The sequence below is a fragment of the Pseudomonas fluorescens genome (genome assembly GCF_040448305.1).
In the GTDB taxonomy this organism is placed as follows: Bacteria; Pseudomonadota; Gammaproteobacteria; order Pseudomonadales; family Pseudomonadaceae; genus Aquipseudomonas; species Aquipseudomonas fluorescens_BH.
In genome coordinates this window covers 5,507,022-5,564,692 of sequence record NZ_CP148752.1, presented here as the reverse complement: position 1 = coordinate 5,564,692, position 57,671 = coordinate 5,507,022, and the positions used below count along the sequence as shown (strand labels likewise).

The 57,671-nt window shown below is 61.2% G+C and carries 49 protein-coding genes (2 of these 49 cut by a window edge); 25 read left to right on the top strand and 24 right to left on the bottom strand.

Annotated elements, in window-relative coordinates:
* From der to WHX55_RS25255, 3 genes are all read left to right on the top strand, one after another.
* Window positions 1-1,048: the 3' portion of a ribosome biogenesis GTPase Der gene (der, locus tag WHX55_RS25265; protein WP_150754505.1), read on the top strand. 422 nt of this gene lie to the left of the window's left edge; the window shows 1,048 of its 1,470 coding nt (coding positions 423-1,470); its start codon lies beyond the left edge, outside the window; it ends in the stop codon at window positions 1,046-1,048.
* 122 nt (window positions 1,049-1,170) lie between these two features.
* Complete coding sequence (locus tag WHX55_RS25260; RefSeq protein ID WP_150757950.1) at window positions 1,171-2,319, top strand: pyridoxal phosphate-dependent aminotransferase; 1,149 nt, start codon at window positions 1,171-1,173, stop codon at window positions 2,317-2,319.
* A complete protein-coding gene (locus WHX55_RS25255) occupies window positions 2,307-3,098 on the top strand; it encodes an amidohydrolase (protein ID WP_151213886.1) in 792 nt (263 codons plus the stop codon). The genes WHX55_RS25260 and WHX55_RS25255 overlap by 13 nt, the downstream gene beginning before the upstream one ends.
* A 185-nt stretch (window positions 3,099-3,283) precedes the next feature.
* Here the strand turns inward: WHX55_RS25255 and leuA are convergent, their stop codons facing one another.
* The 3 genes from leuA to xseA form a co-directional block, all read right to left on the bottom strand.
* A complete protein-coding gene (gene leuA / locus WHX55_RS25250; RefSeq protein WP_150726779.1) occupies window positions 3,284-4,963 on the bottom strand; it encodes a 2-isopropylmalate synthase in 1,680 nt (559 codons plus the stop codon).
* Between the two features lie 452 nt (window positions 4,964-5,415).
* Window positions 5,416-6,237: a peptidoglycan DD-metalloendopeptidase family protein gene (locus WHX55_RS25245; RefSeq protein ID WP_353741531.1), complete on the bottom strand. Its 822-nt coding sequence runs from the start codon at window positions 6,235-6,237 to the stop codon at window positions 5,416-5,418.
* 3 nt (window positions 6,238-6,240) lie between these two features.
* Window positions 6,241-7,620, bottom strand: coding sequence for an exodeoxyribonuclease VII large subunit (xseA, locus tag WHX55_RS25240; RefSeq protein ID WP_150757947.1), 1,380 nt, complete (start codon window positions 7,618-7,620; stop codon window positions 6,241-6,243).
* Between the two features lie 100 nt (window positions 7,621-7,720).
* Here xseA and WHX55_RS25235 point away from each other — a divergent pair, with 100 nt between their 5' ends.
* Window positions 7,721-8,488, top strand: a complete 768-nt coding sequence (locus tag WHX55_RS25235) for a sulfite exporter TauE/SafE family protein (protein ID WP_151213888.1) — start codon at window positions 7,721-7,723, stop codon at window positions 8,486-8,488.
* Between the two features lie 138 nt (window positions 8,489-8,626).
* On the opposite strand, the gene WHX55_RS25230 is transcribed toward WHX55_RS25235, so the two are convergent.
* The 3 genes from WHX55_RS25230 to WHX55_RS25220 are packed head-to-tail and all read right to left on the bottom strand — an operon-like array spanning window position 8,627 to window position 11,022.
* Window positions 8,627-9,034 (bottom strand): DNA polymerase III subunit chi, encoded by a 408-nt coding sequence (locus WHX55_RS25230; RefSeq protein WP_150754499.1) that lies wholly within the window; start codon window positions 9,032-9,034, stop codon window positions 8,627-8,629.
* 8 nt (window positions 9,035-9,042) lie between these two features.
* Window positions 9,043-9,471 carry a DNA polymerase III subunit chi gene (locus WHX55_RS25225; RefSeq protein WP_353741530.1) on the bottom strand — a complete coding sequence of 143 codons (429 nt, stop codon included), beginning with the start codon at window positions 9,469-9,471 and terminating at the stop codon, window positions 9,043-9,045.
* 60 nt (window positions 9,472-9,531) lie between these two features.
* Window positions 9,532-11,022, bottom strand: a complete 1,491-nt coding sequence (locus WHX55_RS25220) for a leucyl aminopeptidase (protein WP_151214029.1) — start codon at window positions 11,020-11,022, stop codon at window positions 9,532-9,534.
* 308 nt (window positions 11,023-11,330) lie between these two features.
* On the opposite strand from WHX55_RS25220, the gene lptF reads away from it, so the two are divergent.
* From lptF to pdxJ, 8 genes are all read left to right on the top strand, one after another.
* Window positions 11,331-12,449 carry an LPS export ABC transporter permease LptF gene (lptF, locus tag WHX55_RS25215; protein WP_150726774.1) on the top strand — a complete coding sequence of 373 codons (1,119 nt, stop codon included), beginning with the start codon at window positions 11,331-11,333 and terminating at the stop codon, window positions 12,447-12,449.
* Window positions 12,442-13,503, top strand: a complete 1,062-nt coding sequence (gene lptG, locus WHX55_RS25210; RefSeq protein WP_150726773.1) for an LPS export ABC transporter permease LptG — start codon at window positions 12,442-12,444, stop codon at window positions 13,501-13,503. Before lptF ends, lptG begins: the two co-directional genes overlap by 8 nt.
* 171 nt (window positions 13,504-13,674) lie before the next feature.
* On the top strand, window positions 13,675-15,474 hold the full coding sequence (lepA, locus tag WHX55_RS25205; protein WP_150754497.1) for a translation elongation factor 4: 1,800 nt from the start codon (window positions 13,675-13,677) through the stop codon (window positions 15,472-15,474).
* A gap of 5 nt (window positions 15,475-15,479) precedes the next feature.
* Complete coding sequence (gene lepB / locus WHX55_RS25200) at window positions 15,480-16,334, top strand: signal peptidase I (protein ID WP_150754496.1); 855 nt, start codon at window positions 15,480-15,482, stop codon at window positions 16,332-16,334.
* 185 nt (window positions 16,335-16,519) lie between these two features.
* Window positions 16,520-17,209 (top strand): ribonuclease III, encoded by a 690-nt coding sequence (rnc, locus tag WHX55_RS25195; protein WP_008053221.1) that lies wholly within the window; start codon window positions 16,520-16,522, stop codon window positions 17,207-17,209.
* Entirely contained in the window at window positions 17,202-18,104 is a 903-nt protein-coding gene (era, locus tag WHX55_RS25190; protein WP_053162286.1) for a GTPase Era, read from the top strand. Before rnc ends, era begins: the two co-directional genes overlap by 8 nt.
* A gap of 173 nt (window positions 18,105-18,277) precedes the next feature.
* On the top strand, window positions 18,278-18,961 hold the full coding sequence (recO, locus tag WHX55_RS25185) for a DNA repair protein RecO (RefSeq protein ID WP_150726770.1): 684 nt from the start codon (window positions 18,278-18,280) through the stop codon (window positions 18,959-18,961).
* A 50-nt stretch (window positions 18,962-19,011) separates the two neighbouring features.
* On the top strand, window positions 19,012-19,758 hold the full coding sequence (gene pdxJ / locus WHX55_RS25180; protein WP_150757945.1) for a pyridoxine 5'-phosphate synthase: 747 nt from the start codon (window positions 19,012-19,014) through the stop codon (window positions 19,756-19,758).
* Window positions 19,759-19,882: 124 nt separating this feature from the next.
* Here the strand turns inward: pdxJ and mltF are convergent, their stop codons facing one another.
* Window positions 19,883-21,343, bottom strand: coding sequence for a membrane-bound lytic murein transglycosylase MltF (gene mltF / locus WHX55_RS25175; protein WP_032829871.1), 1,461 nt, complete (start codon window positions 21,341-21,343; stop codon window positions 19,883-19,885).
* A 285-nt stretch (window positions 21,344-21,628) separates the two neighbouring features.
* On the opposite strand from mltF, the gene purL reads away from it, so the two are divergent.
* Window positions 21,629-25,525 carry a phosphoribosylformylglycinamidine synthase gene (gene purL, locus WHX55_RS25170; RefSeq protein ID WP_353741529.1) on the top strand — a complete coding sequence of 1,299 codons (3,897 nt, stop codon included), beginning with the start codon at window positions 21,629-21,631 and terminating at the stop codon, window positions 25,523-25,525.
* 5 nt (window positions 25,526-25,530) lie between these two features.
* Complete coding sequence (locus WHX55_RS25165) at window positions 25,531-25,842, top strand: YqfO family protein (RefSeq protein ID WP_008053216.1); 312 nt, start codon at window positions 25,531-25,533, stop codon at window positions 25,840-25,842.
* 184 nt (window positions 25,843-26,026) lie between these two features.
* On the opposite strand, the gene nagE is transcribed toward WHX55_RS25165, so the two are convergent.
* The 7 genes from nagE to WHX55_RS25130 form a co-directional block, all read right to left on the bottom strand.
* A complete protein-coding gene (gene nagE, locus WHX55_RS25160; protein WP_353741528.1) occupies window positions 26,027-27,742 on the bottom strand; it encodes an N-acetylglucosamine-specific PTS transporter subunit IIBC in 1,716 nt (571 codons plus the stop codon).
* A 29-nt stretch (window positions 27,743-27,771) separates the two neighbouring features.
* A complete protein-coding gene (gene ptsP, locus WHX55_RS25155) occupies window positions 27,772-30,288 on the bottom strand; it encodes a phosphoenolpyruvate--protein phosphotransferase (RefSeq protein ID WP_353741527.1) in 2,517 nt (838 codons plus the stop codon).
* A gap of 164 nt (window positions 30,289-30,452) precedes the next feature.
* Window positions 30,453-31,475: an SIS domain-containing protein gene (locus WHX55_RS25150; RefSeq protein WP_353741526.1), complete on the bottom strand. Its 1,023-nt coding sequence runs from the start codon at window positions 31,473-31,475 to the stop codon at window positions 30,453-30,455.
* On the bottom strand, window positions 31,456-32,562 hold the full coding sequence (nagA, locus tag WHX55_RS25145; protein ID WP_353741525.1) for an N-acetylglucosamine-6-phosphate deacetylase: 1,107 nt from the start codon (window positions 32,560-32,562) through the stop codon (window positions 31,456-31,458). The genes WHX55_RS25150 and nagA overlap by 20 nt, the downstream gene beginning before the upstream one ends.
* A gap of 17 nt (window positions 32,563-32,579) precedes the next feature.
* Window positions 32,580-33,311, bottom strand: a complete 732-nt coding sequence (locus tag WHX55_RS25140) for a GntR family transcriptional regulator (RefSeq protein ID WP_046040977.1) — start codon at window positions 33,309-33,311, stop codon at window positions 32,580-32,582.
* Window positions 33,312-33,605: 294 nt separating this feature from the next.
* The gene (locus WHX55_RS25135; protein ID WP_150726760.1) at window positions 33,606-34,109 is read right to left on the bottom strand and encodes a L,D-transpeptidase family protein; all 504 of its coding nucleotides are present in this window, start codon (window positions 34,107-34,109) and stop codon (window positions 33,606-33,608) included.
* 121 nt (window positions 34,110-34,230) lie between these two features.
* Entirely contained in the window at window positions 34,231-34,782 is a 552-nt protein-coding gene (locus tag WHX55_RS25130) for an NUDIX hydrolase (RefSeq protein WP_008016748.1), read from the bottom strand.
* A 14-nt stretch (window positions 34,783-34,796) separates the two neighbouring features.
* On the opposite strand from WHX55_RS25130, the gene WHX55_RS25125 reads away from it, so the two are divergent.
* The 9 genes from WHX55_RS25125 to guaA all read left to right on the top strand — a co-directional run bounded on the left by WHX55_RS25125 (window position 34,797) and on the right by guaA (window position 42,223).
* On the top strand, window positions 34,797-34,940 hold the full coding sequence (locus WHX55_RS25125; RefSeq protein ID WP_172435319.1) for a hypothetical protein: 144 nt from the start codon (window positions 34,797-34,799) through the stop codon (window positions 34,938-34,940).
* Entirely contained in the window at window positions 34,930-35,529 is a 600-nt protein-coding gene (locus WHX55_RS25120) for a CoA pyrophosphatase (protein WP_150726759.1), read from the top strand. Before WHX55_RS25125 ends, WHX55_RS25120 begins: the two co-directional genes overlap by 11 nt.
* Before the next feature lie 72 nt (window positions 35,530-35,601).
* A complete protein-coding gene (locus tag WHX55_RS25115; protein WP_150726758.1) occupies window positions 35,602-36,126 on the top strand; it encodes a gamma carbonic anhydrase family protein in 525 nt (174 codons plus the stop codon).
* Window positions 36,123-36,338 (top strand): DUF1289 domain-containing protein, encoded by a 216-nt coding sequence (locus tag WHX55_RS25110; RefSeq protein ID WP_151213898.1) that lies wholly within the window; start codon window positions 36,123-36,125, stop codon window positions 36,336-36,338. Before WHX55_RS25115 ends, WHX55_RS25110 begins: the two co-directional genes overlap by 4 nt.
* A 150-nt stretch (window positions 36,339-36,488) precedes the next feature.
* Window positions 36,489-36,956, top strand: a complete 468-nt coding sequence (locus WHX55_RS25105; protein ID WP_353741524.1) for a preQ0 transporter — start codon at window positions 36,489-36,491, stop codon at window positions 36,954-36,956.
* Between the two features lie 87 nt (window positions 36,957-37,043).
* On the top strand, window positions 37,044-38,225 hold the full coding sequence (purT, locus tag WHX55_RS25100; RefSeq protein WP_007982831.1) for a formate-dependent phosphoribosylglycinamide formyltransferase: 1,182 nt from the start codon (window positions 37,044-37,046) through the stop codon (window positions 38,223-38,225).
* Between the two features lie 185 nt (window positions 38,226-38,410).
* Window positions 38,411-38,959, top strand: coding sequence for a sugar ABC transporter ATPase (locus WHX55_RS25095; protein ID WP_150726754.1), 549 nt, complete (start codon window positions 38,411-38,413; stop codon window positions 38,957-38,959).
* Between the two features lie 117 nt (window positions 38,960-39,076).
* Window positions 39,077-40,546 carry an IMP dehydrogenase gene (gene guaB / locus WHX55_RS25090; RefSeq protein WP_008053208.1) on the top strand — a complete coding sequence of 490 codons (1,470 nt, stop codon included), beginning with the start codon at window positions 39,077-39,079 and terminating at the stop codon, window positions 40,544-40,546.
* 99 nt (window positions 40,547-40,645) lie between these two features.
* Window positions 40,646-42,223, top strand: coding sequence for a glutamine-hydrolyzing GMP synthase (guaA, locus tag WHX55_RS25085; RefSeq protein ID WP_353741523.1), 1,578 nt, complete (start codon window positions 40,646-40,648; stop codon window positions 42,221-42,223).
* 83 nt (window positions 42,224-42,306) lie between these two features.
* On the opposite strand, the gene WHX55_RS25080 is transcribed toward guaA, so the two are convergent.
* The gene (locus tag WHX55_RS25080; RefSeq protein ID WP_353741522.1) at window positions 42,307-45,267 is read right to left on the bottom strand and encodes a membrane-targeted effector domain-containing toxin; all 2,961 of its coding nucleotides are present in this window, start codon (window positions 45,265-45,267) and stop codon (window positions 42,307-42,309) included.
* 240 nt (window positions 45,268-45,507) lie between these two features.
* On the opposite strand from WHX55_RS25080, the gene WHX55_RS25075 reads away from it, so the two are divergent.
* Complete coding sequence (locus WHX55_RS25075; protein ID WP_150757937.1) at window positions 45,508-46,884, top strand: multicopper oxidase family protein; 1,377 nt, start codon at window positions 45,508-45,510, stop codon at window positions 46,882-46,884.
* Window positions 46,884-47,381 (top strand): tRNA adenosine(34) deaminase TadA, encoded by a 498-nt coding sequence (gene tadA, locus WHX55_RS25070; RefSeq protein ID WP_150726751.1) that lies wholly within the window; start codon window positions 46,884-46,886, stop codon window positions 47,379-47,381. Before WHX55_RS25075 ends, tadA begins: the two co-directional genes overlap by 1 nt.
* Before the next feature lie 132 nt (window positions 47,382-47,513).
* Here the strand turns inward: tadA and cmoB are convergent, their stop codons facing one another.
* From cmoB to WHX55_RS25025, 9 genes are all read right to left on the bottom strand, one after another.
* Window positions 47,514-48,470: a tRNA 5-methoxyuridine(34)/uridine 5-oxyacetic acid(34) synthase CmoB gene (cmoB, locus tag WHX55_RS25065; RefSeq protein WP_353741521.1), complete on the bottom strand. Its 957-nt coding sequence runs from the start codon at window positions 48,468-48,470 to the stop codon at window positions 47,514-47,516.
* Window positions 48,467-49,246 carry a carboxy-S-adenosyl-L-methionine synthase CmoA gene (gene cmoA / locus WHX55_RS25060; protein WP_191629417.1) on the bottom strand — a complete coding sequence of 260 codons (780 nt, stop codon included), beginning with the start codon at window positions 49,244-49,246 and terminating at the stop codon, window positions 48,467-48,469. Before cmoA ends, cmoB begins: the two co-directional genes overlap by 4 nt.
* Before the next feature lie 180 nt (window positions 49,247-49,426).
* A complete protein-coding gene (locus WHX55_RS25055; RefSeq protein ID WP_353743087.1) occupies window positions 49,427-50,062 on the bottom strand; it encodes a lysoplasmalogenase in 636 nt (211 codons plus the stop codon).
* Between the two features lie 2 nt (window positions 50,063-50,064).
* Window positions 50,065-50,457, bottom strand: a complete 393-nt coding sequence (locus WHX55_RS25050) for a protease inhibitor I42 family protein (RefSeq protein ID WP_150754478.1) — start codon at window positions 50,455-50,457, stop codon at window positions 50,065-50,067.
* A gap of 207 nt (window positions 50,458-50,664) precedes the next feature.
* The gene (locus WHX55_RS25045; RefSeq protein WP_150754477.1) at window positions 50,665-50,898 is read right to left on the bottom strand and encodes a hypothetical protein; all 234 of its coding nucleotides are present in this window, start codon (window positions 50,896-50,898) and stop codon (window positions 50,665-50,667) included.
* Between the two features lie 224 nt (window positions 50,899-51,122).
* Window positions 51,123-52,442, bottom strand: coding sequence for an MFS transporter (locus WHX55_RS25040; RefSeq protein ID WP_056726093.1), 1,320 nt, complete (start codon window positions 52,440-52,442; stop codon window positions 51,123-51,125).
* Between the two features lie 290 nt (window positions 52,443-52,732).
* Window positions 52,733-54,058, bottom strand: coding sequence for a sigma-54 dependent transcriptional regulator (locus WHX55_RS25035; protein WP_008052500.1), 1,326 nt, complete (start codon window positions 54,056-54,058; stop codon window positions 52,733-52,735).
* Window positions 54,052-55,818 carry an ATP-binding protein gene (locus tag WHX55_RS25030; RefSeq protein WP_150757959.1) on the bottom strand — a complete coding sequence of 589 codons (1,767 nt, stop codon included), beginning with the start codon at window positions 55,816-55,818 and terminating at the stop codon, window positions 54,052-54,054. Before WHX55_RS25030 ends, WHX55_RS25035 begins: the two co-directional genes overlap by 7 nt.
* Window positions 55,819-56,681: 863 nt before the next feature.
* On the bottom strand, window positions 56,682-57,671 hold the 3' portion of the coding sequence (locus WHX55_RS25025) for a fumarate hydratase (RefSeq protein WP_150754473.1). 534 nt of this gene lie beyond the right edge of the window; the window shows 990 of its 1,524 coding nt (coding positions 535-1,524); the start codon falls outside the window, past its right edge; it ends in the stop codon at window positions 56,682-56,684.

Sequence of the window (57,671 nt, the reverse complement as noted above, 5' to 3'; positions counted from 1 at the left end):
CCCGATCGCCGGTGCCCACGGCCGTGGCATCACCCAGATGCTGGAAATCGCCCTGAGTGACTTCCCGAAAGACGACGACGAGCTGGAAGAAGGCGAGGAAGAAGACGTCGCCGAAGGCGAGGAAGCCAAGCGCATTCCTGGCCCAAGCGAAAAAGACGGGATCAAGATCGCGATCATCGGCCGGCCGAACGTCGGCAAGTCGACCCTGGTCAACCGCATGCTCGGGGAAGACCGGGTAATCGTCTACGACCAGCCCGGCACCACCCGCGACAGTATCTACATCCCGTTCGAGCGTAATGACGAGAAGTACACGCTGATCGACACCGCCGGTGTGCGCAAGCGCGGCAAGATCCACGAAGAAGTCGAAAAGTTCTCCGTGGTCAAAACCCTGCAAGCGATCAAAGACGCCAACGTGGTGATCTTCGTGATGGACGCCCGCGAAGGCGTGGTGGACCACGACCTCAACCTGCTGGGCTTTGCCCTTGAGGCCGGTCGTGCATTGGTCATCGCGATCAACAAGTGGGACGGCATGACGCCGAGCGAGCGCGACTTCGTCAAGATCGAGTTGCAGCGTCGTCTGTTCTTCGTCGAGTTTGCCGATATTCACTTTATCTCGGCACTGCACGGCACCGGCGTGGGCAACCTCTACGCTTCCGTGCAGAACTCGTTCAAGTCTGCGGTTACCCGCTGGCCAACCAACCGCCTGACCCAGATTCTGGAAGATGCGGTTGGCGAGCACGCGCCACCGATGGTCAACAACCGCCGGATCAAGCTGCGCTATGCCCACCTCGGTGGCGCGAACCCGCCGATCATCGTGATCCACGGTAACCAGATCGAGAAGGTGCCGAAGTCCTACGTGCGTTACCTGGAAAACACGTATCGCCGTGTGCTGAAGCTGGTCGGTACGCCGATCCGCATCGAGTTCAAGGGTGGCGAGAACCCGTACGAAGGCAACAAGAACACGCTCACCGACCGTCAGGTCAACAAGAAGCGTCGTTTGATGTCGCACCACAAGAAGGCCGACAAGAAGCGTCGCGACAAGCGCTGATTGAGGTTTTTCCCGTGGGATGGAAAGGGCGCCAATGGCGCCCTTTTTCATGCCTGCCGTTTGGGCTATCCTCGGACTCCCCCGCGCCGCCGTAGAGCCGGGTGTAGAGCAGGGAACCACCGATGATCACCAGCAAGCTGCCGAATGTCGGCATCACTATCTTCACTCAGATGTCACAGCTCGCGGCTCAGACCGGCGCGCTCAATTTGTCCCAGGGCTTTCCCGATTTCGATGCCCCGCAGGCCCTGTGCGATGCGGTCGGTCGGCATATCGCCAGTGGCCATAACCAATATTCGCCAATGACCGGGCTGCCCGCCTTGCGTCAGCAGATTGCGGCAAAGATCACCCGTAGTTACGGCGTGCAGGTGGATGCCGATAGCGAAGTGACGGTCACCCCCGGCGCGACCCAGGCGATTTTCTGTGCCATTCAGGCGGTTATCCACAGCGGTGACGAAGTCATCGTGTTTGACCCGGCGTACGACAGTTACGAACCTTCGGTAGAGCTGGCCGGCGGTCGTTGCGTGCATGTGCAACTGGGCCTGAACGACTTCAGTATCGACTTCGAGAAGCTTGCCCAGGCACTCAGCCCGCGCACGCGGATGATCATCCTCAACACCCCGCACAACCCCAGTGGTGCATTGATCAGTCGTGCCGAACTCGACCAGTTGGCAGCCTTGATCCGCGATCGCGACATCTATGTGATCAGCGACGAAGTCTACGAGCACCTGGTGTATGACGGTGTGCCCCACGTCAGCGTGCTGGCCCATGAGGAACTGTATCAGCGTGCCTTCGTGGTCAGTTCGTTCGGCAAGACTTACCACGTCACGGGCTGGAAAACCGGCTATGTGGTTGCGCCACCGGCCCTGACGGCGGAGCTGCGCAAGGTGCACCAGTACGTCAGTTTCTGCGGCGTGACCCCGCTGCAATACGCCTTGGCCGATTACATGGCCGAGCATCCCGAGCACGTCGAGGAGCTGCCGGATTTCTATCAGGCCAAGCGTGATTTGTTCTGCGATCTGCTGGTGCCGTCGCGTTTTAGCTTCACCCGGGTGACCGGCACCTATTTCCAGTTGGTCGATTACTCGCAGATCCGTCCGGACCTCAATGATGTCGAGATGGCCCTGTGGATGACCCGCGAGCACGGCGTGGCCAGTATCCCGATCTCGGTGTTCTACCAGACGCCACCGGTCGGCCAGCGTCTGGTGCGGCTGTGCTTTGCCAAGCGTGAGGAGACCCTGCGTGAAGCAGCGGAAAAACTATGCGTGATCTGAGTGCATTGCCGAAGCTGACCGTTGCGCTGATCCAGACTTCCCTGGCCTGGCACGACCGCCAGGCCAACCTCGAGCATTTCGAGGCGTTGCTGGAACAGGCTCGCGGCGCCGACCTGATCATTCTGCCGGAGATGTTCACCACCGGTTTTTCCATGGAGTCCGAGACCCTCGCCGAAGCGGAAAACGGCCCCACCAGCAAGTGGCTGCGGGTTCAGGCGGCAAAGCTTGATGCAGTGATCACTGGCAGCGTGATCGTCCAGGCCGCTGACGGCAGTCATCGCAATCGCCTGCTGTGGGCGCGCCCGGATGGCGAGGTGCTGCATTACGACAAGCGTCACCTGTTCCGCATGGCCGGTGAGCATAACCACTACACCCCCGGCGAACGTCAGGTGCAGTTCGAGCTCAAGGGCTGGCGAGTGCGACCGCTGATCTGCTACGACCTGCGCTTCCCGGTGTGGAGCCGTGACGCCCAGGACACCGACCTGCTGCTGTACACCGCCAACTGGCCCGGTGCGCGGCGCCAGCACTGGAACCGCTTGCTGCCGGCGCGGGCGATCGAGAACCTGTGCTATGTGGCGGCGGTGAACCGCATTGGTACCGATGGCAAAGGTTTTGCGTATACCGGTGACAGCCAGGTGCTGGATTTCCAGGGTGAGACGCTGCTCAGTGCCGGAGAGGCTGACGGGGTGTTCAAGGTGGTGCTGGATGCGGCAGAGTTGGCGGCGTATCGGCAACGGTTTCCGGCGAATCTGGATGCCGATACCTTCGAGTTCACCTGAAATCTTTACTGTCTGACAGGGCCCCATCGCGAGCAAGCTCGCTCCCACAGTGGGTCGGTGTGAACGCGGTCACTGTGGGAGCGAGCTTGCTCGCGATGGGGCCGGGACAATCAACACAAAAACAGGCAGGCAAACAAAAAGGCCCCAAGGTTCGCACCTTGAGGCCTTTTGCATTTCAGCGACGCTTACGCCGCTTTCGCTTCCGGCTGGCTCAGCGAGCGGTTCAGTGCGCTGAACAGGGCCTTGAAGCTGGCGGTGGTGATGTTTTCGTCGATGCCGACGCCATGCACCGCACGTTCGCCGTTCACTCGCAGTTCAATGTAGGCCGCAGCCTTGGCATTAGTGCCCGCGCCGATGGCGTGCTCGTTGTAGTCCATGATTTCCACCGGTACCGGCAGGCCGGCCACCAGTGCTTCCAGGGCGCCGTTGCCCTTGCCGCGCCAGTGCAGGTTGGTCTCGCCCTGGCCTTGGCTGGCCACTTCCACTTCAACGGCGCTGTGACCGTTTTCTTCCTGCAGGCGATGGCTGACCAGCGCGTACGGGGTGTTGGCCTGCAAGTATTCGCTGTGCAGCAATGCGTGGATCTGCTGGGCGGTCATTTCCAGGCCGAGGCGGTCGGTTTCACGCTGCACGACCTGGCTGAACTCGATCTGCATGCGACGCGGCAGGCTGATGCCGTATTCCTGCTCCAGGAGGTAGGCGATGCCGCCCTTGCCCGACTGGCTGTTGACGCGGATGACCGCCTCGTAGCTGCGGCCGATGTCGGCCGGGTCGATCGGCAGGTACGGTACTTCCCACAATTCGTTTGGCTTCTGCTGGGCAAAGCCCTTGCGGATCGCATCCTGGTGCGAGCCGGAGAATGCGGTATGCACCAGGTCGCCGACGTACGGGTGACGCGGGTGCACCTGGATCTGGTTGCACTCTTCGACGACTTTGCGCACGCCGTCGATGTCGGAGAAGTCCAGCTCAGGGTTCACGCCCTGGGTGTAGAGGTTCAGGGCCACGGTCACCAGGTCGACGTTACCGGTACGCTCGCCGTTGCCGAACAGGCAGCCTTCGACGCGGTCGGCACCGGCCATCAGGCCCAGTTCGGTGGCGGCAACGCCAGTGCCACGGTCGTTGTGGGTGTGCAGGCTGATGATCACGCTGTCACGACGGTTGATGTGACGGCCGAACCATTCGATCTGGTCGGCATAGATGTTCGGGGTCGCGCATTCCACCGTGGCCGGCAGGTTGAGGATCATCTTGTGCTCGGGCGTCGGGTTCCAGACTTCGATCACCGCGTCGCAGACTTCCTTGGCGAACTCCATTTCGGTTGCGCTGAAGGTTTCCGGCGAGTATTCGAAGGTCCACTCGGTGTTCGGCTGCATGGCCGCGTATTTGACGAACAGCTTGGCGGCGTTCACGGCGATGGCCTTGACCCCGTCCTTGTCCTGGTTGAAGACAATGCGGCGGAAGGAAGGGGAGGTCGCGTTGTACAGGTGAACGATGGCTTTCTTCGCGCCGCGCAGGGATTCGAAGGTGCGCTCGATCAGGTCTTCACGGCCCTGGGTCAGCACCTGGATGGTGGTGTCGTCCGGGATGTGGTTGCCTTCGATCAGGGTGCGAACGAAGTCGAAGTCGGTTTGCGAGGCGGCCGGGAACGATGCTTCGATTTCCTTCACGCCGACCTGTACCAGGGTTTTCCAGAAGCGCAGCTTCTTGACGGCGTCCATCGGTTCGATCAGCGACTGGTTGCCGTCGCGCAGGTCGGAACTGCACCAGATCGGCGCGGCGGTGATGGTTTTCGATGGCCAGGTGCGGTCCGGAATATCGATGGTCGGGAACGCGCGGTATTTCGAAGACGGGTCTTTGAGCATGCTCATCAGGAAATCCTTATTGTGTTGGCCGAAAAAAGGCGGCCTGCCGGTGGATCAAAAGTTCTTGGACTAACGATTGGGACGAGGCACCACGATTCAGCCCGGCAGTCGTGCACTGACGAGGCACAGGCTGCGGTGCTGGCGGAGCTGAATGAGGGTGTGAGAGGTTTTCATGCTTTCAACCCTAACCTTGGGGGGGAAAGATGGCAAGCAGTCGAAAAAAATTGAGAGGAATACTCGTGAGCGGGTATTTATCGAGATTTTATTGCTGTGATTGGCAGTGATTGTTTTGTTGTTTGCGCGAGGTTTGAGTGGTGCGCAATTGATGAGGTGACGCTGCCGGACTGCTTTCGGTGTCTGTGATATTGCCATCGCGAGCAGGCTCGCTCCCACAGGTACAGCGCAATCCCTGCAGGAGCGAGCCTGCTCGCGATGAGGCCGGTGGCCTTATTTGGGGATCAGGGCTGAAACGCACCAATGAAGATAGCCGGATCGACCCGCGCATCGTTCAGGCTGATATTCCAGTGCATGTGCGGTCCGGTCGCTCGGCCAGTCGCCCCGACCTTGCCGACCACGTCACCACGGGCCAGTGGCTGCCCCACCTTCACGTCGATTTTCGACATGTGGCAGAACATGCTGATAAAGCCCTGTCCATGGTCGACGAATACCGTGTTGCCATTGAAGAAGTAGTTGCCGATCAGGATCACCTTGCCGGCAGCCGGGGTCTTGATTGGCGTACCGCCGGGTACGGCGAAGTCCAGGCCAGAGTGGGGGTTGCGCTCTTCACCGTTGAAAAAGCGCCGCACGCCGAACTTGCTCGACAGCGGCCCGTTCACCGGTTTGTCCAGCAGCAGGTTACTCGGGGTGTTGGGGCTGAACGTGCGGTAGGCAGTAATCTGCTCGGCCAGTTCACGCTCGATGCGCTTGAGATTTTCCGGGTCCGGATTGACCTGTTGGGTGTTCTTCAGGGTGATGCGCTGTTCCGGGTATTTCTTGTTGCCAACCGTAAAGTTCAGATTACGACCGCCGCTGCTGACCGATTGAGCCCCCGGCTTGACCGTCAGCGGTACGCCGACAATGGCCAGCCAGTTGTTCTGCTCCTTGACCACCAGTACCGGTTTGCCTTGATAAGTGGCTTTTGGCGCCTGGGCGGACGTGCCCAGGTCCACCACCGCCACGCCGCCCGGCACTGGTTTGTTCAACTGGCGGGTGATGTAGCTGTCGGCGTGGGCGTTGAAGGTCAGGAGCAGCAACAGCAATGGAGCAAAGAAACGCGGCATGGATCAATCCAGTAAAGAAAGGGTGACAGGCGTCAGGTGATTGTCTTCGACCCGTACTTGCAGTTCACCTTCGCCCAGTTTGGCCTTGAGGCGCTGGCCGGTATGGGTTTGCGCGGCGTTGCGAATCGCGTTGCCGCGCTCGTCCAGCAAGATGCTGTAGCCGCGGCCGAGGGTCGCCAGCGGGCTGACCACGTGCAGCGTCTGCATCTGGCTGTGCAGTTGCAGGCGACGGTTCTTCAGCCCTTCGCGGATCGCGCGCGGCAGGCGTTCGGCCAGGCCGTCGAGGCGCTGGCGCAGCATTGCCAGTTGCCGGCCAGGATGTTGTGCGGCCAGACGGGTTTCCAGGCGGATCAAGCGTTCGCGACGGGTGTTGAGGCTGCGCTCGAACGCGCGGCGCATGCGCATGTCCAGGTCATCCAGGCGTTGCGCTTGCTGGCGTAAACGTTCGCCGGGATGACGCAGGCGCCGGGAAATGCCTTCCAGGCGCAGGCGGTCGCGCATCAAGCGGTCACGCATGCGCATCACCAGCCGTCGGTGCAGGCTTTCGACCCGACGCACCAGATCGCTGGAGTCCGGTGCCAGCAATTCGGCGGCAGCGGAAGGGGTGGGCGCGCGTACGTCGGCCACGAAGTCGCTGATCGATACGTCGGTTTCATGGCCGACCGCGCTGACAATCGGCGTCACGCAAGCGTCTACGGCGCGGGCCACGGCTTCTTCGTTGAAGCACCAGAGGTCTTCCAGCGAACCGCCGCCCCGGGCCAGGATCAGGGCGTCGAAACCGCGGGCATCCGCCAGTTTCAGGGCGCGGACAATCTGCGCGGTGGCTTCGCGGCCCTGTACGGCGGTAGGGATCAGGGTTAATTGCACCTGCGGTGCACGACGGCGGAACACGCTGATGATGTCGCGGATCACCGCCCCGGTGGGCGAGCTGATGATGCCGATGCGTTGTGGATGAGCCGGCAGCGGCACCTTGCGTTCGGCACTGAACAGGCCTTCGGCGCTGAGCTTTTCCTTGAGTGCATCGAAGGCCAGGCGCAAGGCGCCATCGCCGGCCGGCTCCACGGTGTCGAGGATCAGCTGATAATCACCGCGCCCCTCGAACAGCGAGACCTTGCCGCGGACCTTGACCGCCAGGCCGTCTTTCAAGGCCTGGCGCACCCGGGCCGCGTTCTGCCGGAACAGCGCGCAACGCACCTGGGCGCCGCTGTCCTTGAGGGTGAAATACACGTGGCCGGACGCCGGGCGGGCGAGGTTGGAGATTTCGCCTTCGACCCAGATGTTGCTGAACACGTCTTCAAGCAACACCCGCGCGCGGCCGTTGAGCTGGCTGACGGTCAGGACTTCGCGGTCCAGGCCGAGTCTTGCAAAGGGATCTTTAATCATGGGGCGCAGTTTAATGGCATTCGGTGGTCAATCTCCATGTGTCAGCACAATTCCCTTGTAGGAGGTAAAGTCGCCAACGGTATTCAAGGAAGATTGGAGAGTGAGTGTGTTTGAGCTGTTAAACCAATGGCCCTTCGGCCCGCTGGACTGGCTGATCATCGGTGCAGGCGTCGCCCTGGCCTACATAGTGTTCGGCATCGCCGGTTTTGGCACCGCACTGGTGGCGGGGCCGATTCTGATTCTGTTCATGCCGCTGTCGAAGATCGTGCCCTTGCTGGTTTTGCTCGATTTTGTCGCGGCATTCGGCAACCTGTTGCCCTCGCGGCGTGATGTGGCGAAACCGGAACTGCTGCGCTTGCTGCCGTGCATGGCGGTGGGCTGCACCCTCGGCGTGATATTCCTGCTGAACCTCAAGTCCGATCTGTTGCTGCTGCTGATGGGGCTGTTTATCAGCGCCTATGCCATTTACACCCTGTGGATAAAGGTCCGTCCGGCGCAGTTGTCCGCCGCGTGGGCGCTGCCGATGGGAACGGTGGGCGGAATGTTTGGTGCGTTGTTTGGCAGCGGCGGCTTTCTCTATGCGATCTATCTGAACAGCCGGTTGCCCAAGGAGGCGGCTCGGGCCACCCAGAGTGCGCTGATCAGTTGCAGTACGGTGGTGCGTTTGAGCCTGTTTGCAATCGCCGGTGTGTATGCCGATTTGCCGTTGCTGGTGCTGGCGGTTTGTCTGTTGCCGGCGATGGCGCTGGGGCTGTGGTTCGGTCGACGGCTGACCATGAGGTTGTCCCGCGAGGCGTTCGTGCGGCTGGTGACGTGGCTGGTGCTGGCGAGCGGGATCGCGTTGGTCGGGCGTTATCTAAGCACCTGAAGATTCAACCTGTGGCGGGGGCTTTTTTTGGGAGCGAGCTTGCTCGCGATAGCGGTCGAATGGTCACATCGATGTTGAATGTGATGCCGTCATCGCGAGCAAGCTCGCTCCCACAGAAGAGCCGCCACCGCAAGTTGTTCAGTCGTTGTACTGGCTCAACAACCGCTCAAGCCGCGCACTGAGGCGACGTTTGATTTCGGTCTCGATGTGCGGGGCGAAATCGTCGATCACGTCTTGCATGATCAACTGCGCGGCGGCGCGCAATTCGTTGTCCAGGTGCAGCAAGTCATCCGGGTTCTTGCTGGCGGCAGGCGTCGACGCTGCAGCGGTGGCGGGTTCAACGATGGGGGCAGGGGTTGTCGGTACGACGGGTGGCGAAGGCTCGCTCACGGCGTCGAACAACATCGGAATCTGTTCCTGGTCGCCGTCCTCGACCGTGTCGGTCAGCAGGGGCGGTTGCAGGTTGTCATCGCCGAGCAACTGGCGGATCGACTCAAGGTCGTCCAGCAGGTGCGCGGACTGTTGCAGCGGTTTTGGAGTGTCCATTGGAAGGCTCAGAGTCGCTGTAAACGGTGATCTTGCAGAGGATAGCCCTGTTCGCGGTAGAAACGAAAACTCTCCCGCGCGGCCGCTCTGATCGTCGGATCCTCCACCACCACTTCCGCCACTCGGGCGAACCTGTTGGCGAAGGCCGGGACTTTCAGGTCGAGATTGACCAGCAAATCCTGATGCTGACCGCAGTCATCGCCCAATCCCAAAACAGTCAAACCCTCAGGTTCGCTGTCGGCAGGGCCGTGGGGCACGAAGCTTTCGCCCTTGAACGCCCACAGCCGCGCATCGAGATCGTCACGCTGGGCCGCATCGCTGCAATGCAGGTAGATGCGGTGGCCCATGCGCCAGGCTTTCTCGGTGAGCTTGCAGGCAAAGTCCAGGCGTGCCGAAGGATCGGCGCTGGGCAGGATATAGAAATCGACTTTGGTCATTGCGGTTCCAGAGCGGCAAGCGGCGTCACCGGGAAGTGACGCCGCCGCCCATCAACGGTTTCAGGCTTTGGCGCGGTCCAGCAGGTATTGGGTCAGCAGGGGAACCGGACGGCCAGTGGCGCCCTTGTCCTTGCCGCCGCTGGTCCAGGCCGTGCCGGCGATGTCCAGGTGCGCCCAGTTCAGGTTCTTGGTGAAGCGCGACAGGAAGCAGGCCGCGGTGATGGTGCCGGCTTTCGGGCCGCCAATGTTGGCGATGTCGGCGAACGGGCTGTCCAGCTGTTCCTGATACTCATCGAACAGCGGCAGTTGCCAGGCGCGGTCGTCGGCCGCCTTGCCGGCGCTCAGCAGTTGGTCGATCAGTTCGTCGTTGTTGCCCAGCAGGCCCGACGTGTGGGAACCCAGGGCAACCACGCAGGCGCCGGTCAGGGTCGCGATGTCGATGACCGCTTGCGGCTTGAAACGCTCGGAGTAGGTCAGGGCGTCGCACAGCACCAGACGGCCTTCGGCGTCGGTGTTGAGGATTTCCACGGTCTGGCCGCTCATGGTGGTGACGATGTCGCCCGGGCGCGAAGCATTGCCGCTCGGCATGTTCTCGGCGCAGGCCAGGATGCACACCAGGTTGATCGGCAGCTTCAGTTCGAGCACGGCACGCAGGGTGCCGAACACGCTGGCGGCGCCACCCATGTCGTACTTCATTTCATCCATGCCGGCGCCCGGCTTGAGGCTGATGCCGCCGGTGTCGAAGGTGATGCCCTTGCCGACCAGTGCGTACGGCTTCTCGGATTTCTTGCCGCCGTTGTATTGCATGACGATCAGGCGCGGAGGCTGGGCGCTGCCCTGGCCGACGGCGTAGAACGAGCCCATGCCCAGGGCCTTGATCTTCTTCTCGTCGAGGACTTCGACTTTCAGGTCCTTGAATTCCTTGCCGAGGTCTTTCGCCTGTTCACCGAGGAAGGTCGGGTGGCAGATGTTCGGCGGCAGGTTACCCAGGTTGCGGGTGAAGGCCATGCCGTTGGCGATGGCGGTGGCGTGGGTCACGGCGCGTTGCACTTCAGCCTGGGCGGCCTTGATGGTCAGCAGGGTGATTTTCTTCAGGGCGCGGGGTTCGGCTTTCTGGCTCTTGAACTGGTCGAAGCTGTACTCGCCGTCCACCAGGGTTTCGGCCAGCAGGCGGGTCTTGCCGTAGCTGTCGCGGCCTTTGACGACCACTTCATCCAGCGCGAGCACTGCATCGCTGCCGCCCAGGCCTTTGAGGGTATTGAGGATGCCGGCGATGATTTTGCGGAACGGGCGGTCACCCAGCTCGTCGTCCTTGCCCACGCCAACCAGCAGCACGCGCTCGGCCTTGAGGTTCGGCAGGCTGTGCAGTAACAGGCTCTGGCCAACCTTGCCGGCCAGGTCGCCGCGCTTGAGCACTGCGCTGATCGCGCCGCCGCTCAATTCGTCGAGTTGTCTGGCAACCGCGCCGAGCTTGCGGCCTTCGCCGACGGAGACCACGAGAGTGGCGGTCTTCAACGTTTCGGGGTTGACGCTTTTTACAACCAGTTCCATGTCCGGGTCCCTGAATTGATGGTTATCACGCATGCGCCCGACACCTTATGTGCGTCGATTGCTTATAAATAGAAAGGCGCCAGGATCGACCGGCGACAAAGGCCGCAGTTTGAACCTCGCTACCGGCGGCTGACAACCCTCGGTTGTACGATCTTCAACGCTTTGACAGGCTGCTTGAGCTTGCGCAGTGACAGGCGCACCCAATCACAGGATAATGCGCCATCTTTTTTCGGCGGCTCTGCCTTGCGGGCTGTCCGATACGTTTGCTTGTTTGGCCGCCTTAGCCTGACAACCCTGGAGTGTCTGGTTTGATCGTCTTCCGTTATCTATCCCGCGAAGTCCTGTTGACCTTGAGCGCCGTCAGCGCCGTGCTGCTGGTCATCATCATGAGCGGCCGCTTCATCAAGTACCTCGCCCAGGCGGCCTCGGGCCTGCTGGATCCGGGCTCGCTGTTCCTGATCATGGGCTTTCGCCTGCCAGGGTTTCTCCAGCTGATCCTGCCGCTGGGGCTGTTTCTCGGAATCCTGTTGTCCTACGGACGCCTGTACCTCGAAAGCGAAATGACCGTGCTCTCGGCCACCGGCATGAGCCAGCAGCGGCTGTTTTGCATGACGCTGTTCCCGGCCACCCTGGTTGCGCTCCTGGTGGCGTGGTTGAGCCTGAGCCTGGCGCCACAGGGGGCCAATCAGTTTCAGTTGCTGCTGAACAAGCAGGATGCCCTGACCGAATTCGATACCCTGGAGCCAGGGCGCTTCCAGGCCCTGCGTGACGGCACCCGGGTTACCTACACCGAGCGCATGTCGGATGACCGCGTCAATCTGGGTGGTGTGTTCATCTCGCAGAAAAACATCAGTTCCAATAACAAGGATCGCGGGATTTCTGTGCTGGTGGCGGAAACGGGGCGTCAGGAAATTCGTCCGGACGGCAACCGCTACCTGATCCTTGATAACGGCTATCGCTATGACGGTAGTCCGGGGCAGGCCGACTACCGGGCGATCAAGTACGACGAGTACGGCGTATTGCTGCCAAAGCCGGACGTCAGCGACGAAGTCACCGACCGTGACGCGATGCCGACCAGTACGTTGATCGGCAGTGAAGACATTCGCATGCGCGCAGAGTTGCAATGGCGCCTGTCGCTGCCATTGCTGGTGTTCATCGTGACCTTGATGGCGGTGCCGCTGTCGCGGGTCAATCCGCGTCAGGGCCGATTCCTCAAATTACTGCCGGCGATTCTTCTTTATATGGCTTACCTGACCATTCTGATTGCCGCCCGTGGTGCCCTCGACAAGGGCAAGATCCCCGCGGTGTTTGGTTTGTGGTGGGTGCACGGGATTTTCCTGTCCATTGGCCTGGGCCTGCTCTATTGGGAACCCTTGCGCTTGAAGATGGCGAGTCGCCGCAGCGCGCTGGAGGTGGCCCGTGGTTAAGCTGGATCGCTACATTGGTAGCAGCGTGTTCATGGCGATTCTGGCGGTGCTCGGGATCATTCTTGGTCTGGCGACACTGTTTGCCTTCATCGACGAGATGGGTGAAGTCAGCGATACCTACACCCTGGTCGATGTGCTGAGTTATGTGTTGTTGACCGCTCCGCGCCGGATGTACGAAATGCTGCCGATGGCCGCGCTGATCGGTTGCCTGATCGGTCTGGGCAGTCTGGCCAGCAACAGTGAGCTGACGATCATGCGCGCCGCCGGTGTGTCGACCGGCCGGATCGTCTGGGCGGTCATGAAGCCGATGCTGGTATTGATGCTCGCCGGTGTGCTGGTCGGCGAGTACGTCGCCCCACCTGCTGAAACCGCTGCGCAGGCCAATCGCTCGCTGGCCCAGGGCAGCGGCGATGCACAAAGCGCCAAGCACGGCTTGTGGCACCGCCAGGGCGATGAATTCATTCACGTCAACTCGGTGCAACCCAACGGCATCCTGTATGGCGTGACCCGCTATCGTATCGACAGCGAACGGCACATGTTGTCGGCGAGCTTCGCCAAGCGTGCCGAGTTCGACACCGATCACTGGCAGTTGACGGATGTCACGACCACGTTGTTCCACGAGCGCAGCACTGAAGTGGTGTCGACTCCGGTCGAGCGTTGGAACGTGGCCTTGAGTCCGCAATTGCTGAGCACTGTGGTCATGGTGCCAGAGTCGCTGTCGATAAGCGGGTTGTGGGGTTATATCCACTATCTGGCGGACCAGGGGTTGAACAACAGCCGCTATTGGCTGGCATTTTGGGTCAAGGTGTTGCAGCCGCTGGTGACTGCCGCTCTGGTGTTGATGGCGATTTCCTTCATCTTTGGTCCGCTGCGTTCGGTGACCTTGGGTCAACGGGTGTTCACCGGCGTGCTGGTGGGCTTCACCTTCCGCATCGTTCAGGATCTGCTGGGGCCTTCGAGCCAGGTGTTCGGCTTCCCGCCGTTGCTTTCGGTGCTGGTGCCGGCAGGTGTTTGTACCGTGGCGGGGCTCTGGTTGTTGCGTCGAGCAGGCTGATGGCGGGCATTTTCCGACCGCATTGACGATAAAAAACGCCCTTGTCGCAAGACCGGGGCGTTTTTGTAGGTGCCGTCTGACCTGCGAACGTGACGCTTGCGCCGCGGATCAGGTACAATTCCCGGCTATTTTTCGGCGGGCTATGCCTGCAGCCTTTTTGAGTGTTGATCCGTGAGTGATTTGAGTCATATCCGCAATTTCTCCATCATCGCCCACATTGACCATGGCAAGTCGACGCTGGCCGATCGCTTCATCCAGATGTGTGGCGGCCTCGCCGAGCGCGAAATGGAAGCCCAGGTCCTGGACTCCATGGACCTTGAACGTGAGCGCGGGATCACCATCAAGGCGCACAGCGTCACCCTGTATTACAAAGCTCGCGATGGTATCAACTACCAACTCAACTTCATTGACACCCCCGGCCACGTTGACTTCACCTATGAGGTGAGCCGTTCGCTGGCCGCCTGTGAAGGCGCGCTGCTGGTGGTCGATGCCGGTCAAGGCGTTGAAGCTCAGTCGGTTGCCAACTGCTACACGGCGATCGAGCAGGGCCTGGAAGTGATGCCGGTGCTGAACAAGATCGACCTGCCACAGGCCGATCCGGACCGTGTTAAAGAAGAAATCGAAAAAATCATCGGCATCGATGCCACCGATGCGGTCGAGTGCTCGGCCAAGACCGGTCTGGGCGTCGACGAAGTGCTCGAGCGCCTGGTCGCCACCATTCCTGCACCGACCGGCAACTACGAAGATCCGCTGCAAGCGTTGATCATCGACTCCTGGTTCGACAACTACCTGGGCGTTGTTTCCTTGGTACGCGTGCGCCACGGCCGTGTGAAGAAGGGCGACAAGATCCTGGTCAAGTCCACCGGCAAGATCCACCTGGTAGACAGCGTCGGTGTATTCAACCCGAAGCACACCCCTACCGCTGACCTCAAGGCCGGTGAAGTGGGCTTCATCATCGCCAGCATCAAGGACATTCACGGTGCGCCAGTGGGCGATACCCTGACCTTGAGCACCACGCCGGACGTTGACGTGCTGCCGGGGTTCAAGCGCATCCAGCCGCAGGTCTATGCCGGTCTGTTCCCGGTCAGCTCCGACGACTTCGAAGACTTCCGCGAGGCGCTGCAAAAGCTCACCCTGAACGATTCGTCGCTGCAATACACGCCGGAAAGCTCCGACGCACTGGGCTTCGGCTTCCGTTGCGGCTTCCTCGGCATGCTGCACATGGAAATCATCCAGGAGCGCCTGGAGCGCGAGTACAACCTGGACTTGATCACCACGGCGCCGACGGTAATCTTCGAGCTGTTGCTCAAGACCGGCGAGACGATCTACGTCGATAACCCGTCGAAGCTGCCGGATCTGTCTTCCATCGAAGACATGCGCGAGCCGATCGTGCGCGCCAATATTCTTGTGCCGCAAGAGCACCTGGGCAACGTCATTACCCTGTGCATCGAAAAACGTGGTGTACAGGTCGACATGCTGTTCCTCGGCTCCCAGGTACAGGTGACCTACGACCTGCCGATGAACGAAGTGGTGCTGGACTTCTTCGACCGCCTGAAATCCACCAGCCGCGGCTATGCTTCGCTGGACTACCATTTCGATCGTTATCAATCGGCCAGTCTGGTGAAACTGGACGTGCTGATCAACGGTGACAAGGTCGATGCCCTGGCGCTGATCGTGCACCGTGACAACTCGCACTACAAAGGTCGCCAGTTGACCGAGAAGATGAAAGAACTGATTCCACGGCAGATGTTCGATGTGGCAATCCAGGCCGCCATTGGCGGGCAGATTGTGGCGCGGACAACCGTCAAGGCGCTCAGAAAGAACGTATTGGCCAAATGCTACGGTGGTGACGTCAGCCGTAAGAAGAAGCTGCTGGAAAAGCAAAAGGCCGGTAAGAAACGCATGAAGCAGGTCGGCAACGTGGAAATTCCACAGGAAGCCTTCCTTGCAGTGCTCAGGTTGGATAGTTAGGTCCTATGTCACTAAATTTCCCGCTGTTGCTGGTCATCGCCGTGTTCGTCTGCGGCCTGTTGGCGTTGCTCGATCTGTTGGTCCTGGCCCCGCGTCGGCGTGCCGCCATCGCCTCCTATCAGGGCAGCGTCAGCCAGCCTGACATGGTCGTGGTCGAGAAGCTGAACAAAGAACCGCTGCTGGTTGAATACGGCAAGTCGTTCTTCCCGGTGTTGTTCATCGTGCTGGTGCTGCGTTCGTTCCTGGTGGAACCGTTCCAGATTCCTTCCGGTTCGATGAAACCAACCCTGGATGTCGGCGACTTCATCCTGGTGAGCAAGTTTTCCTACGGGATCCGCTTGCCGGTGATCGACAAAAAGGTCATCGAAGTCGGTGATCCGCAGCGCGGCGATGTCATGGTGTTCCGCTACCCGAGCGATCCGAACGTCAACTACATCAAGCGTGTGGTTGGCTTGCCGGGCGACACGGTTCGTTACACTGCCGACAAGCGTCTGTTCGTCAACGGCCAATCGATTGCCGAGCAACTGGTCGGCTCCGAGCCGGGCACGCTGGGCAGCGCTGAGCTCTACAAGGAAAAACTCGGCGCGGCCGAGCACATGATCCGCAAGGAAATGAGCCGCTACCGTGCAATGCCGGACCATTCGTGGACCGTGCCGACCGGGCACTACTTCATGATGGGCGACAACCGCGACAACTCGAACGACAGTCGCTACTGGGATGATCCGAGCATTCCCAAGGATCTGCTGGGCATGGTTCCCGACAAGAATATCGTCGGCAAGGCCTTTGCGGTCTGGATGAGCTGGCCGGAACCCAAACTCAGTCACCTGCCGAATTTCTCGCGGGTTGGCCTGATCAAGTAATCAAACACGGCGCTGTTGAACACAGCGCCGAATGCATTTCTGGAACCTGAAGAAGGTGACAGAAAAAGCATGAAGCCAATGATATTCAGGACGTTATTTTTGAACACAGCGTTAATTGTCCCAAGCCTGCGCCGCCTCGCGGCGATGGCGGTGGAATCCAGCCACGAACTCAGCGTGGGTAAACCGTGAGCGTCTCCTTAAGCCGTCTAGAGCGTCAGCTCGGCTACACCTTCAAGGATCAGGAACTGATGGTCCTGGCCCTGACTCACCGCAGCTTTGCCGGGCGTAACAACGAACGCCTGGAATTCCTCGGTGACGCCATTCTCAACTTCGTCGCCGGCGAGGCGCTGTTCGAGCGTTTCCCGCTGGCTCGCGAAGGCCAGTTGTCGCGTTTGCGCGCGCGTCTGGTCAAAGGTGAGACCCTGGCCGTACTGGCCCGTGGTTTCGATCTGGGCGAATACTTGCGCCTGGGTTCCGGCGAGCTGAAAAGCGGCGGCTTCCGTCGCGAGTCGATTCTGGCCGATGCCCTCGAAGCGCTGATCGGTGCGATCTACCTCGATGCCGGCATGGAAATGGCCCGCGAGCGTGTGCTCGCCTGGCTCGCTGGCGAGTTCGAAGGCCTGACGCTGGTCGACACCAACAAAGATCCAAAGACCCGCCTGCAAGAGTTCCTGCAGTCCCGTGGTTGTGAGCTGCCGCGTTACGAAGTGGTGGATATCCAGGGTGAGCCGCATTGCCGGACGTTCTTCGTCGAATGCGAAATCATCTTACTGAATGAAAAAAGCCGAGGTCAGGGTGTGAGTCGTCGTATTGCCGAACAGGTAGCGGCCGCCGCAGCACTGATTGCCCTGGGTGTGGAGAATGGCAATGACTGATACAAACGCAACTCGCTGTGGCTATGTTGCCATCGTCGGCCGTCCGAACGTGGGCAAGTCCACGCTGCTGAACCACATCCTCGGTCAGAAGCTGGCGATCACCTCGCGCAAACCGCAAACCACCCGTCACAACATGCTCGGTATCAAGACCGAGGGCGATGTGCAGGCTATCTATGTCGACACCCCCGGTATGCACAAGGGTGGCGAGAAGGCCCTGAACCGCTACATGAACAAGACCGCTTCGGCGGCGTTGAAAGACGTCGACGTGGTGATCTTCGTGGTCGACCGCACCAAGTGGACCGAAGAAGACCAGATGGTTCTCGAGCGCGTCCAGTACGTGACCGGCCCACTGATCGTGGCGTTGAACAAGACCGATCGCATCGAAGACAAAGCCGAGCTGATGCCGCACCTGAGCTGGTTGCAGGAGCAGTTGCCGAATGCACAGATCATCCCTATTTCCGCACAGCACGGGCACAACCTCGATGCACTGGAGCGCGTGATCGCCGATCACCTGCCGGAAAACGATCACTTCTTCCCGGAAGACCAGATCACCGACCGCAGCAGCCGTTTCCTCGCCGCCGAACTGGTGCGCGAGAAAATCATGCGCCAGATGGGTGCCGAGCTGCCGTACCAGATCACCGTTGAAATCGAAGAGTTCAAGCAGCAGGGCAAGACCCTGCACATCCATGCCTTGATCCTCGTCGAGCGCGATGGCCAGAAGAAAATCATCATTGGCGACAAGGGCGAGCGCATCAAGCGTATCGGCACCGAAGCGCGCAAGGACATGGAGCTACTGTTCGACTCCAAGATCATGCTCAACCTGTGGGTCAAGGTTAAGGGTGGCTGGTCCGATGACGAGCGTGCATTGCGTTCGTTGGGTTATGGCGATTTGTAATACCTGATCTGGATGTACGAGGATCCCCTGTGGGAGCGAGCCTGCTCGCGATAGCGGTCTGTCAGTCAACAACTCTGTTGAATGTTAGTCCCCCATCGCGAGCAGGCTCGCTCCCACAGTGGTTTTGGGGTTGTCAGTAATACCGTGCTCACTCATTGAGATCTGCGATTTCCATGTCCCAACCCATCGCCCAACCCGCCTACGTCCTGCACTCCCGCGCCTACCGTGAAAACAGTGCGCTGGTGGATTTCCTGACACCGCAAGGTCGGCTGCGGGCGGTGTTGCGCAGTGCGCGGGGCAAGGCCGGGACGCTGGCGCGGCCATTCGTGCCATTGGAAGTCGAATTCCGGGGCAAGGGCGAGCTGAAGAACGTCGGGCGCATGGAAAGTGCCGGGGTTTCCACTTGGCTAAGCGGCGAGGCGCTGTTCAGCGGTCTTTACCTCAATGAACTGCTGATTCGCCTGTTGCCCGCTGAAGATCCGCTTCCCTCGGTGTTCGATCACTATGCCGCGACTTTGCTGGCGCTGGCCGAAGGTCGGCCGCTGGAGCCGTTGCTGCGCTCCTTCGAGTGGCGCTTGCTCGATGACCTCGGCTACGGTTTTTCCCTGACTGCTGATATTCATGATCAACCCATCGCACCGGACGGTCTCTACCGTTTGCAAGTGGATGCGGGGCTTGAACGTGTCTATCTGCTGCAACCGGGCCTGTTCAACGGCACCGAACTGCTGGCGATGGCTGAAGCCGACTGGTCCGCCCCCGGCGCCCTGTCTGCCGCCAAGCGCTTGATGCGCCAGGCGTTGGCCGTTCACTTGGGCGGCCGTCCACTTGTCAGTCGCGAACTGTTTCGCAAGCCCTGATCACACCGTATGCTGTGCACCGAACTTTCTCTTCTTCTGGAGCGCTTTCCGTGACCACCAGCACCCGCATTCTTCTTGGCGTGAACATCGACCACGTCGCCACCCTGCGTCAGGCCCGGGGCACCCGTTACCCGGACCCGGTCAAGGCAGCACTGGACGCGGAAGAGGCGGGCGCCGACGGCATCACCGTGCACCTGCGCGAAGACCGTCGGCACATTCAGGAACGCGACGTTCTGCTGCTCAAGGACGTGCTGCAAACCCGCATGAACTTCGAAATGGGCGTCACCGAGGAAATGATGCAGTTCGCCGAACGCATCCGCCCGGCGCACATTTGCCTGGTACCGGAAACCCGTCAGGAGCTGACCACCGAAGGTGGCCTGGACGTGGCGGGTCAGGAAGCGCGGATCAAAGCCGCGGTCGAGCGCCTGTCGAAGATCGGCTCCGAAGTGTCGCTGTTCATCGATGCCGATGAGCGCCAGATCGCAGCTTCGCGTCGTGTTGGTGCACCGGCCATCGAACTGCACACCGGGCGTTATGCCGATGCCGAGACGCCGACCGAAGTCGCCGAAGAACTCAAGCGTGTGGCCGATGGCGTGGCCTTCGGCCTGGCCCAGGGGCTGATCGTCAATGCCGGCCATGGCCTGCACTATCACAACGTTGAAGCGGTGGCGGCGATCAAGGGCATCAACGAACTGAACATCGGCCATGCGCTGGTGGCCCATGCGCTGTTCGTTGGCTTCAAGTCGGCTGTTTCGGAGATGAAGGCGCTGATTCTGGCGGCGGCTGCCAAGGCCTAAAAGCCAACACAAAACCCTGTGGGAGCGAGCCTGCTCGCGATAGCGTAGTGTCAGCCAGCAGAGATGTTGACTGCTAAACCGCCTTCGCGAGCAGGCTCGCTCCCACATTGATTTTGGGGGGCTGTCAGAGCGGTGCTGGCTCTTGAGCAGGCTTGCTCTTGTCGATCCCCGGAACAAGCAGTTTGCCCTCGGCGACCTGATCACCCTCAAGCTGCGGCTGCGTGACCCAGGTCAGGATGTCGTAGTAGCGACGGATGTTCGCCACGAAATGCACCGGTTCACCGCCACGGGCGTAGCCGTAACGGGTTTTGCTGTACCACTTCTTTTCCGACAGGCGCGGCAGGATCTTCTTCACATCCAGCCATTTGTCCGGGTTCAAGCCTTCCTTGGCCGCCAGTTTGCGTGCGTCATCCAGGTGGCCGCTGCCGACGTTGTAGGCCGCCAGGGCAAACCAGGTCCGGTCCGGCTCCTGAATCGAATCGTCGAGCTGGTCTTTCATGTAGGCCAGGTACTTGGCGCCGCCCATGATGCTCTGCCTGGGGTCCAGGCGATTGGACACGCCCATGGCCTGCGCGGTGTTCTGGGTCAGCATCATCAGGCCGCGCACGCCGGTCTTGGAGGTGACCGCCGGTTGCCACAACGACTCCTGGTACCCGATGGCCGCCAGCAGGCGCCAGTCGACTTTCTCTTTCTTGGCGTATGACTTGAAGTGCTGTTCGTACTTGGGCAGGCGTTGCTGCAAGTGTTGGGCAAACGTGGTGGCGCCCATGTAGCCGAGGACGTCGACATGTCCGTAGTAGCGGTCCTTGAGGCGTTGCAGGGTGCCGTTCTTCTTGACCTTGTCGAGATAGTCGTTGATTTCGTTGAGCAGGCTGTTGTCGTCGCCCGGGGCGACAGCCCAGCTCTGGTTGCTGGCGTCACCGAGGTCGAAGGCGACCCTGATGTTGGTGAAGTACACCTGGTTCATCGCCACTTCGTTGGAGTCGACCAGTGTCAGGTCGATCTGACCTTCGTCCACCATGCGCAGGAGATCGACGACCTCGACTGCGTCAGACTCTTCGTATTCGATGCCGGGAAATTTCTGTTTCAGCTGCGCGAGTTGTTCGGCGTGGGTGCTGCCCTTGAGCACCATGATCTTCTTGCCCACCAGATCTTTCGCATCGGTCGGCCGGGACTGGCCGTTGCGGTAGATGATCTGCGGGGTGACTTCGAGATAGGAGTGGGAGAAGCGCACCTGCTTCTTGCGCTCTTCGCTGCTGACCAGGCCGGCCGCCGCCAGCACCGGGCCATTGGGCTTGCCGACCTGGTTGAACAGGTCATCGAGGTTGTCGGCGGTCTCGATCTTGAGCTCGACCCCCAGATCGTCGGCGAAGCGCTTCACCAGCTCGTATTCGAAGCCGGTTTCACCGTTGCGATCCTGAAAGTAGGTGGCGGGGCTGTTTCGGGTAACCACCCGCAGCACACCATCCTCCTTTACGCGCTCGAGCGTGTTGGGTTTATCAACACAGCCACCGAGCATCAGGAAGAGTCCGGTTGCGATCAGCCATTTGGCGTACCGCGGACGCAAAGCCGTTGGGAAAAACATTTGCGCAGTATACGCAAAGGACCACGGGCGCCATATCTCGACAGTGAGGGGCTAGTCTGCTAGAGATCACAAAACCGGCCGGAACCCCGCAGGAATGGGCTTTGTCTGCATTTTGTTACAGTAAAAATAAGCTGTCGTCACACGCCCGGTTAACCTGACTTTCGAGGCAGAAACACAGATCGACACCCGAGTGCAACCGTGCGTAGCGTTTCGGGTGCTGTCGCGGGCTGTTTAGGCTAGAATGCACGGCCTCAAAGCACACCCCTTCCCGAGGCTGTCCCGAAGATGTTGATCCTGCGCGGCGCTCCTGCCCTTTCTGCCTTTCGCCACAGCAAACTCCTTGAGCAACTGAGCCAGAAGGTTCCGGCTGTCAGTGGCCTGTATGCTGAATTCGCTCACTTCGCCGAAGTCACCGGCGTCCTGACCGGCGACGAACAGCAGGTGCTTGCGCGCCTTCTGAAGTACGGTCCAAGCGTTCCGGTACAGGAACCGACCGGTCGTCTGTTTCTGGTGCTGCCGCGTTTCGGCACCATCTCGCCGTGGTCGAGCAAGGCCAGCGACATCGCCCGCAACTGTGGCCTGGCGAAAATCCAGCGCCTGGAGCGTGGCATCGCGTTCTACGTGGCCGGCCAGTTCAGCGACGCTGAAGCCCAGCTGATCGCCGACGGTCTGCACGACCGCATGACCCAGATCGTCCTGGGCAACCTCGAACAGGCCGCCGGCCTGTTCAGCCACGCCGAACCGAAGCCCCTGACCGCCATCGACGTGTTGGGTGGCGGCCGCGCCGCGCTGGAAAAAGCCAACACCGAGCTGGGCCTGGCCCTGGCCGAAGACGAAATCGACTATCTGGTCAACGCCTTCGTCGGCTTGAAGCGCAACCCGCACGACATCGAACTGATGATGTTCGCCCAGGCGAACTCCGAGCACTGCCGTCACAAGATCTTCAACGCCAGTTGGGACATCGACGGCCAGAGCCAGGAAAAAAGCCTGTTCGGCATGATCAAGAACACCTACGTGATGCACAGCGAAGGCGTTCTGTCGGCTTATAAGGACAACGCTTCGGTGATCGTCGGCTCCGTGGCCGGTCGTTTCTTCCCGGACCCTGAGACCCGCCAGTACGGCGCGGTGCAGGAGCCGGTGCACATCCTGATGAAGGTCGAGACCCACAACCACCCGACCGCGATTGCCCCGTTCCCGGGCGCATCCACCGGTTCCGGCGGCGAGATCCGCGACGAAGGCGCTACCGGCCGTGGTGCCAAGCCGAAGGCTGGCCTGACCGGTTTCACCGTGTCCAACCTGCAGATCCCGGGCTTCGAACAGCCGTGGGAAGTGCCGTACGGCAAGCCTGAGCGCATCGTTACCGCGCTGGACATCATGATCGAAGGCCCGCTGGGCGGCGCGGCATTCAACAACGAATTCGGTCGTCCGGCCCTGACCGGCTACTTCCGTACCTTCGAACAGTCGATCACCACCCCGCACGGTGACGAAGTTCGCGGTTACCACAAGCCGATCATGCTGGCTGGCGGCATGGGCAACATCCGTGAAGAACACGTCAAGAAAGGCGAGATCCTGGTCGGCTCCAAGCTGATCGTGCTCGGCGGCCCGGCGATGCTGATCGGCCTGGGTGGCGGTGCGGCTTCCTCCATGGCCACCGGCACCAGCTCGGCGGACCTGGACTTCGCTTCGGTACAGCGCGAAAACCCGGAAATGGAACGTCGCTGCCAGGAAGTCATCGACCGTTGCTGGCAGCTGGGTGACAAGAACCCGATCAGCTTCATCCACGACGTGGGTGCGGGCGGTCTGTCCAACGCCTTCCCGGAACTGGTCAACGACGGCGACCGCGGTGGCCGTTTCGAACTGCGCAACATTCCAAATGACGAGCCGGGCATGGCCCCGCACGAAATCTGGTCCAACGAATCCCAGGAACGTTACGTCCTGGCGGTCGGTCCGGCTGACTTCGAGCGCTTCAAGGCGATCTGCGAACGTGAGCGTTGCCCGTTTGCCGTAGTCGGCGAAGCCACTGCCGAACCGCAGCTGACCGTCACCGACAGCCACTTCGGCAACAGCCCGGTGGACATGCCGCTGGAAGTGTTGCTGGGCAAGGCTCCACGCATGCACCGTTCGGTGGTTCGTGAAAACGAACTGGGCGACGATTTCGATCCGTCGACCCTCGACATCGCCAACTGCGTCGAGCGCGTCCTGCATCACCCGGCCGTGGCCAGCAAGAGCTTCCTGATCACCATCGGCGACCGCACCATCACCGGCCTCGTGGCCCGTGACCAGATGGTCGGCCCGTGGCAGGTTCCGGTGGCTGACGTGGCCGTCACCGCCACCAGCTTCGACGTCTACACCGGTGAAGCCATGGCCATGGGCGAGCGTACTCCGCTGGCACTGCTGGACGCTCCGGCGTCGGGTCGCATGGCCATCGGCGAAACCCTGACCAACATCGCGGCTTCGCGTATCGGCAAGATCTCCGACATCAAGCTGTCGGCGAACTGGATGTCCGCAGCCGGTCACCCAGGTGAAGACGCCCGCCTGTACGACACCGTGAAAGCGGTCGGCATGGAACTGTGCCCTGAGCTGGGCATCACCATTCCGGTGGGCAAGGACTCGATGTCCATGGCCACGCGCTGGAACGATGAAGGCGTAGACAAGTCCGTGACTTCGCCGATGTCCCTGATCGTGACCGGTTTCGCGCCAGTGACTGACATCCGTCAGACCCTGACCCCGCAACTGCGCATGGACAAGGGCACCACCGACCTGATCCTGATCGACCTGGGCCGTGGCCAGAACCGCATGGGCGCCTCGATCCTCGCGCAGGTTCACGGCAAGCTCGGCAAACAGGCTCCGGACGTCGATGACGCCGAAGACCTGAAAGCCTTCTTCGCCGTAATCCAGGGCCTCAATGCCGACGGTCACCTGCTGGCTTACCACGACCGTTCCGACGGTGGTCTGTTGACCAGCGTTGTCGAGATGGCGTTCGCCGGTCACTGCGGTCTGAGCCTGAACCTCGACGGTCTGGCAGAAACCTCCGCCGACATCGCCGCGATCCTGTTCAACGAAGAACTGGGCGCCGTGATCCAGGTTCGCCAGGACGCCACCCCGGACATCCTCGCGCAGTTCAGCGCTGCCGGCCTGGGTGACTGCGTGTCGGTGATCGGTCAGCCGATGAACAACGGCGAGATCAGCATCACCTTCAACGGCGACACCGTGTTCGAAGGCCAGCGTCGTCTGCTGCAACGCCAGTGGGCCGAGACCAGCTACCAGATCCAGCGTCTGCGTGACAACGCCGACTGCGCCGAGCAAGAGTTCGACGTGCTGCTGGAAGAGGACAACCCGGGCCTGAGCGTCAAGCTCAGCTACGACGTCAACCAGGACATCGCCGCGCCTTACATCAAGAAAGGCATTCGCCCACAGGTTGCCGTACTGCGTGAGCAGGGCGTCAACGGTCAGGTGGAAATGGCGGCTGCGTTCGACCGCGCCGGTTTCAATGCGATCGACGTACACATGAGCGACATTCTGGCCGGCCGTGTCGACCTGAACGAGTTCAAGGGCATGGTCGCTTGCGGTGGTTTCTCCTACGGCGACGTACTGGGTGCCGGTGAAGGCTGGGCGAAATCCGCGCTGTTCAACAGCCGTGCCCGCGATGCGTTCCAGGGCTTCTTCGAGCGTAACGACAGCTTCACCCTCGGCGTGTGCAACGGTTGCCAGATGATGTCCAACCTGCACGAGCTGATCCCGGGCAGCGAGTTCTGGCCGCACTTCGTGCGTAACCGTTCCGAGCAGTTCGAAGCCCGCGTTGCGATGGTGCAGATCCAGGAGTCGAACTCGATCTTCCTGCAAGGCATGGCCGGTTCGCGTATGCCGATCGCCATTGCTCACGGCGAAGGTCATGCCGAGTTCTCCAGCGAAGAAGCACTGCTGGAAGCCGACCTGTCCGGTTGCGTGGCGATGCGTTTCGTCGACAACCACGGCAAGGTCACCGAAAGCTACCCGGCCAACCCGAACGGTTCGCCGCGCGGGATCACCGGTTTGACCAGCCGCGACGGTCGCGTGACCATCATGATGCCGCACCCGGAGCGTGTGTTCCGCGCCGTGCAGAACTCGTGGCGCTCCGATGACTGGAACGAAGATGCACCGTTGATGCGCATGTTCCGTAATGCTCGCGTGTGGGTTAACTAAGCGCCGTGTACAAGCTCAGTTTTTTTGTTCCCGACAGTCATGTCGAAGTGGTCAAAAGTGCCGTATTCGCCGCCGGTGGCGGTCGAATCGGTGCTTACGACCACTGCGCATGGCAGGTGCTGGGCCTCGGCCAGTTTCGCCCACTGGATGGCAGTCAGCCATTCATTGGCGAGGCAGGGCAGGTCGAGCAGGTCGAGGAATGGAAGGTTGAGCTGGTGGTGGCCGATGAGTTGATTCGCTCGGTGGTGGCGGCTCTGAAACAGAGCCATCCCTACGAGACACCGGCTTATGAAGTGTGGCGGTTGGAGGATTTCTGATCCTCTGCCGCTGAAGTGAAAAACCCGCTGAAAGAGATTTCAGCGGGTTTTTTGTTGATCGGGTTTTTGTGGTGCTGCTTATGGCCTCTTCGCGAGCAGGCTCGCTCCCACAGTGGATCGACGTACACCGGACCCTTGTGGGAGCGAGCCTGCTCGCGAAGACTGACTGTCGGGCGCTGAAGATTTAAACCTTGGCACTCACCTCACTGCGATTGACCAACGCTTCCAGCGCATCACTCAAACTCGGCGCCTTGTCGCCAATCAGCAGATGCCACACGCCACCGTCCAGCTGACTCACACCCTGACAACCCAGTGCTTTCAAATCACACTCCGATAACGCCTTGCCATTGGCCAGTTGCAGGCGAATGCGGGTCATGGCGACGCAATCGAGTTGCAGCACATTGTCGCCACCACCCAGCGCATTGAGCCATTGCTGTGCCTCGGGTGTCGCCACGGCGGCAGGTTTCGGTGCGTCGATTTCTGCTGCCGGCGACGACACGATGGCGCGCCCCAGTGCCGGCATCGCCAGGCGAATCTCATCGGCAATCGCGTCGGCCATCGGCCCCACCACCACCTGCAAACTCCCGCCCTTGCCCGGACGCACCACGGCCATGGCGCCGAGCGCTTTCAAGTCAGTATCCGAGGCCTTGTTACGATCCACCATGTCCAGGCGCAAACGCGTGGTGCAAGCACCGACGGTGATCAGGTTTTCGGCACCGCCCAAGGCCTTGATGTAAGCCCCGGCGCGTTCATTGTCGGCCACTGCAACCTGCGGGGCGGCAGCGCTGGTTTCGCGGCCCGGGGTTTTCAGGTCGAAGCGGCGAATACAGAAATCAAACACCACGTAATAGATCACGGCATACGCCAGGCCCACCGGGAACACCAGCCAGCCGTTGGTGGACTTGCCCCAGCCAAGGATCATGTCGATGAAACCGCCGGAGAAGGTGAACCCCAGGTGGATGTTCAGCGCATTGGTGATGGCCATCGACAGGCCGGTCAGCAACGCATGCAGCAGAAACAGCAACGGCGCGAGGAACATGAAGGCAAATTCGATCGGCTCGGTGACGCCGGTCAGGAACGCAGTCAACGCCATCGAGAGGAAGATCCCGCCCATCACCTTGCGCCGTTCCGGCAGGGCGTTGCGGTACATCGCCAGGCAGGCGGCGGGCAGGCCGAAGATCATCATCGGGAACATGCCGGTCATGAACTGGCCACCTTTCGGGTCGCCGGCGAAGTAGCGCGACAGGTCGCCAGTCACCAGCGCGCCAGTGGTGGGGTCGGTGAAGTTGCCGAACACGAACCACGCCATATTGTTGAGGATGTGGTGCAGGCCGGTGACGATCAGCAGGCGGTTGAACACACCGAAGACGAACGCGCCGAAGCTGCCGCTTTCCATCATCAGCGTGCCGAAGCTGTTGATGCCGTGCTGGATCGGCGGCCAGATGTAGCCGAACACCACGCCCAGCCCCACAGCAGCGAACCCGGTGGCAATCGGCACAAAACGCCGGCCACCGAAGAACGCCAGGTACTCCGGCAGCTTGATGTCCTTGAAGCGGTTGTACAGCGCGCCGGCCATCAGGCCGCTGACGATCCCGGCGAGCATGCCCATGTTGATGCTCGGGTCGAGCACTTTGAGCGTGGAGATCATCACCAGGTAGCCGATCACCCCGGCGAGCCCCGCCGTACCGTTGTTGTCCTTGGCGAAACCGACCGCGATGCCGATGGCGAAGATCATCGCCAGGTTGGCGAAGATCACCTGGCCGGCGTCGTGGATGATCGCGATGTTCAGCAGGTCGGTATCGCCCAGGCGCAGCAGCAGGCCGGCAATCGGCAGGATCGCGATCGGCAGCATCAGCGCGCGGCCGAGGCGTTGCAGGCCTTCGATGAAAAGTTGGTACATGGCGGTTCTCCGTGGATTCTTGTTGTTCTTTAGCTCAGCGGCCAATGCTGGTGACAGGCGTGACGCACCGCGCTGGCGCTGCTCAGCTTGAGCAGGTCCTGGCTGATGCGCCGGCATTCGCTGGCGTCGAGATGACGCACGCGATCCTTGATTTCACCGACCTGCACCGGGCTCACCGACAACTCACTGACCCCCAGGCCGATCAACACCGGCGTGGCCAATGGATCTGACGCCAGTGCGCCGCACACGCCCACCCAACGGTTGTGCTGTGCCGCACCGGCGCAGGTCTGGGCGATTAGCCGCAGCAGTGCCGGGTGCAGCGCATCGACGCGGGCGGCGAGCCCGGCGTGATCGCGGTCCATCGCCAGGGTGTATTGCGACAAGTCGTTGGTGCCGATGGACAGGAAGTCCGCGTGTTCGGCCAGTTGCTCGGCCAGCAGCGCGGCGGCCGGAACTTCGATCATCACCCCCAGCTCCGGGCGTTGCGCCAGGCCGAGTTCCGTACACAGGGCGTCGAGGCGCTGGCGGATATGCAGCAGCTCATCGACTTCCGTGACCATCGGCAGCAGGATCCGGCAACGTGACAACGGGCGCAGGTGCAGCAGTGCGCGCAGTTGCTGGTCGAGCAGTTCAGGGCGAACCTGGGCCAGGCGAATGCCGCGCAGGCCGAGCACCGGATTGGCCTCGGCGGGCAGTGGCAGGTAGTCCAGTTGCTTGTCGCCGCCGACGTCGATGGTGCGAATGATCACCGACTTGTCGCCCATGGCATTGAGCACCGCTTGGTAGGCCTGGTGTTGTTCCTGTTCGTCCGGGGCGGTGTGGCGGTCGACGAAGAGAAACTCGGTGCGCAGCAAGCCGACGCCGTCGGCGCCATTGGCCAGTGCGTCTGCCGCTTCCGCGCTGGACGCCACGTTGGCGGCGACTTCGATGTGCAGGCCATCGGTGGTCAGCGCGGGTGTGTGGGCCTGGGCCTGTTGTTCGGCCCGGCGTTGTTGCTGTTGCTGTTGCAGCTGGCGCACGTCGGCCAGGCGCTGTGTGCTGGGTGTCAGTTCGAGGCGGCCGCCGTCGGCGTCCAGCACCACCGGTTGCCCCTGTTGCTGATCGAGCAGCGTCGAGCCCAGTGCGACCATGCACGGCAGGCCTTTGCCCCGGGCCAGAATCGCCACGTGAGAGGTCGCACCGCCTTCGGCCATGCACAGCCCGGCGACGCCTTGCTGGCTCAGTTGCAGTAAATCGGAGGGCGTCAGTTCATGCGCCGCGACGATGGCGCCGGCTGGCACGTCGTAATGCCAGGTATCGCCGAGCAATGCGCGCAGCACCCGTTGCTTGAGATCGCGCAGGTCGTTGGCGCGTTCCGCCAGCAGCGTGCTGCCTGTTTGCTGGAGGACTTCGCATTGCGCGTCGATGGCCTGGCTCCAGGCGTGGGTCGCGGCCGTGCCCTGGGCGACGGTTTGACTGGCGGCGTCCAGCAGGGCCGGGTCTTCGAGCAGCGCGAGGTGCGCGGCGAAAATCGCCTCTTCAGCGGTGTCCTTGTGTTTTTTCGCCTGGGCCAGCGTGTGCTCGATTTCGCTGCGCACCTGGCTCCGTGCCGCGTCCAGCACTTGCTGTTGTTGCTGCGGATCATGGTGGCCGGCATCCACTGGCAGGCTGATCGCATTCAGGCGAAACAGCGGCCCGCCGACCAGGCCGGGCGCCGCGCAGACGCCGTGCAACACGCCGGCTTCGGCGGGGCGATTGCGTTGGGCAATCGTGGCTGGCGCGGCGGCGTGGTGGTCTACAGCCAGGGCTGTGGATAACGCGGTCAACAAGGCTTGCAGTGCGGCTTCGGCATCCGGGCCCTGGCAACTGACCTGGACCTCCGCCTGTTCGCCGATGGCCAGCCCCATCAGGCCGATCAGGCTGTCGCAGGTGGCTGACTTGCCAGCGAAATGCAGCTGCGATTTGCTTTTGAATCCTTGCGCGGTCTGACGGATCAACGCAGCCGGTCGCGCGTGCAGACCGCCACGGTGAGCAATGCGCACCAGACCGACAATCTCTGCGCCGGCAAACTCGGTATCCACCTGTGCGCTCGACGTCTGCCGACGAATGATGTGCAGCAACGGCTCGCCGACCTTTACCGACTTGAGCGTGATGGGCCGTGCCTGAAAGTCCTGGCTGTTGGTGAGGATCAGCAGGCTGACCAGGCTCTTGCACTGTTGCGCGACCTTGTCCAGGTCGTAGCGCAGCAGCGGTTGGCCGTTGGCGACGCGCGCGCCTTCCTTGACCAGCATCGAGAAGCCCTGGCCCTGCAATTCGACCGTGTCGAGGCCCAGGTGCAGGAGCAATTCAGCGCCGTTGTCGGCACGCAAGGTCACCGCGTGGCCGGTGCGGGCGACATGCACCACCACGCCGGCGCAGGGGGCGTGGAGCGTGTCGTTGAGCGGATCGATGGCAATGCCGTCACCCATGGCGCCGCTGGCGAACACCGGGTCCGGGACTTTGGCGAGCGTGAGCACCGGGCCGCTGAGCGGGGCGCTTAAGGTCAGCTCTTTATTGTTGTTATGCATGGCTCGGTCTCATAAAAAAATAGTTCAGATCAATCCACTCCCTGTAGGAGCGAGCCTGCTCGCGAAGAACTTGAGAGCAACGCGTTCATTCAGGAAGGACGCGTCATCGTTCACGTCCATCGCGAGCAGGCTCGCTCCTACAGGTCAATCAATCGCCATTCGATTTAGTGGGTGCGTGTCACTTTGCTCAGGTGCCGCGGCTGGTCCGGGTCCATGCCACGGGCCACGGCCAGGCCGGCGGCCATCACGTAGAAACTCTGGATCGCGAGAATCGGGTCGAGGGCCGGGTGTTCGGCGCGGGTCAGGGTCAGGTCGCGTTCAAGCACGTCATCCGGCGCGGCCAGCAGGACCCGGGCGCCGCGCTGGCGCATGTCGGCGGCCAGGCTCAACAAACCAGCCTGTTCGGCGCCCCGTGGGGCAAACACCAGCAGCGGGTAGTTGTCGCCGATCAAGGCCATCGGGCCGTGACGGACTTCGGCGCTGCTGAAGGCTTCGGCCTGGATCGCCGAGGTCTCCTTGAACTTGAGCGCCGCTTCCTGGGCAATGGCGAAACCGGCACCACGGCCGATCACCATCAGCCGCTGACAATCGCGCAAGGCGTCGATGGCCGGGCTCCAGTCCTGTTGCGCAGCGTCACGCAGGCCCTCGGGCAGGGCGCGACCGGCCTCGAGCAGTTCGGCGTCTTCTTTCCAGTGGCCAATCAACCGGGCGCTGGCGCTGAGGGTGGCGATGAAGCTCTTGGTCGCGGCGACGCTGCTTTCGGTGCCGGCACACAGCGGCAGGCTGAATTCGCAGGCGGCTTCCAGCGGCGAGTCTTCGGCGTTGACCATCGATATGCTCAGGGCACCGCGCTTGCGCAACAGGCGCAGGCTGTTGACCAGGTCCGGGCTTTGACCCGATTGCGAAAAGGCGAACGCCACCTGGCCGCTGACCTTCAATGGTGCCTGCTGCATGGTCACCACCGACATCGGCAGCGACGCCACCGGGATGCCCAGCAGTTGCATGGTCAGGTAGGCGAAGTAGCTGGCGGCGTGATCGGAGCTGCCGCGTGCCACGGTCATGGCCACTTGCGGCGGTTGACGACGCAGGCGCCCGGCGATTTCGATCATCTGCGGGTCGAGTGTTTGCAACTGGGCCTGCACGGCCTCGAACGAGGACAGCGCCTCTTCAAGCATTTTTGAAGTCAATGTCTTCTCCTTCGACCATGACAGCGGTCAGTTTCAGTGAGCGATCCAGCCGCACGCAGTCGGCCCAGGCCCCCGGTTGCAGGCGCCCGCGTTCGGTGATGCCGAGGTAGTCGGCGGGGAATTGCGACAGGCGCTGCGAGGCTTCGGCGATGGGCAGGCCGATCTTCACCAGGTTGCGCAGGGCCTGATCCATGGTCAGGGTGCTGCCGGCCAGGGTGCCGTCGGGCAGGCGCACGCCGCCCAGGCACTTGGTCACGGTGTGGCTGCCAAGCTTGTACTCGCCATCGGGCATACCGGCGGCCGCGGTCGAGTCGGTGACGCAGTACAGGCACGGGATCGAACGCAGGGCTACGCGGATGGCGCCGGGGTGCACGTGCAGCAAGTCGGGAATCAGTTCGGCGTATTTGGCGTGGGCCAACGCGGCGCCGACGATCCCCGGTTCGCGGTGATGCAGTGGGCTCATGGCGTTGTAGAGGTGAGTGAAACTGCTGGCGCCGGCCTCCAGCGCGGCGACGCCTTCCTCGTAGCTGCCCAGGGTGTGGCCGATCTGCATGCGCACGCCGCGGCTGCTGAGATCGCGGATCAAGGCGTCGTGACCGGCGATTTCCGGGGCAATGGTGATCACCCGGATCGGCGCGAGCGCCAGATATTCTTCAACTTCGGCCATCAGCGCGGTGTGGGCGAAGTTGGGTTGCGCGCCGAGTTTGCCGGGGTTGATGTAGGGGCCTTCGAGGTGCACGCCGAGCACCCGGGCGCAGCCTTGGGGCCGCAGCTCACAGAATTCGCCGACGGCCTTGAGCACGCTGGATATCTCGTCGCTCGGTGCGGTCATGGTGGTGGCCAGCAGCGACGTGGTGCCGAAGCGCACGTGGGTACGGGTGATGGTTTCGAAGGCCGGCGCGCCTTCCATGATGTCCTTGCCGCCGCCGCCGTGAACGTGCAGGTCGATGAAACCCGGCAGCAGGTACGGCAGATCATTGTCCGCCGGATCGCAGGGCTGGCCTTCGATCGACACGACTTTGCCGTGTTCGTGCACCAGTCGGCCGCGAACCCAGCCGTGGGCGGTGAGGATGTTGTCTTCGGACATGTCGGGATCTCGGTTTTTTATCTACGAAGCTCTGCGACAAAGTCGTAGTAGTCGTTACGGCAATAGGTGTCGGTGACTTCGATGGGCGTGTTGTCTTCGAGGTAGCCGACCCGGGTCATCAGCAACATGGCGGTGCCGGGGGCGATGCCCACCAGTGCGGCGAACTCGTCCGAGGCGTTGATCGCCTGGATGTGCTGCAGGGCGCGGACCACCGGTTTGCCGATGCCGTCGAGGAACTCGTAGAGGGAATCGCCCACCGCCTGCGGCTTGGGAATGATCGAGGCGGGCAGGGTGCTCATCTCGATGGCCATCACCGTGTCGTCCGCCTTGCGCAGGCGTTTGAGGCGCGCAACCTTGTCGTTGGGCGACAGGCCGAGGCGGATCAGCTCTTCGTGGGTCGGCAGGGTGATTTCCCGCTCCAGCCATTGCGAGCCAGGCACGAACCCCTTGAGGCGGAGCATTTCACTGAAGCCGGAAAGGCGCGACAGCGGTTGTTCGAGGCGCGGCGTGATAAAAGTGCCGGAGCCCTGGTTGCGGCGGATCAGGCCTTGTTCGAACAACACCTCCAACGCCTTGCGTGCAGTGACGCGGGAGATGCCCAGCGTCTCGCTCAAATTGCGCTCCGATGGCATCGCCTGCTCGGCTTTCCACTGGCCGGCGTGGATCGCCGCTTCCAGATTGCGTGCCAGTTGCAGGTACAACGGCGTGGGTTGGGTGTCGTCGGGGCGCAGGGCCTGGAGATCGTTCATGGCGGGTGTCCGGGGCGGATATTGGAATGTTTTTGCCCGTGAATGGGCGAAAACTAATACCACTTGAATACCATGTCAACGCCAGAGCTTTGCTGTTTGTGTAGGGAAACCTGCCTTGTCGGCTGGTTGGAATGGGGGTTGGTTTGAAGTGGTATTAGAGGAGGGTGTTTTGAAGGCAAAGATCGCAGCCTGCGGCAGCTCCTACAGATGAGATTGGTATCAACCCTGTAGGAGCTGCCGTAGGCTGCGATCTTCTAAATTTATTTTTCGAGGGCGACCAATGGTCGTGGGGAATTACGGACGAATTTCGATCATCGTGCCGTCTGGCACCAGGTTCCAGACTTCGCGCATGTCCATGTTGCGCATGGCAATGCAGCCGTCGGTCCAGTCCAGGGTGTGGAACAGGTTTTCCGGGGTGTCTTCGCTGTCCGGGGTGCCGTGGATCATGATCATGCCGCCAGGCTCGACGCCTTCACGACGGGCGCGGGCAGAGTCGCTGATGTTCGGGTAGGAAATGTGCATCGCCAGGTTGAAGCGGTCGCTGATCTTGCGCCAGTCGACCCAGTAGAAGCCTTCCGGGGTGCGCTTGTCGCCTTCCATCAGCTTGGGCCCCTTGGGACGCTTGCCCAGGGAAATGCGATAGGTCTTGAGCGGCTTGCCGTCATTGATCAATTGCAATTGATGGGAAGACTTGAGAATCAGGATCTTCTCGATGACCTTGCCGTCCAGGGGTTCCACGGCAGAAGCCTGGGACACCGTGACAAACGACAAACAGAACAGGGCAAGCAACCAGCGCATTGAAACGATTCCCCAGGAGGTGTCGCGACTATTTATGTATAGAAGTTTTTGCAGGAGCTGCCGCAGGCTCGTGCCGCGTTCGGGCGATCTTTCGGCGCCTTTGAGTGATGCCGAGATGACATCAGATAATGGCAGGCTGAGCAAGTGGCGGGATCGATTCAGACCGAACGGGATAAACCTCGGTCCGCCGGTCAGCGAAGAAGCATTCTAAGGTACGGCCCACCGTGCGGAAAGCCAGCTCATCCCATGGAATGTCCGCTTCGTCGAATAGTTGCACTTCCAGGCTCTCGGGGCCGGCAGAAAAGTCCAGGTCCGCCAGTTCGGCACGGAAGAACACATGCACCTGGCTGATGTGCGGTACGTCGATCAGGGTATAGATGCTCAGGTTACGCACCCGGGCGCAGGCTTCCTCGGCGGTTTCGCGAATGGCGGCCTGTTCGATGGTCTCGCCGTTCTCCATGAAACCGGCGGGCAGGGTCCAGTAGCCGCGACGTGGCTCGATAGCCCGCCGGCACAGCAACACCTTGGTGCCCCAGGTCGCCACGCAGCCGGCGACGATGTTGGGGTTCTGGTAGTGAATGGCCTGACAGCTGTCGCAAACAAAACGCAGGCGCGAATCGCCTTCGGGAATGCGCTGGGTCACCGGGTTACCGCACTGGCTGCAAAATTTCATGCTGGGGTTCCTGAATGCTGCGCCTATCTTGGCGTGCGGCAGTGCCGGTCGGCAAGTTGTCGTTTCGCGACATGGGACGGTTGCGGGGGTTGGGCGGCCGCAGCGATTGGTGCATGATGCCGGGTAAGGCACAGATCGAGAACACTCATGCTGGATGAGCTACTGCATCGGGTTAGTAACCACACACCACGCACACTGGAGACCGACCGTCGTTTTCCCGAGGCCGCGGTGCTGGTGCCCATCACCCGCAGTGACGAGCCCGAGCTGGTGTTGACCCTGCGTGCCAGCGGCCTGTCGACCCATGGCGGCGAAGTCGCCTTCCCCGGCGGGCGCCGTGACCCCGAAGACCCCGACCTGATTTTCACCGCCCTGCGTGAAGCCGAAGAAGAGATCGGCCTGCCGCCGGGGCTGGTCGAGGTGATCGGCCCGCTCAGCCCGCTGATCAGCCTGCATGGCATCAAGGTCACGCCCTATGTCGGGGTGATCCCGGATTTTGTCCAATACCAGGCCAACGATGCCGAGATCGCCGCGGTGTTCAGCGTGCCCCTCGAGTTCTTCCGCAAAGACCCCCGCGAACATACCCATCGTATCGATTATCAGGGCCGCAGTTGGTACGTCCCGAGCTATCGCTTTGGCGAATACAAGATCTGGGGGCTGACGGCGATCATGATCGTCGAGTTGATCAACCTGCTGTATGACGCCAAAATCAGCCTGCATCAGCCTCCCAAAAGCTTTATCAGTATCTGACGCCATCGTTCGAATGGCCTGAATCCTGGTTTTGCTGAAAAAAAGCCTGCCTGAGCCTTGAGGAATCCAACAATGAAATACCGCCTGGGCGACGCCCGCGTCGAAACCCATCCACAGAGCTGGGTCGCACCCAATGCCGTGCTGGTGGGCAAGGTCAAGCTGGAAGAGGGCGCCAACGTCTGGTTCAACGCCGTATTGCGCGGCGACAACGAGTTGATCCTGGTCGGCAAGAACAGCAACGTCCAGGACGGTACCGTAATGCACACCGACATGGGCTACCCGCTGACCATCGGCACCGGCGTGACCATCGGCCACAACGCCATGCTCCACGGCTGCACCGTCGGCGACTACAGCCTGATCGGCATCAACGCGGTGATTCTCAATGGCGCGAAGATCGGCAAGAACTGCATCATCGGCGCCAACTCGCTGATCGGCGAAGGCAAGGAGATTCCGGACGGATCGCTGGTCATGGGCTCGCCCGGCAAAGTGGTGCGCGAATTGACCGAGCCGCAAATCAAGATGCTGGAGGCCAGCGCTGCTCACTATGTACACAACTCGCAGCGTTATGCCCGCGACCTGGCCGAGCAGGAAGAATGACCACCACTGAACGCCCGGTTGCATCGCCCTGCGTGAACATTTGTGCGCTGGATGACGATGACATCTGCACCGGTTGCCAACGCACGGTGGAAGAAATCACCCGCTGGAGCCGCATGGACAACGACGAGCGGCGCAAGGTGCTGGGGTTGTGTCATGAGCGGGCGAAGGCCAGTGGGTTGGTGTGGACGGTCGGGGCAAAGCCGGGAAATTGAGGCGCCTTTCCCTGTAGGAGCGAGCATGCTCGCGATGGGCGTGAACGAAAACTCTGGGAGTCTGGTTCCCCGCGGTGTTCTTGAGTCCATCGCGAGCAGGCTCGCTCCTACAGTATTCTGTGCGGCAAATTGACAGGTACCTTCCCGCCCATGTTCTTCCTGATCGCCTACATCAGCAGCGTCGTGCTGATCAACTTTGCCTTCTCCACCGCGCCGCATCTGGACATCATCTGGTCGGCCTGGGGCGGGCTGGTGTTCATCCTGCGTGACATGGTGCAAACCCGGTTCGGGCATGGCGCCCTCGCGGCGATGCTGGTGGCGCTGGTGTTGTCCTATGTCACCTCCGATCCGTCCATCGCCCTGGCCAGCGCCACGGCGTTCGCGGTTTCCGAGTGCATTGACTGGCTGGTGTTCAGCATCACCAGGCGCCCGTTGCATGATCGCCTGTGGATAAGTTCGGCCCTGAGCATTCCCCTCGATACCTTTATCTTTTTCGGCATGATCGACGCCCTGACGCCGGGGGTGATCCTCACCGCCCTGGGTTCGAAGTTCGCCGGGGTCACCGCCGTGTGGCTGATCATGGCCTGGCGCCTGCGCAAACAGGCTGTCGTCGGCTGAAGTTCATGTAAAATGCCGCGCTTTCTCCCCATGGGAAGCGCGCATGGCGACGCGTCCCTCGATGATCCGCTCCTTGAGGACCTTCAGATGACCCGTATCGGAACCCCATTGTCGCCGACCGCGACCCGCGTATTGATGTGTGGCTGTGGCGAGTTGGGCAAGGAAGTGGTGATCGAGCTGCAACGCCTGGGCGTTGAAGTGATTGCCGTGGACCGCTACGCCAACGCGCCGGCCATGCAGGTGGCGCACCGCAGCCACGTGATCAACATGCTCGATGGTGCTGCCCTGCGTGCCGTGATCGAAGCCGAGAAGCCGCACTTCATCGTCCCGGAAATCGAAGCCATCGCCACCGCGACCCTGGTGGAACTGGAGGCCGAAGGCTTCACCGTGATCCCGACTGCCCGCGCCGCGCAATTGACCATGAACCGCGAAGGTATCCGTCGCCTGGCCGCTGAAGAGCTGGACCTGCCAACCTCGCCGTACCACTTCGCCGACACGTTCGAGGACTACAGCAAAGCCGTCGAAGACCTCGGTTTCCCGTGTGTGGTCAAGCCGGTCATGAGTTCCTCGGGCAAGGGCCAGAGCCTGCTGCGCAGCGTTGATGATGTGCAGAAAGCCTGGGACTACGCCCAGGAAGGTGGCCGTGCCGGTAAAGGTCGGGTGATCATCGAAGGCTTCATCGATTTCGACTACGAAATCACCCTGCTGACCGTGCGCCACGTCGGCGGCACCACCTTCTGCGCGCCGGTCGGCCACCGTCAGGAGAAGGGCGACTACCAGGAATCCTGGCAGCCCCAAGCCATGAGCCCGATTGCCCTGGCTGAGTCCGAGCGTGTTGCCAAAGCGGTGACCGAAGCCCTGGGGGGCCGTGGTCTGTTCGGCGTCGAGCTATTCATCAAGGGCGATCAGGTGTGGTTCAGCGAAGTCTCGCCGCGCCCGCACGACACAGGCCTGGTGACCCTGATTTCCCAGGACCTGTCGCAGTTCGCCCTGCATGCACGGGCGATTCTGGGCCTGCCGATCCCGTTGATCCGTCAGTTCGGGCCATCGGCCTCGGCGGTGATCCTGGTGGAAGGGCAGTCGACCCAGACCGCTTTCGCCAACCTGGGCGCTGCCTTGAGCGAGCCGGATACCGCGCTGCGTCTGTTCGGCAAGCCTGAGGTCAACGGCCAGCGCCGCATGGGCGTGGCCCTGGCGCGCGACGAATCGATCGAAGCTGCCCGCGCCAAGGCGACCCGTGCTTCGCAGGCGGTAGTCGTGGAACTGTAAAAAACTCTCCGGCGGGCCTATACCTTCTATGGGCATCGCGCCAATGCTTTACCTGTAGGAGCGAGCCTGCTCGCGATGGTCGTTAACGATAACGCGGGGAGTCTGGTTCCCCGCGGTGCTCTTGAGTCCATCGCGAGCAGGCTCGCTCCTACAGGTCATTCATCAATGTTCCAGGCCTGTACCCCATGAATTCGCAAAGCATCATCGTCCCGAAAATCTCCACCCTGCCGGTGCACGAACCCCGGGCCCGGGCCGTCGTGCGCTGGCTGGTGCGCAAGAACATCATCCAGGAAGAACTGACCACTTGCGGCCGCACCGGCAATCGCATGGCCCACGCCATCGCCGACGGTGCCCGCGCAGTGGTCCTGCACCCCGAAGCCCTGCCGTTCGGCGATCCGATCAATGGCCTGGAGATCATCACCAAGCGCTGCATTTATACGCCAGCCAAGGGTTTCCTTGAAGAGGCGGGCTGCGCCGAGTGCCGCAAGGAAGTGGGTGAAGCCCTGTTCGAAAGCCTGGAAGACTGGATGCCGGGGCGTACCGACAACTTCACCTGCCCCGAATGCGGGCATGAAGACGATATCAACGGCTTTCTGTTCCTGCAGGAATGCGGCTTTTCCAACCTCGGTTTCATCTTCAATAACTGGGCTGAAGCCGGGTTCAAGCAGAGCTTTATCGATGAATTCGCCGATTGGCTCGATCAGCCGGTCAGTTGGGTGAAAGTCGAATTGTAGGCGGCGCTAATCCCCGTATATCCGTAATGCCAATAATAGACAGAGTTTTACATTGAACCCGAGAGGGTGTCTGACTATAATGGCGCGCTTCCATTTTCCCGCTCGGGAGCCCCCGCGATGCTGCGTATCAGCCAAGAAGCTCTGACATTCGACGACATTCTCCTAGTGCCCGGTTATTCCGAGGTGCTTCCTAACGAAGTCAGTCTCAAGACCCGCCTTACCCGTGGCATCGAGCTGAATATTCCACTGGTTTCCGCTGCCATGGACACCGTCACTGAAGCCCGTCTGGCAATCGCCATGGCTCAGGAAGGTGGTATCGGTATCATCCACAAGAACATGACCATCGAGCAGCAAGCTGCCGAAGTCCGCAAGGTCAAGCGTTACGAAGCTGGTGTGGTCAAAGACCCGATCACCATCGTCGCCGACGCCACCGTGCGCGAGTTGTTCGAACTGACCCGCATGCACAACATCTCCGGCGTTCCGGTGCTGCACAATGGCGACCTGGTCGGCATTGTCACTTCCCGTGACGTGCGTTTCGAGAACCGTCTGGAAGCCACTGTCCGTGAAGTGATGACGCCTAAAGAGCGTCTGGTCACGGTCAAGGAAGGCGCCGACAAGAACGATGTGCGTGAACTGCTGCACAAGCACCGCATCGAGCGCGTGCTGATCGTCGACGACAAATTCGCCCTCAAAGGCATGATGACCGTCAACGACATCGAAAAAGCCAAGGCTTACCCGCTGGCCAGCAAGGACGATCAAGGTCGTCTGCGCGTTGGCGCTGCAGTCGGCACCGGTAAAGACACCGGTGACCGCGTTGCCGCGCTGGTCGCTGCCGGCGTTGACGTGGTGGTGGTCGACACCGCTCACGGTCACTCCAAGGGCGTGATCGACCGCGTTCGCTGGGTCAAGCAGAACTTCCCTGAAGTGCAGGTCATCGGCGGCAACATCGCCACCGGCGCTGCCGCCAAGGCCCTGGCCGAAGCGGGCGCTGACGCCGTCAAGGTCGGTATCGGCCCAGGCTCGATCTGCACCACCCGTATCGTCGCCGGTGTCGGCGTGCCGCAAATCAGTGCCATCGCCAACGTCGCCGCGGCCCTTGAAGGCACTGGCGTACCGTTGATCGCCGACGGCGGCATCCGTTTCTCCGGTGACCTGTCCAAGGCCATCGTAGCCGGTGCTTCCTGCGTGATGATGGGCTCGATGTTCGCCGGTACCGAAGAAGCGCCGGGCGAGATCGAACTGTTCCAGGGCCGTTCGTACAAGGCTTATCGCGGCATGGGTTCGCTGGGCGCCATGTCCCAGGCTCAAGGTTCCTCCGACCGTTACTTCCAGGACTCCTCGGCAGGCGCCGAGAAGCTGGTTCCGGAAGGCATCGAAGGGCGTGTTCCGTACAAGGGCACCCTGAGCGCGATCATCCACCAGTTGATGGGCGGCCTGCGTTCCTCGATGGGCTACACCGGCAGTGCCGACATCGAAGAGATGCGCACCAAGCCTGAGTTCGTGCGGATCACCGGCGCTGGCATGGCCGAGTCCCACGTTCACGACGTGCAGATCACCAAGGAAGCGCCAAACTACCGCGTAGGTTGAGCCTTCAAGCAACAAGCTAAGCAACCGGGGCTGTTTTATTCAGCCCCGAGTTGTTTCTGAATCACGACTGTTTCCGAATTTTTTAGACGAGACTGAATCATGGCCCTCGACATTCACGCCCACCGCATCCTGATCCTCGACTTCGGTTCCCAGTACACCCAGCTGATCGCCCGCCGCGTGCGTGAAATCGGCGTGTACTGCGAACTGCACCCGTTCGACATGGACGAAGATGCGATCCGCGAATTCGCTCCTAAAGGCGTCATCCTCGCCGGCGGCCCGGAGTCGGTTCACGAAGCCAACAGCCCGCGCTGCCCGCAAGCGGTGTTCGACCTGGGCGTGCCGGTCTTCGGTATCTGCTACGGCATGCAGACCATGGCCGAGCAACTGGGTGGCAAGGTTGAAGGTTCCGAGCTGCGTGAGTTCGGCTATGCCCGCGTTGACGTAGTCGGCAAGAGCCGCCTGCTCGACGGCATCGAAGACCACATCGACGCCGACGGCCTGTTCGGCCTCGACGTGTGGATGAGCCACGGTGACAAAGTTACCCGCATGCCGGAAGACTTCCACATCCTGGCCAGCACCCCGAGCTGCCCGATTGCCGGTATGTTCAACGATGCTCGCGGCTACTACGGCGTGCAGTTCCACCCGGAAGTGACCCACACCAAGCAAGGCGGTCGCATCCTGTCGCGCTTCATCCTCGACATCTGCGGCTGCGAAGCCCTGTGGACGCCATCGAAGATTGCTGAAGACGCCATCGCCCAGGTTCGCGCCCAGGTCGGCACCGACAACGTCCTGCTCGGCCTGTCCGGCGGTGTTGACTCCTCGGTAGTTGCCGCGCTGCTGCACAAGGCCATCGGCGACCAGCTGACCTGTGTGTTCGTCGACAACGGCCTGCTGCGCCTGCACGAAGGCGAGCAAGTGATGGCCATGTTCGCCGAGAACATGGGCGTCAAGGTGATCCGCGCCAACGCCGAAGAGCAGTTCCTGAACAACCTGGCCGGCGAAGCCGACCCGGAGAAGAAGCGCAAGATTATCGGCCGCACCTTCATCGACGTGTTCGATGCCCAGTCCAACAAACTGGACAACATCAAGTACCTGGCCCAGGGCACCATCTACCCGGACGTGATCGAGTCGGCTGGCGCGAAAAGCGGCAAGGCCCACGTGATCAAGTCGCACCACAACGTGGGCGGCCTGCCGGAAGAGATGAACCTGAAACTGGTCGAGCCACTGCGCGAACTGTTCAAGGACGAAGTCCGTCGTCTGGGCCTGGAACTGGGCCTGCCGTACGACATGGTCTACCGTCACCCGTTCCCGGGCCCGGGCCTGGGAGTACGCATCCTCGGTGAGGTGAAGAAGGAATACGCCGACCTGCTGCGTCGCGCCGACCTCATCTTCATCGAAGAACTGCGCAAAGCCGACTGGTACCACAAGGTCAGCCAGGCCTTCGTGGTGTTCCAGCCGGTGAAATCGGTTGGCGTGGTCGGCGATGGCCGTCGTTACGCCTGGGTCGTGGCCCTGCGTGCCGTGGAAACCATCGACTTCATGACCGCGCGTTGGGCTCACCTGCCTTACGAACTGCTGGAAACCGTCAGCGGCCGCATCATCAATGAAATCGAAGGCATCTCCCGCGTCACCTACGACGTGTCGAGCAAGCCGCCAGCGACCATTGAGTGGGAATGATCGAATTGAACCTGTGAAACCAGGTTCAAATCGATAATGGCAAGCGAAGCCCCGGGTCGAGAGACCCGGGGCTTTTTTGCGTTTCAAGGGACGCGTGTGGGTTTCAAGCCGTTGCGACTCAGGGCTTGCGAAAGCTCGGCCAGGCTGGCGAATCGCTTGTTATTGATGCTGACCCACTGTGGGCGCTCAATGTATATGCCTGTGGCGTCAGAGTGGATGAGGGTGCGCACCAGTGAGCCGTCCCGGGCACGGTGAACCAGTTCGAGCTGGTTGCCGTACTTTTCGATGCTGACCATGCCCGGTTGATTGAGTGCTGCGTCGAGTACCTGTTCTCTGGCAAGCTCGGGTGATTCCAGTTCCAGAAGCAGGTCGTTCTTGACCGTGGACACAGTGGTGTCAATTCCGCCGCTGGTACCGGACTCTCCCGGGTCTGGCTCAATGGTCGTGGACTGACCGACCTTGGCACTTTTTACCCGCAAGCCGATACCACCTTCCAGTTCACTGACACCCGCAACACCTTCCCAGGTACTGGAGTGAGTATTGCCAACCAGCGCTATCCACTGATGGGGGCCTTTGGCGGCCTGGTCCCCTTCGATGATGATTTTGGCGAAGTAATTCATCATTTTTTGCCGGTGGTTGGCTGTCACCTGGACCATGTCATTGACGCGATAGCTGGCAGCGCAGTCGATCGCCTGCACGCGAATGTGGTTTCTCCGGGCAGACTTGACCACATTCAGAAAGGTAAATCGGCCAGAGGGGTCGGTACGCTGACCCTTATCGAGATTGTTGAGGTAGCTCTCCAGATCTTCCGAGAGCACGCCGTCTCTATTGAAAATATCCAGATCCGCCTGATGAAAGTCGTTGAACAGATGCTCCATGTAGAGCGTCTTGACCTTCTGTTTGGCAAGTATTTCCATGTTCTCGATCAGGAACTGTTTGCTACCAACGCTGGAATGGCTTTCGCCGACCACCAAAGCGGGTGATTCCTTGTACAGTGCCTTGATGATGTCCTTGGTTCGGTTCACCGGGCCAAAGGTCGGAATAGTCGGTCTCGGGGGGAGTTCAGGAAGGTTTTGATAGTAAGCCTGAGCGTCTCGATACAAGGTTTTTCTCAGGGCCTTGAACTGCATCAGGGGGCTGTCCGGATTAAAAATGTCGTCGTAGGAATCACTGAGTTCATGGCCTGAGCTGACTTTCGTCACGTAAGGCTTCAACTCGGCCCGTAGCGCCTGAGGGACGTCATAGGCAGTGGTAGGGCTGGCTATCTCAGGCAAAGGCGCAGGCGATCGGCCCCAAGGCCAATTGCCAAAAATCTTGCCGCCGCCATACAGACCGGGGCGGGCCAGCGGTTCCCATTCACCCTCGGCGTTCAAACGAACCGGCAGGCTGCGGTGAAACGAGAACGGGTTGGCGGGGTCGATGATGACCCAGGTCTTCAGCTCGTTGACGTAACGCACCAGGTAGTAGTCGTCATTGATCTTGATGTAGTTGCCACCTGTCGTCGGCTGATAAATGTTGCGGTACTTGCCTTCCTCGGCCGCCACCTCCAAGCCATCGAGTACTTCATTGGTCTCGAAAGGGGCCAGGGGATTCTCACCTTCCACGACGTAGCTTCGGCCGGGGGCCGCGACGTTGATTTTCGGTGGGGCGCCTTCGGGGTGTTCGTTTTCGCCGCCGAGATTCTCCTGTGGGGTGAACTCGTCTTTGGCTTCGCCGACTTCCGTCAACTCGGCCGAGCCACCGAGCGCCAGCGCATTGAAGAGGGTGTCGATGCTACTGAAGATGGCGCCGAGTACGCCGGCCTTGCGTTCCTGGGCGTTCATGCCGTTGACGGCCTGGTCGATGTTCAGGCCGATGTTGGCGATGCCGGCACCGACGGCGGCCAGGGCCACGGGCCAGCCGGCGCAGGACATGGCACCAAAGAGTCGGGTGAACGTACTCAGATAGCCGATCCACATTTTTTCCCGCAGGTCGGCATTGGAGCGTAAGGATATATCCGCGTCGTCGAACATGCGTTCCCTGACCGAGTCTCGGAGCCAGGTGAAGGTGTCAATATCGATACCCGGTATGTCTGGTTCGAACAGGCTATGGTCGTATTTGCCCCACGTCACATACAGCAAGTCGATGGTGTGGTTCAGGCCAACGTTGTCCTCATCCTGCTGCTGGGCCGACAAGGGGAAGTGCGCCATGAACCGGGCGCGGTTGTCCGGATGGTTGTTCTGGCACAGCAACCACCAGTGCAGGTCGTGGGGGGTCTCTAATACATGGAAGGCATCCGTTTCCCCCGGGGTATAGAGAATCTGCCGTCCGTCTCGGTCGATGATGCGCAGTATGTCACTGGACATGTAGTTGCCGATGCACAGCGGCGTGACTCGCAGGCCTTCGACAGGCGGCTCGTGGGCCCTGAGCATGTCCAGGGTAACGGGCCAGGTGAGATGGCCGGCCACCGCCTTGAGCACAGTTTTGAGGTTTTCGTTGCTCAGGCGTGAGCCGTCGTGTTCCTCCAACGCCTTGGAAATGAAATTGAGCTTGGCCAGGGTTCGAAAATTATCCGAATGATTGCGCCAGAAAGCGCCCATCTTCTCCCAATAGCGGTCGTGAAAATTGATGCGCCACAGGTCCTTGATGACCACGCTGGGGTGCATCTTCACTTCGTTGGTTTCGTTGTAGATCCGGGCGTTCGCTCCCTCGTTGTAGAACCCGCCATCACTGTCCAGCAGGTCGGCATTGTCCTGGTCGTGGGCTTGAAAGCGCTGGACCACCAGTTGCGGCAAGGTCAGCGACTCAATGGGCTTGGGATAGTGTTCCCAGAACAGGAAGGCTTTGGTGCTGGTGACCGACGTGTTGTCGAAACGGTGCCACCAGACCTGGTCCGGGTCGATGTGCTGGATGCCGTATTTGTCCAGAATTGCCTGAGCCTCGATATGGGCCATGTCGTGCATGTCGGGACAGGCCTCCACGAACGGAAGCACCAGGTCCTTGAGGGCCTGCACATCGTCGGGGTCCGGGAGTGGGAATTGAGTACTTGTATCTGAAGAATTCATCTCTCTCTCCTTGAGAAATGGATGGGTTAGAGGTCGGCACTATGCGCTGCGGACTACAGCCGGATCTGTAGGGAAAACGGCGCACGGTGTCAGGGATTAATAGATCTTTGTTGTCAGAGGCTGCCTGGCTGCGGCCCGTCGTCACGCCCGCTTTGCTGTTTCTTTCACAACTGCAGGTGTATCGTATTCGCCTTTTGCGGGCCCCCGGGCCTGTCGTTGATACGTGAGGTAGTTGAGTTCATGTCGTTTACCCGTCGCCAAATCCTCGGTGGCCTGGCCGGTCTTGTTGTCGTTGGTGTCGGTGCGGGGGGCGCTTCGCGCTACTGGCTGGGCAAGATGGCTGACGCCGAGGCGGGTCACGATTACGAGCTGATCGCGGCACCGTTGGACGTGGAACTGGTAGCCGGGCACAAGACCCAGGCCTGGGCCTTCGGCCCGTCGGCGCCGGGCACCGAATTGCGGGTGCGCCAGGGTGAATGGCTGCGGGTGCGGTTCATCAACCACCTGCCGGTCGCCACCACCATTCACTGGCACGGCATCCGCCTACCGCTGGAAATGGACGGCGTACCTTACGTGTCGCAATTGCCGGTGTTGCCGGGTGAGTACTTCGACTACAAATTCCGCGTGCCGGATGCCGGCAGCTACTGGTATCACCCGCATGTGAACAGCAGTGAAGAACTCGGTCGTGGCCTGGTCGGTCCGTTGATCATCGACGAACGCGAGCCGACCGGTTTCAAGTATGAAAAGACCTTGAGCCTCAAGAGCTGGCATGTCGACGACGTCGGTAATTTCGTCGAGTTCAGCATCCCCCGTGAAGCGGCCCGTGGTGGTACGGCGGGGCGCCTGGCGACCATCAATGGCGTCCCGCAGGCGGTGATCGACTTGCCGGCCGGGCAGATTACCCGTGTGCGTCTGCTCAACCTCGATAACACCCTGACTTATCGCCTGAACATTCCCGGCGTCGAAGCGCAGATCTATGCGTTGGACGGCAACCCGGTCGAGCCACGACCGCTTGGCAAGGAGTACTGGCTCGGTCCGGGCATGCGTATTTGCCTGGCCATCAAGGCCCCGCCGGCCGGTGAGGAGTTGTCGCTGCGCAACGGTCCGGTGCGCCTGGGCACGTTCCGTTCGGTGGCCAATAGCGATGCGCCGACCGAGTGGCCGCCGGCTTTGCCGGCCAACCCGATCGCCGAGCCGGACCTGGCCAATGCCGAGAAACTCAACTTCAATTTCGAATGGGTCGGCTCGGTATCGGTCAATGTCGACAACGGCAAGCCGCCGAGCCTGTGGCAGATCAACGGCAAAGCCTGGGACATCACCGACAAGACCTGCGCCGACCGTCCGATTGCCAGGCTCGAGAAGGGCAAGAGCTACATTTTCGAATTGAAGAACATGACTCAGTACCAGCACCCGATTCACCTGCACGGCATGAGTTTCAAGGTCATCGCCTCGAACCGGCACAAGGTCATTCCGTATTTCACCGACACCTACCTGCTGGGCAAGAACGAGCGGGCGCAGGTAGCGCTGGTGGCGGATAACCCGGGTGTATGGATGTTCCACTGCCATGTGATCGACCACATGGAAACCGGCCTGATGGCCGCTATCGAGGTGGCGTGATGCGTCAGATTCGTCCCGCCGCCATCATCGACCGCAGCCGTGATCGCGAATTCATGCGTGAGGCCCTGGCACTGGCAGCCCAAGGCGCGGCCCTCGGCGAAGTGCCGGTGGGCGCGGTGCTGGTGCAGGACGGGGAAATCATTGGTCGCGGCTTCAACTGCCCGATCAGTGCCAGCGATCCCAGCGCCCACGCGGAAATGGTCGCGATCCGCGCCGCCGCTCAAGCGGTGAACAACTATCGCCTGCCGGGCAGCACGCTGTATGTGACGCTGGAGCCGTGCAGCATGTGCGCAGGCCTGATCGTGCACTCGCGGATTGCGCGGGTGGTGTACGGCGCGCTGGAGCCGAAGGCGGGGATTGTGCAGAGCCAGGGGCAGTTCTTTACCCAGGGCTTTTTGAATCACCGGGTGTTGTATGAAGGCGGGGTGTTGGCGGAGGAGTGCGGGGCGGTGCTCAGCGAGTTCTTCAAGGCCCGCAGAGCGAAGCCTTCAGACTAAACACAAAACCAATGTGGGAGCGAGCCTGCTCGCGATAGCGATCTGTCATTCAACATCATCGTTGACTGTCAGGTCCTCATCGCGAGCAGGCTCGCTCCCACAGGGTTCTTTGGTGTTTGGGAGATTGTGGTTTTACTTACGCGCCACGATGACGGCCCGCATCGGCGCCGGCAGCCCTTCAACGGTCTTGCTGTGATCCTCGGGATCGAGGAAGTCACTGAGCGACTGATACTTCATCCACTCCGTCCCGCGCTGTTCCTCGACCGTGGTGGTACTCACATCCACGCACTTCACATCCGTGAACCCGGCGCGGCGCAGCCACAACTCCAGCGCCGGCACCGACGGCAGGAACCACACATTACGCATTTGCGCGTAGCGGTCTTCCGGCACCAGTACCTGATGCTTGTCGCCTTCCACCACCAGGGTTTCCAGCACCAGTTCTCCGCCCTTGACCAGGCAATCCTTCAGCGCCAGCAAATGCTCGATGGGCGAACGGCGGTGATAGAACACGCCCATGGAAAATACCGTGTCGAACCCTTCGAGGTTCGCCGGCAGGTCTTCGAACGGGAAGGGCAGGTGCCAGGCATTCGGCTCGGACAGGTAACGTTGCACCGCCTGGAACTGGCAGAAGAACAGCCAGTTGGGGTCGACACCGATCACGCTGTCGGCGCCGGCGCCGAGCATGCGCCACATGTAATAACCGTTGCCGCAGCCGACATCGAGGATGCGCTTGCCTTTCAGGTCCAGGTGCGGAGCGACCCGCGACCACTTCCAGTCCGAGCGCCATTCGGTGTCGACGTGCACGCCGAACAGGTCGAACGGCCCCTTGCGCCATGGCGACAGTCCCATCAGCGCAGTGCGCATTTGCGCGCGGGTCTCGTCGCTGCAATCAGTATCCAGCTTCAGGCCATTGAGCAAATCGACTTCGCTCGGCTGGATCTTCGGCAGGGCGTCCAGCGCGCTTTGCCAGCGTTCCAGGTCGCCATGGCCCTTTTCCATTTTCTTGTCGAGTTGCGCTTGCAGGGTGTTGGCCCAGTCGGCCAATGGGGTGCCGGCCAGACGGCGGGCGAGGGGAGACAGATCAATCATGGCAAGGCAATCAACGAGGCAAAGTTAAGACACTGGAACCACGGCACGACTTTCGAGAACCCGGCGGCCAGCAGGCGTTCGCGGTGTTCTTCGAGGCTGTCGGGCTTCATGACGTTTTCGATGGCGCTGCGCTTCTGGGCGATTTCCAGCTCGCTGTAGCCGTTGGCGCGTTTGAAGGCGATGTGCAGGTCGGTGAGCAACGCGTGCTCCTGCTCGTCTTCGAAGCGCAGTTTTTCCGAGAGGATCAGGGCACCACCAGGCAACAGCGACTGACGGATGCGCGACAGCAGCGCCGTGCGCTGGTCCGGGGCGATGAATTGCAGGGTGAAGTTCAGCGCGACCACCGAGGCCGGCTGGAACTCCAGCGCGAGGATGTCGCCTTCGATCACCTCGACCGGCAGCAACTCCTGGAACATCGAATCCTGACCGTTGAGGTACTCGCGACAGCGTTCGACCATGGCCGCGGAGTTATCCACAGCGATCACCCGGCAACCGTCGGTGCGCACGTGCCGGCGCAGGGCCTGGGTCACGGCACCCAGCGACGAGCCAAGGTCGTAGAGCACGCTGTGGGGCTGGGCGAACTGCGCGGCGAGCACGCCGAGGTTTTCGACGATGGTCGGATAACCCGGCACCGAGCGCTTGATCATGTCCGGGAACACCCGCACTACGTCTTCGTTGAAGGCGAAGTCAGGCACCTGGGCCAAAGGCTGGGCGAAAAGGCGATCGGGTTCTTTGCTCACGGCGGTTCCAGCAGTGTAGGTGGAAAAGGCCGGCATTTTAGCCAAGTTGGCGCGGGGATGCGCGGGTTGTCTGATAAAGCGGCGGGGCACGCCTGGATTCTTCATTGTCAGTGAGATAGCTATCGCGAGCAGGCTCGCTCCCACAATGGACCTGTCGAACACAAATCATGTGTTCACAGTCGATCAAATGTGGGAGCGAGCCTGCTCGCGAAGAATTCAACGCGGTCTTTGGCTGAACGCCGAGGCAGTGATCCCCCATTGCCCCAACCAATAGCTGAGGATGATCACATAAGGCGCCGCATCGAACGGCACCACAAACCGGCTGATGCCGATCACGCTGTCGGAGAACACGAACGCCACTGCGCCCGCCGCCGCCAGCAGCGCCGAGCGTTTGGGCACGTCGGTCCCGAGTCGGGCCAGGGCGCGCCAGAGCATGGCGCTGATCGCCGTGCCATAGACAATCACTGGCACCAGCAATGGGCCGAGGCCGTTGGAAATCAGAATCCCCAGCAGGACGGCGCCGACACCGAGGGCCAGCACCAGCGGCAGTACGGCCAGGCGTCGGCAATCGCTCAGATAAGCCTTGAGATAAGCCAGGTGCGCGACCAGAAACGCGCCCAGCCCGAACACGAACAAATCCCCCGGCCATGCCAGCAACACGTCGCCGATCAGGGAGAAAATCAACCCCAGGCTGATCCAGCGCCGATACTCGCCGGGCGGTGCGTCGTGTAGCCAGCCGAGCAGGGCCAGCACCGGTAGCGGCTTGACCAGCAGACACAGCAAGGAGGCATGCACGCTCAGGCCATAAAGAAAGGTCACCGCGCCCATCAGCGCCAGAATCAGCCAGCCCACGGTCAGTTGACCGAGATCGCGCAGTCGAACGAATCCACCGGCAGCACTTCCGGCGCCCATGGCTGTTGCGAGGTCAGGCGCAAACGCCCGGTGCCATTAGCAAAAGCCTGAAAGCGCCAGGTCGAGACCCCGGCCGCGCCGACGATGCCGGCATCTTCCGGGTTTCGATAAACCTCTGGCCCCAGGGCGTGCAACACACCGCCCGCGGAATCCTGGATCGCCCAGCGATAGCCCGTGGTCGGATTGCTCGGCAGGGTCAGGATCAGGTTTTGCCCGTTGCTGAGCTGCACCGGACATTCGCTTTGTCTTTCCACGGTCACGTTGTGTGCAGGTTGCATGGCGCATCCGGCCAGCAAGGCGAGGGCGAGGGGGACAAGCAGGCGAATGGGGGACATAGGCTCAAGGGCTCCGGCGTTCACGACGAACGGCGAGCATAACTTAAGATGAGACAAAGTGTGACAGTCAGCCTGGACGGTGGTGTCAGGACTGACGCCTTCGCGAGCAAGCTCGCACACAGGTACAGTGGTCGATTCGGGCATTTTTACATTCCCCCAAAAACGACTAAGCCCGGCCGAAGCCGGGCTGTGAATTTCCCTCCACGATCAGCCGATAGCTTCAGCGCTACCGGTTTTGTCGAAGCCGTCGGCAGCGATAGCGCCTGCTGTGCCGGTTTTATTAAAACCGTCAGAGGCATAGGCGCCCGAATGGCTGCGTTCGATCGCGGCGCTGGCACCGGAACCGAAGGAGGCCGAGCCGGTTTTGTCGTAGCCATCGGCTGCAAAGGTATTGGCAGCCAGCACGGAAAGGGCGAGGGCAAGGATCAATCGGGTTTTCATGACAGGTACTCCAGGTACGTTCGCTATGGGTAAGTTCAGACACTCCTTCGAGGCCTGTACTGGATATACGTGCGTCCTGTTGATATGGATGCACTCAGCTGCAGGCTGCTGCCGGTGCATTAACCGATGATTATCTTGCTCAAGGGTGAGACGAATGGTGCCCTTCGCGAGCTCGTTCACGAAGGGCCTTGGCGCTCACCGTTGCAGTGAGCGTCGATTGGCGATCAGTCAGTGACGATCCGCGAATGCTTGCGGGTGTCTTTCATGGTGACGTACACCAGCAACGACACGGCAATGCACGCGGTAACGTACCAGTAGTAACCCGTCTCCATGCCGATGCTCTTGAACCACAGCGCGATGTATTCAGCGGTACCGCCGAAGATCGAGACGGTCAGTGCGTACGGCAGGCCCACGCCCAAGGCGCGGATTTCGGTCGGGAACAGTTCGGCTTTCACCACGGCGTTGATCGAGGTGTAGCCGCTGACGATGATCAGCGCTGCCATGATCAGGAAGAACGCACCCCACCAGGTCGTAATGGTGTGCAGGGTGGTCAGGATCGGTACGGTGAACAGCGTGCCCAGAATGCCGAAGGCAATCAGGATCGGCCGACGACCGATTTTATCTGACAGCCCGCCGATGATCGGTTGCAGGCACATGAACAGGAACAGCGTGGCGGCGGAAATGGTGGTGGAGTCGGAAATGCTCATGCCGACGGTGTTCACCAGGTATTTCTGCATGTAGGTGGTGTAGGTGTAGAACGCCAGGGTACCGCCCATGGTCAGGCCGACCACGGTCATCAGTTCCTTGGGGTGACGCATCAAGGTGCGCATCGCGCTTTCCTTGGCTTTTTCTTTCTTGGTGAACGACTCGGTCTCTTCCATGCCGCGACGCAGGTACAGCGCCACCACGGCACACAGCGCGCCGATGGCGAACGGGATGCGCCAGCCCCAGGCGTAGAGCTCCTCGGTGGTGAGGAAGTTCTGCAGGACAATCAGCACCGCCAAAGCGATGAGCTGGCCGGAGATCAGCGTCACGTACTGGAAGCTGGAGTAGAAACCGCGACGCTCCTTGGTCGCCATCTCGCTGAGGTAAGTGGCGGAGGTGCCGTATTCGCCACCCACCGACAGGCCTTGCAGCAAGCGCGCGAACACCAGCAGGATCGGCGCGCCGATGCCGATGACTTCATAACTCGGGCTCAGGGCGATCAGCAGCGAGCCGAAGCACATCAGGTACACCGAGGCCATCAGGGCCTTTTTGCGCCCGACCTTGTCGGCATACAGACCCATCAGCCAGCCACCGATCGGACGCATCAGGAAGCCCACGGCGAAGATCGCGGCGGTGTTGAGCAGTTGGGCGGTGGTGTCGCCTTTGGGGAAAAAGGTCTTGGCGAAGTACAGGGAGAAGGCGGCGTAGACGTACCAGTCGTACCACTCGACCATGTTGCCGACAGAACCGCTGAAAATCGATTTGATGCGACTGGCGGTGGTTCTTTCTTTAGCCGGCGTGGCAGCCGACCCAAGGGGCAGGGCGTTGGAGTTATCCATTGAAGGATCCTTCATTTAATTGTTTTTGTGGAGTGCGATTAAACGCAGCCTGCAGGGGCTATAGCAGGAGCTGTGCCAACGGGGAGAGGGCCGGTTTAGAGGGGGGAGGGTGTTTCGGTGAGCGGAAATCCGCCTATAAAAGTTTGGTGGTGAGCGGAAAATTGCTTGTCGGGAGATGTATTTGTATTGCCTTTGCCGGCCTCATCGCGAGCAAGCTCGCTCCCACAATGTTCGGCGTACACAGATCCACTGTGGGAGCGGGCTTGCCCGCGAAGAGGCCAGTCCAGACGCTACAGAAACATCTCTCTGCTCAACCCATGCCGCTGCATCTTTTCATTGAAGGTCCGGCGCGGCAGTTGCAGTTCTTCGAGCACCGCTTTCACATCGCCCTTGTGCCGGGTCAATGCCGCACGCAGGCATTGCGCTTCGAACGCTTCCTGCTGCGCCGCCAGTGACTGGCCGGGTTCGATGCCCAAGGGCTCCGGTTCACCGAGCCCCAATACCTGACGCTCGGCGACGTTCGCCAGTTCGCGCACGTTGCCTGGCCAGTCGTGACTCAGCAGGTGACTCAACTGCGCGCCGCTCAACGGTGGAAATTTACGTCCCAGGCGTTCGGCGGCGTTTTGGGCAAAGGATTCGAACAGCAAGGGTATGTCTTCACGGCGTTCGCGCAAGGGCGGCAGGCGTAGTTCAGCGACGTTCAAACGATAGGCCAAGTCTTCGCGAAAACGTCCGGCGCGCGCTTCGTCGAGCAGGTCCGGTTTGGTCGCGGCAATGATGCGCAAATCCACGCGGATGCTCTGGTTCGAGCCCAGTCGTTCAAGCTTTTGCTCCTGCAACACCCGCAGCAACTTCACTTGCTGGGCCAGCGGCATGCTTTCGATTTCATCGAGAAACAGCGTGCCGCCGTCGGCGTACTCCAGCTTGCCAATGCGCTTGCCGGACGCCCCGGTGAACGCGCCGCTCTCGTGACCGAACAGCTCGGCCTCGAACAATTGCTCGGGAATGGCCGCGCAGTTGAGTGCGACAAAGGGCTTGTCGGCCCGCGGCCCGAAGTCGTGCAGGCAACGCGCGACCAGTTCCTTGCCGCTACCGGTTTCGCCGCGAATCAGCACGTTGACCGGCAGTGCTGCCAGGTCCAGCACCTGCCGGCGCAAGGTCTGCAAGCCCCGGGACACCCCCAGCAGCGTGGCATCCAGCTTGGCGCGGTTGTCCGCCTGCTCGTGCAGCGCGCGGTTCTCCAGAACCAGCCGGCGCTTGTCGAGGGCGCGGCGCAGGCTGCCGAGCAGGGTTTCCGGGCTGAAGGGTTTTTCGAGGAAATCGTAGGCGCCGTCGCGCATGGCTTCGACGGCCATCGGCACGTCGCCGTGGCCGGTCAGCAGGATCACCGGCAAATCGGCATCCCGGCGTTGCACCTCGGCCAGCAGTTCCAGGCCGGTCATGCCGGGCATGCGCACATCGCTGAGAATCACCCCGGCAAAATGCCTGGGCAACTGCGCCAGGCATTCATCGGCGCGGCTGAACAATTGCACCTCGAAACCCGACAGGCTCAACCATTGCTCGACGGCACTGCGGATGCTGCTTTCGTCGTCGACCACGATCACTGAGTTCAGCATGGTTCATGCACCTCCAGGTCGATGGGCAAGGTCACGGTAAACACGGCCCCTTTGTCATGATTTTCGGCACTCAAGCGCCCGCCGGATTCATGAACGATGGCAAAGGAAACGGCCAGCCCGATGCCCAGGCCTTCGCCCACCGGTTTGGTGGTGAAGAATGGATCGAAGACCTTGGACAGGTTCTCTTCGGCGATACCGCCACCGTTGTCGATCACGCTCAGGCGCCACAATTGTTCGTCGGCCTCGAGGCGAATTTCCAGGCGTTTGCAGGGTTTATCCTGCATCGCATCAAGAGCATTGCGCAGCAGGTTGATCAGTACCTGTTCCAGGCGAATCGCATCGCCACGCACCCAGGCCGGGCGGGTCAGGTGCAGCACCGTGCTGACCTGTTCGTCGCGCAACCGGGTATCGAGCAGTTGCAGCGACTGGTCCACCACCGCCGCCAGGTCCAGGCGTTCGCGCAAACCGCTGGGGCTTTTGCGAGCGAAGGTTTTCAGATGGCCGGTGAGGGCCGCCATGCGGGTGAGCATTTCATCCACCGGTTTGAGCGCCTTGTAGGCGTCGTCGACGCGACCGTGGTCGAGCAGTAGCCTCAGAGTAGCAAGCTGCATGCGCTGGGCGGTGAGCGGCTGGTTGATCTCATGGGCCAGGGCGGCGGACATCTGCCCCAGCGCCGCGAGTTTGGCCGACTGCACCAGGCCTTCCTGGGCGGTGCGCAGGTCGCGGGTGCGTTCTTCTACCAGTCGTTCGAGTTCTTCGCGACTGCGCTGACGCAGTTTGGCCAGGCGCCAGCGCTGATTGAGGAACAGCAGCAGGAACACCAGGGTCAGCCATAGCCCGGCCGCGGCAAGCGCGGCGTTGCGGCTGTCTTCGAAGGCGACTTGCGGGCGCCGCAGCAGGTGCAGGGTCCAGCCCTCGGTACTCAGCGGCAGGGATTCCCACAGGTAATCGGCCTTGCCGTCGGGGCCATCGACCCGAGTCAGGTCACTGTTGTCGTCGAAGCGCCGCAACGATTGAAACTCAAGCGGCGTCAGCGGCTGCTTGTCGTACTGGCGAGTGGTCTTGAGTTCGGCATGATCGCTGTCGCTCAGCGGCTTGAGCAGGCGATAGCGCCAACCCGGCTGGTTGGCGATGAAGATGATCCCGCGCGCATCGCTGACCAGCAGCGTGTCGCTGCCCTGACGCCACTCGCGTTCCAGTTCGGGGAATTCCAGTTTCACCACCATGGCACCGAGGAACTGGCCGTCGTCATCGCTGACCGCGCTGGAGAGGAAGTAACCGGGAATCCCGCTGGTCACCCCCACGGCATAAAAGCGCCCCGTGCCCTGGGTGCGGGTCTGGTTGAAATAGGGACGGAAACCGTAGTTGTGGCCGACATAACTGCTGGGCAAACGCCAATTGCTCGCCGCTACGGCCAGACCGGTGCGATCGAGCAGTTCCAGGGTCGAGGATTCGGCGGCGCCATTGATTTTTTCCAGTTTGCGATTCAGCGCATCCTGCTGCTCGGGGCTCACCGCCCCCTTGAGCGCCGAGCGCAGCTCCGGGTCCAGCGCCAGCACCGCGGGCAGGGCGCGGTAACGTTCGATCAGGGTATGCAGGGACGTGGCATACAGCGCCAGTTGCTGATTGGCGCGGCCAGCGTCTTCGACCATTGACTGGCGCACGGTGTGGCGCATGGCCAAGGTGGCGGCGAGGGCGGCGCCGGCGATGATCAATAAGGTGTAGAGCGCCAGGCGCAGGGATCTGGAGGTCGGGAGCATCGAACGGAAATCGGACAAAAGATAGGAGGCGCAAGATAGCATGCGGACTATCTTGCGCCAGATCTCATCTCACTGCGCCCGAGTGGATACCTTGAGCTTTCAACGATTTATGTTTTGTCTCATCTGCTCCAGTTCATCTGTCAGTTTCCCCAACGAAACTACCGTGTTCCCGGAGTTACTCAGATCATCATTGTTCAAGTGTGCTTCATGCATTCTGTTGGCTAGCCCGGTCTGTTCAGACGGGCTGTCACCAGGATCCTGATTGGCTCCACGGGCTTGGTAAAGGGCGAGCCGGTGAAAACGCATGAGTGTTTCACGGAGAAACGTTTCCCATGCTCAGGGGGAAACTCGACGGGTAGATGGCCGCTGATGAGTCGCCTTGTGCGGCGTTACCCCGAGAACATTCCCAAGCGTTTCACTGTGAAACGCTTCGAATGACCAGCACCTCACGCACGGCACCGCCCTCGAGCATGGCGCGCATCAAAACAACCCTGCTTGGATTTTCTGCTGCAGCAGCGCAGCTAGTTCCCGACTGGGGTATTGGGCTTGCAGTCTCCAGGCTTTACAGCCGAGAGCATGCCGAAAAGCGCCGGCGTCCGTGAGGTCCTGAACGCTCCCACACAGCCGACAGCGCACCAGCGGGCCGTCGAGTGTCCAGTGTTTATTCCAGGCTTTCAGCGGCAAGTAGGTCACGGACATTCAAAACTAGGCCTTTGGCGAGGTACGACAGGGACTGCGTGCGCGTAAAACTACTCACTGCAAGTGATGGTAGGCCAGTCCCCGGGGGGTGGTGACCAGAAGGTAAAAAAAAACCGCGCTGTCGTACAGACAGCGCGGCTCTTTTTTAATCAGCGGTTAAGTGCTTACTGCACTTCCACCGCCAGGCTTTCACTGATCTTTTTCTGCCAGATGGCAGGACCTGTGATGTGTACCGACTCGCCCTTGCTGTCGACCGCAACGGTCACAGGCATGTCTTTTACGTCGAACTCGTAGATCGCTTCCATACCCAGTTCGGCGAAAGCTACCACGCGGGATTTCTTGATCGCTTGCGCCACCAGGTAAGCCGCGCCACCGACAGCCATCAGGTAAACGGCTTTGTGGTCCTTGATCGCTTCGATCGCGGTCGGGCCGCGCTCGGACTTGCCGATCATGCCCAGCAGGCCAGTCTGCTCGAGGATCTGACGGGTGAACTTGTCCATCCGCGTCGCGGTGGTAGGACCTGCCGGGCCAACCACTTCTTCGCGTACCGGATCAACCGGACCCACGTAGTAGATGAAGCGACCCTTGAGGTCCACCGGCAGGGTTTCGCCCTTGTTCAGCATCTCGACCATGCGCTTGTGCGCAGCATCGCGACCGGTGAGCATCTTGCCGTTGAGCAGGACGGTCTCGCCCGGCTTCCAGCTCTGCACTTCTTCCGGAGTCAGGGTGTCGAGGTTGACGCGACGGGCCGACGGGCCGGCTTCCCAGACGATTTCCGGGTAGGCGTCCAAAGGTGGCGCTTCCTGGGCAACCGGACCGGAACCGTCGAGCACGAAGTGCGTGTGACGGGTGGCGGCGCAGTTCGGGATCATGCACACCGGCAGCGAGGCTGCGTGGGTCGGGTAGTCCATGATCTTCACGTCGAGCACGGTGGTCAGGCCACCGAGGCCCTGGGCGCCGATGCCCAACTGGTTGACCTTCTCGAACAGCTCCAGGCGCATTTCTTCAATGCGGTTCTGTGGGCCACGGGCTTTGAGCTCGTGAATGTCGATGGATTCCATCAACACTTCCTTGGCCATGACGGCAGCTTTCTCGGCGGTGCCGCCGATGCCGATGCCGAGCATGCCTGGTGGGCACCAGCCGGCGCCCATTTC

Coding starts and splice junctions, on each gene's coding strand:
- WHX55_RS25260 (WP_150757950.1), top strand. CDS start 1,171: ATGATCACCAGCAAGCTGCCGAATGTCGGCATCACTATCTTCACTCAG.
- WHX55_RS25255 (WP_151213886.1), top strand. CDS start 2,307: ATGCGTGATCTGAGTGCATTGCCGAAGCTGACCGTTGCGCTGATCCAG.
- leuA (WP_150726779.1), bottom strand. CDS start 4,963: ATGAGCATGCTCAAAGACCCGTCTTCGAAATACCGCGCGTTCCCGACC.
- WHX55_RS25245 (WP_353741531.1), bottom strand. CDS start 6,237: ATGCCGCGTTTCTTTGCTCCATTGCTGTTGCTGCTCCTGACCTTCAAC.
- xseA (WP_150757947.1), bottom strand. CDS start 7,620: ATGATTAAAGATCCCTTTGCAAGACTCGGCCTGGACCGCGAAGTCCTG.
- WHX55_RS25230 (WP_150754499.1), bottom strand. CDS start 9,034: ATGGACACTCCAAAACCGCTGCAACAGTCCGCGCACCTGCTGGACGAC.
- WHX55_RS25225 (WP_353741530.1), bottom strand. CDS start 9,471: ATGACCAAAGTCGATTTCTATATCCTGCCCAGCGCCGATCCTTCGGCA.
- WHX55_RS25220 (WP_151214029.1), bottom strand. CDS start 11,022: ATGGAACTGGTTGTAAAAAGCGTCAACCCCGAAACGTTGAAGACCGCC.
- lepB (WP_150754496.1), top strand. CDS start 15,480: ATGTCACTAAATTTCCCGCTGTTGCTGGTCATCGCCGTGTTCGTCTGC.
- era (WP_053162286.1), top strand. CDS start 17,202: ATGACTGATACAAACGCAACTCGCTGTGGCTATGTTGCCATCGTCGGC.
- recO (WP_150726770.1), top strand. CDS start 18,278: ATGTCCCAACCCATCGCCCAACCCGCCTACGTCCTGCACTCCCGCGCC.
- mltF (WP_032829871.1), bottom strand. CDS start 21,343: ATGTTTTTCCCAACGGCTTTGCGTCCGCGGTACGCCAAATGGCTGATC.
- purL (WP_353741529.1), top strand. CDS start 21,629: ATGTTGATCCTGCGCGGCGCTCCTGCCCTTTCTGCCTTTCGCCACAGC.
- nagE (WP_353741528.1), bottom strand. CDS start 27,742: ATGTACCAACTTTTCATCGAAGGCCTGCAACGCCTCGGCCGCGCGCTG.
- ptsP (WP_353741527.1), bottom strand. CDS start 30,288: ATGCATAACAACAATAAAGAGCTGACCTTAAGCGCCCCGCTCAGCGGC.
- nagA (WP_353741525.1), bottom strand. CDS start 32,562: ATGTCCGAAGACAACATCCTCACCGCCCACGGCTGGGTTCGCGGCCGA.
- WHX55_RS25140 (WP_046040977.1), bottom strand. CDS start 33,311: ATGAACGATCTCCAGGCCCTGCGCCCCGACGACACCCAACCCACGCCG.
- WHX55_RS25135 (WP_150726760.1), bottom strand. CDS start 34,109: ATGCGCTGGTTGCTTGCCCTGTTCTGTTTGTCGTTTGTCACGGTGTCC.
- WHX55_RS25130 (WP_008016748.1), bottom strand. CDS start 34,782: ATGAAATTTTGCAGCCAGTGCGGTAACCCGGTGACCCAGCGCATTCCC.
- WHX55_RS25125 (WP_172435319.1), top strand. CDS start 34,797: ATGCTGCGCCTATCTTGGCGTGCGGCAGTGCCGGTCGGCAAGTTGTCG.
- WHX55_RS25120 (WP_150726759.1), top strand. CDS start 34,930: ATGCTGGATGAGCTACTGCATCGGGTTAGTAACCACACACCACGCACA.
- WHX55_RS25115 (WP_150726758.1), top strand. CDS start 35,602: ATGAAATACCGCCTGGGCGACGCCCGCGTCGAAACCCATCCACAGAGC.
- WHX55_RS25110 (WP_151213898.1), top strand. CDS start 36,123: ATGACCACCACTGAACGCCCGGTTGCATCGCCCTGCGTGAACATTTGT.
- WHX55_RS25105 (WP_353741524.1), top strand. CDS start 36,489: ATGTTCTTCCTGATCGCCTACATCAGCAGCGTCGTGCTGATCAACTTT.
- purT (WP_007982831.1), top strand. CDS start 37,044: ATGACCCGTATCGGAACCCCATTGTCGCCGACCGCGACCCGCGTATTG.
- WHX55_RS25095 (WP_150726754.1), top strand. CDS start 38,411: ATGAATTCGCAAAGCATCATCGTCCCGAAAATCTCCACCCTGCCGGTG.
- guaB (WP_008053208.1), top strand. CDS start 39,077: ATGCTGCGTATCAGCCAAGAAGCTCTGACATTCGACGACATTCTCCTA.
- guaA (WP_353741523.1), top strand. CDS start 40,646: ATGGCCCTCGACATTCACGCCCACCGCATCCTGATCCTCGACTTCGGT.
- WHX55_RS25080 (WP_353741522.1), bottom strand. CDS start 45,267: ATGAATTCTTCAGATACAAGTACTCAATTCCCACTCCCGGACCCCGAC.
- WHX55_RS25075 (WP_150757937.1), top strand. CDS start 45,508: ATGTCGTTTACCCGTCGCCAAATCCTCGGTGGCCTGGCCGGTCTTGTT.
- tadA (WP_150726751.1), top strand. CDS start 46,884: ATGCGTCAGATTCGTCCCGCCGCCATCATCGACCGCAGCCGTGATCGC.
- cmoB (WP_353741521.1), bottom strand. CDS start 48,470: ATGATTGATCTGTCTCCCCTCGCCCGCCGTCTGGCCGGCACCCCATTG.
- cmoA (WP_191629417.1), bottom strand. CDS start 49,246: ATGCCGGCCTTTTCCACCTACACTGCTGGAACCGCCGTGAGCAAAGAA.
- WHX55_RS25050 (WP_150754478.1), bottom strand. CDS start 50,457: ATGTCCCCCATTCGCCTGCTTGTCCCCCTCGCCCTCGCCTTGCTGGCC.
- WHX55_RS25045 (WP_150754477.1), bottom strand. CDS start 50,898: ATGAAAACCCGATTGATCCTTGCCCTCGCCCTTTCCGTGCTGGCTGCC.
- WHX55_RS25040 (WP_056726093.1), bottom strand. CDS start 52,442: ATGGATAACTCCAACGCCCTGCCCCTTGGGTCGGCTGCCACGCCGGCT.
- WHX55_RS25035 (WP_008052500.1), bottom strand. CDS start 54,058: ATGCTGAACTCAGTGATCGTGGTCGACGACGAAAGCAGCATCCGCAGT.
- WHX55_RS25030 (WP_150757959.1), bottom strand. CDS start 55,818: ATGCTCCCGACCTCCAGATCCCTGCGCCTGGCGCTCTACACCTTATTG.